The organism is Sphingobacterium sp. UBA7038 (assembly GCF_002494055.1).
GTDB classification, from domain to species: Bacteria; Bacteroidota; Bacteroidia; order Sphingobacteriales; family Sphingobacteriaceae; genus Sphingobacterium; species Sphingobacterium multivorum.
The window spans coordinates 534,588-591,915 of the sequence record NZ_DLAV01000039.1 but is presented as its reverse complement, the minus strand read 5'-3'; the positions used below and the strand labels follow the sequence as shown (position 1 = coordinate 591,915).

Below are 57,328 nucleotides of genomic sequence, written 5' to 3'. Positions count from 1 at the left end.
AAAAAATCGTCCCTCGGCATCGAGGAAAGTACCAAATTTCATCAGGTCGCCACGCTTGGTCTTCACAAATTTCTCACAGACAAAATCCCCCACCACACGGACTATCTTTCCTTCATGCAGATGGAGTTCCCGAGCGGGCATATCGCCCCGGTAATCGCTTTTGGTAAGATCAAATAGCGTACCCGTTACGCAAAAGCCAATCAGCTCCATCTCGTCATAATAATCCTCCAGGATATCTTCTTCCAAAGGGGGAAGAATAGGCTTGCGACTTTCGGTCTCAAAGAGCGCCATACCTGCTGCGACAGGCTTATGCTTGCTCATCATCAGGTGAGCTGCCCACAGCAATTGCTTTTTCCCCGTCCCCGTAAAGCGCAAGGCACCTACACGAATTAGGATAACAACCTGCTCAATACCCGTCTGTGTCCGTTTGACAAAGTTTTCCAGGCTCGTGTACTTGCCATTGGCTTCGCGCTCCTCAATAATGCGATGGGCCAGTTTACCTTCCAAATTGAGCAGGCAGTCAAAACCCAGGTAAATATCCTTACCCTGAATGGAGGTATTAAAGACCGACTGATTGACACACGGCAGGCAGATATTGCCCCCTGAAATTCGTGCTTCATTGACATAGACCTTACGATTGTAAAACCCACCATAATTGTTGAGCACCGCAACCATAAACTCCAAAGGATAGTAGGTCTTGAGGAAAAGACTCTGATAACTCTCTACGGCAAAGGATGCTGAATGCGCCTTGTTAAAGGAATAACCGGCAAAACTCTCCATCTGCCGCCATATCTCGCGGCTAGTCTTCTCGTCATAGCCTTTGGCCTTACAGTTGGAAAAGAATTTATCCTCGATTTCGATCAGGTGGTCTTTGCTCCGGTATTTGCCCGACATCATCCGCCGGAGCACATCGGCATCGGCCATATCGAGCCCGCCATAGGCATTGGCGATCTTCATCACATCTTCCTGATAAACCATCACGCCGTAGGTCTCTTCGAGCTGCTCCTTAAATACGGGGTGTGGATAGACGACCGTCGTGGGGTCGTGATGCCGACGGATGTACTCGCCCATCATGCCCGAACTGGCCACACCAGGCCGAATAATGGATGAGGCAGCCACTAACGTCAGGTAATCATCGCAGCGCAACTTGGTGAGCAGCTGCCGCATAGCCGGACTCTCGATATAGAAGCAACCGATGGTATTGGCTGATTTTAATTGCGCTGCAATATGAGCATCCTGAAAGAAACGCTTGGGGTTATCGGTATCAATGACTACCCCCAAGTTTTCCCGCACAATGGTACGGCAATCTTTGATATGGCCGATGCCACGTTGCGAAAGGATATCGAACTTTTCAAAACCGATATCTTCGGCCACATACATATCAAATTGCATAGTCGGCAATCCTTTGGGCGGATTGTCCATCGCCGAATAACAGGTCAATGGTTCCTCTGAGATCAGTACGCCGCTGGCATGGATGGTGCGCTGATTGGGAAAATCGGCCATGCGGTTGTAGACGCTCAGAATGGTATTGGTCACCTCATTTTTGTTGAGCATATGCTCGGGTTCATGCACGAGACGGTCGATCTCGGCCTTGGGCAGTCCATACACCTTACCCAGCTCGCGCAAGATACTCCGGGAGCGAAAGGTGCTCATGGCCCCCATTAATGCCGTATGTCCTGTCTGATAACGGTTGAAGATATAATCGTACATCTCGTCGCGCTCATTCCAGCTAAAGTCCACATCAAAGTCGGGCGGACTCTTGCGCTTGGGATTGAGAAAACGCTCAAAGGGAAGCTTGAGCGCAATGGGGTCAACATCGGTGATCCCCAAGCAATAAGCAACAGCAGAATTGGCTCCTGAGCCACGGCCTACATAGTGAAAATTGCGGCCCCGTGCATAGCGACAGATATCGTCTGTAATGAGGAAATAACTGGAAAAACGCAGGTTTTCGATAATCTCGAGCTCCCGCTGAATGCGTTCGGTCGCGACCCGGTCATTGCGACCATAGCGCCTGGTAAAGCCATCCATGCAGTACTTGTGCAGGAGCTGCTTGTCGTTGTAGCGGTTACCAGTAAAGGTTGCTTTATTCTTGACACTGGTAAAATCAAAGCTGAAAGAACACTGGCCTAGTATACGGTTGGTGTTGGCCAGCAATTGGGGCAAGTCGGAAAATAAGCGCATCAGCTTCACACGAGTAATGAATACCTCGTCCTCGGCAGCTATCTGCTCATCGCCGAGCTGCGAGATCAGCAAGTTGTTATCAATCGCCCTCAACTGTCGATGTAAGGTATAATCGGCCTTTCGGAAACTGACTGGTGCGAGTATTACACAGCGATCGAGAACCTTACGATCCATCAGCTGAGCGCGTGTACGCTCGCTGGGTCGGATGCCGATGTATTCGAAATCCCGCAATGGAAAACCATTGAGCTTGCTAAAGGGATAGATGACAAAGACATGCTCAAATTCGGGCGCACGCTCTGGTGTAGCGCGGTTTTCTAGATTGAGTTTGGTGCGGTATTCATTGATCTCACGAAAGCCCTGTTCGTTTTTGGCAATAGCGACAAAACAAAGCTGATCGCCGTTGCGGAATTCCATTCCCGCCAGTAAATTCAGTCCGGCAGCGCGGCCCAGTTTAATGAAGTCCAGCGATCCCGAGCTGTTATTAATATCGGTAAGCACGGCGGTATCATAACCGCCGGCCAGCATGCCCGAAATAAGATCCTGCAGGCTGAGCGTGCCAAAACGCAGGCTATAATAGCTATGTAGATTTAAGAGCATGCTCCCCTCCTTTCTCTGGCAGCGGTGCACAGATGGCCTTCATCAGAAATTCGGCCCCATAGCGTTTTCGGATCTTGTCCATAGCCTGCATGAGGTTGACCTCCTCGGCACTGTCGTCAAAGAGATCGGTCTGATAGGAACCATAGATCAGACCGGAGAATTTGATCCCGATAAGCCTTATCAGCATCCTGCGGCTATAGAGTTTCTTGAAGAGTGCAAGTACCACATCGGTAAGCTTTCGATCCGAATTGGTATAGCCAATCTGTAGTTGTTGGGTATGGGTATCGAAGTTGCTGTAACGGATCTTGAGGGTAACGCAGCTCGTCAGCTTCTGCTCTTTGCGCAGATCGAAAGCGAGCATATCGACCATACTGATCAGCGTTCGGCGAAGGACATCCATATCGATGGTATCCTGCTGAAAGGTATTTTCTTTGGACATGGACTTTTGCTCCCGAAAAGGCAACACCAGGGAATCATCGAGCCCATTGGCTTTACGCCAGATGTTGATCCCGTTTTCCCCGAGGACCTTCTGCATGGTGAACACTTCCATCTGCTGTAAGGTTCCGATTTTGGAGATCCCCATATTACGGAGCAGGGTAAAGGACTTCTCGCCGACCATGGGAATTTTACGGATGGATAGTGGTGCGAGGAAACCTTTTTCGGCACCATTTTGCACCTGCTTTTCACCACAGGGTTTGGCTGTACCGGTGGCAATCTTGGAGACGGTCTTGTTGACCGACAGGCCAAAGCTAATGGGCAATCCAGTCTCTCGGATAATACGCTGGCGGAGTTCCTGGGTCCATTTCCAACAACCAAAAAAGCGGTCCATACCAGAGACATCAAGGTAATGTTCGTCTATACTGGCTTTTTCGACAATAGGCGTTTCTTCCTCGATAATTTGTGTAACTATACCCGAATAATGACTGTACCGATCGTGATCGCCCCGTACGACCACCGCCTCTGGACACATGCGCAGCGCAAGCCGCATTGGCATAGCGGAATGCACCCCAAACTTGCGGGCCTCATAGGAACAAGATGCAACTACCCCACGGTCACTACTTCCTCCTATGAGCACAGGTACTCCGATGAGTTTGCTGTTCTGCAAACGCTCTACAGATACAAAAAATGTATCGAGATCACAATGTACTATACTCCTCTCCATGTTTTTTCAATTGTATCAAAAGCCCTGTATTGTCGCCTTTGATTTTTGGTAATTGCTGCATTCAAAATTACTAATATTATTAGCAAACAATCAACAGCGAGAAATGATTTAATTTTTATCACATTCATTGTCAGCGATATAATTTATAGTAAAGGATTGGCTTAAACTTCACTTACTTATGGCGGAAATGCGGTGCGCATGCCTATAAACCCATGAAAGGAAATCTGGAGCAACTGCTCGCTCAAACCAGCACAACTCCACTTTGGGAGGACGATTTATTGTCAATAGACGATGCGCGATTATTGGTGGGTACAGAAAGCGTACAAGATGATTGGATCGTGCTGGTAAAGCAGAAAAGGGGGAAATAAAAAGCCTCCCTTGTTAATCGTTAAGGGAGGTAATGCTTATTAGATGCCCGCCTTGGTTACATGTTAACGGGCTTCGGCGGCTTTGAGCTAACGCAAAAGACCTTACCTAATTACCTTATCATTGCTGTTATTGATTAGCCTTAGTATTGTTGCGAGCGGAAAGAACTCAAAAAAACAATAGAGCAATTCGAAGACTCTTCGACAGAGATTGATTCTAGTGAATTTAAAAATAATATCATTCCACCATACAACCTATTCTATTTAATCTTCATCACCTTCATTTAATGAATTATTCTTTCACCGTGAACATCACCGAACACCTAATGGTTTGACACATATTGATGTTGCATATACGTTATCTTTTGAGAAAAATACCCTTCATTGAGATGTGAATAGTTGTGTGCTATTATTTTTTGAACCAAAGTTGTTTTGGATGTGTTCCTTTAAAACACAGATTAATAATTGGTTAAATGTACACACATTCTAAAATATAAATTATGAAAGCAGCAGTATTCCATAAGCCCGGCGATATCAGGGTCGATAATGTACCTGACCCAGCTATACTTGACCCAAGAGACGTCATTCTAAAAGTAACCGCGACCGCAATATGTGGCTCCGATCTACATATTCTAAGCGGTGCAGTCCCGCAGAAGGAAAACCTGATCATGGGACACGAATTTATGGGCATCGTAGAGGAAGTGGGCTCAGAAATCACCAATCTAAAAAAAGGCGACCGTGTAGTAGTCCCCTTTCCGATCGCTTGCGGAAAATGTTTTTTCTGTACGCATGAAGCATCTCCTGCCTGCGAGAATTCAAACTTTAAACACTATGGTCCCAACGGGGATTTGATGGATCAAAAAGGTGGTGCACTCTTTGGCTATACTGATCTTTACGGAGGATATTCTGGCGGTCAGGCTGAATATGTACGCGTTCCTTATGCCGATATCAGTCCTCGGATTATTCCCGAACACCTGACTGATGAACAGGCTTTGTTTTTAACAGACATTTTTCCTACCGGATGGTCTGCGATTGATTGGGCAAATCTGAAAGGCGGTGAAACTGTTGCAATCTTTGGTTCGGGTCCTGTCGGCCTGATGGCTCAAAAAGCAGCATGGCTTAATGGTGCTGGTCGAGTTATCGCTATAGACCCACTGGACTATCGATTGGAGAAAGCGAAAGCAGTCAATAACGTTGAAATCCTAAACCCACATAAAGTAGATGTTATTCAGGCAATTCGTGAAATGACTGACGGAAGAGGAGCCGACGTGTGCGTAGATGCAGTAGGCTTTGAGCCCGAACGAAATTTTATGGATAAAGTAAAAGCAACGATAAATTTTGAAAAAGGGTCGATAAAAGTATTGGAAATGTGCTTTGAAGCGGTCAGACGAATGGGAACAGTATCGATCATGGGCGTATATGGTTCACCATACGATAATTTCCCACTATTCAGGATTTTTGATAAAGGTATCACCATTAAGCAGGGTCAAGCCCCTGTTCTTAACTATATTGACAAGCTTGTGAACCTCGTCAGCGAAAATAAAGTAGTTCTCGATGATATTATCACCCACACCATTCCGCTTACTGAAGCGGAGCATGGCTATAAAATCTTCAATGAGAAAGAAGACGATTGCGTTAAAGTAGTTTTGAAACCCTAAGATAAATTTGCGAGGAAAAATCACGAAAAACGAGCAGGCTTGCTGTAAACATTAAATGATTTTTCCTCGCGGTTTATCGTTCGGTTAATGCGGATAGGCCTTTTCGCAAATCGCTAAAATAGCTTCGCAAGTATTCCTTCAAAAGTTACCAAAATATTTTCTCCATATTTTTGCTGTGCTTTGGTCTACTTTCTCTTCAAGCGTGTAAGCTGTAATCCCCCCTTTAAAATTAGCTGCAGCACTTTCGATCTGGGACCACCCCATCTGCAAATATTTTTTGTAAATCAATCATACGCTTTAAGACGATAGTAAATACTATATCAGATAATTAGAGTTTATTTCTATGCATTATTGAAGCTACAATAGTTCATTTATTTTTAAGTAATACCGCAAAGCTAGTTTTGGTAGACTTGTATCGATTTTCTATATTACCCCAATTTATAAACGGCTAAATCTATATTTGCTGTCGGCTTTTATAATTTATCAAAAATTTTCCCTTTAGGACAGAGTTGAATTCGTTGATACAAATAAACTGTGTATATTTAACATTTACTTATACAATCTCAAACTACCGTTAAACATAAATGCAGAAACCATGATTTTAATTGTAGATGACCAAGAAGAAAACATATTTTCATTAAAGAAGCTCTTAGAATCAAAAAATTTTTTAGTGGATACTGCCCTCTCTGGTGAGGAAGCGCTAAAAAAATCCCTGAAAACCGACTACGTACTCATTATTCTGGATGTCCAGATGCCGGATATGGATGGATTTGAAGTTGCAGCAACCCTACGTGGCCTCAATAAAACAAAAAATATCCCGATAATATTCCTATCGGCAGTCAGCAAGGACAAAAAATTCATTACGCAGGGATATGCTTCCGGTGGTCATGATTACGTCACTAAACCTGTCGATCCGGATATCCTGAATCTGAAAGTCAAAACTTTCTATGATCTCCATGAAAAGACAGTCGCTCTCAATAAAATGCAGGAACAGCTTCTATCTGAAATCGAAGAACGCAAAAAAGCCCAGCGTGCCCTTGAAAAACAGGTTGACCAGCTCCACCTGACACTCGAATCCTTACCGCAGCTGGCTTTCACTGCAAATTTTGATGGGGGCATAAAATTTGTCAATTCCCAATGGTACCGATTTGCTCGGTCCGCTGAATCTTTTCCGCCCACACATCCCGATGACGAGGAGATCAAAATGCTATGGACTGACGCTGTGTCACACAGAACGGTTTATGAAAAAGAAGTCCGCATCAAAGAGCTTAGCGCAGAAAATTACAAATATTTTCTTCTTCGCATAGCACCGATACGCGAGCAGGAATCGGGCCCAATTTGGGTGGGAACCCTGACGGACATTGACCACAGAAAACAATTGGAAAAAAAGAAAGACGAATTCTTGAGCATTGCCAGCCACGAACTAAAGACACCTCTGACCAGTATTAAGGGTTATGTGCAATTTATGATGCGTCTGATCGGCTTAAACGACATTTCTTCTATCCAAAAACATCTCCTTACCCTAGATGGACATGTAGATAAATTACAGGAGCTGATAAAAGACCTGCTCGATATTTCTAAAATTGATAGCGGCCAGCTAAATTTAAGAAAAGAGGATTTTGTAATTGAAAACCTGATTGAAGAGACTATATCCTCAATGAGACAGATGAATGCCGATGTTGATTTTTATTTTCATTACGATCCCAATCTTATCAACCACATGATAAAAGGTGATAAGAGGCGTATAGAGCAAGTCTTGATCAATTTTCTCAGTAATGCGATAAAATATTCAGTCAATAGGCCCTGTATAACAATAGACATACAATATGAATCTGACTCAGTTAGTGTATTTGTCACCGATTGCGGTATAGGTATCCCGGAAAACAGGCAAAAACACGTGTTTGATAAGTTTTACCGTGTGGAAGAATCGTCCGTAAACTTTCAGGGTCTGGGGATTGGTCTTTATATCTGCGCTGAAATAATTAAGCAGCACAATGGAACTATCGGTGTACGCAGTGCCCCCACAGGAGGATCTACTTTTTATTTTTCTTTACCTTTAAATTGAACCAGGCAATGCCAAAACGTTTTTTAAGAGATCTGCAGATCGGCTTTGGATTTTCACTGGCCCTGTTATTGACCAGTTCGACAGCATCATATCTAAGTATCCGTAATCAGATCCATAATAGTCAAATGGTTGATCACAGTAGACGTGTCATTGCACGCTCGAACAGAATTTTGATCGACCTGCAAAATGCCGAGACTGGACAGCGGGGGTTTCTGCTCACCGGAAGAGAACATTTTCTGGAACCCTATTATAGCAGTTCCCGCTCCCTCCCTCAGTCAATTGCCACCGCCCGTGACCTGGTATCGGACAATCTCCCGCAGCAAAAAATAATAGATAGCATCGGCCAGCTGGTCGAGTCCCGATTGAATAAACTGGCCGGACTGGTTAACATAAAAAAGGCCCGGGGTACGGTGACCTTAGCGGACATGGAGGAGGGCAAGAAATATATGGACAGATGCCGTGCGCTTCTCGCCAGACTTGTGGACAATGAGGAGAAATTGCTCGACAGTAGGTCCGGAAGGCTCAATACGGCATCAACATTGACTTCACTTTTTGTGATCATCGCTGCGATTTTTTCGCTGTTCATTACCATATTTTCTTATATAAGGCTTAGAAGGGACCTGGCGAAACGGGTACAGCTCGAACAAGACCTTAAGAAAAAAGATAGGGAGATCACCCAAAGACTCGTCGCAACACAACGTATTGCGGGACAGATTGCTGCCGGAAACTATTCGGTTAAAATCAATGACCAGGAGCATGATGAACTAGGAAGTTTAGCCGGTTCACTAAACAATATGGCAGATTCGTTAAAACAATCTTTCGATGAACTTAGCGACAATGAATGGCGCCAGACCGGGCTCGCCTTGCTAAACGAAGTTTTAGTCGGCAACAAAGTGAAAGAAGATCTAGTTTCCGATGCATTGCAAATCTTAGTCACTTATGGGGAATGTGCCAACGGCTCCCTTTATATCCTTGAGCATACGCAGCTAGCACTGATAGGAGCCTACGGCCATGAAGATTCGATGCGGCAATTTATCGCACCCGGAGAAGGCGCTGTCGGTCAGGCGTTTGTGGACGGCAAAGTACGGATCATAGAAAATCCATATCCTTCGAAAAATGTGGTCAGTTTTACTGCAGGATATTTACCCCTGCATTCGATCTTATTACTTCCAATTTTTGATGGTCACACCTGCATTGGTGTTATTGAACTTGGTTCTTTCAGGAAATTCGAGGAACCCCAGATGCCCTTTTATAGAGAAGCGGGCCGTCATATTGGTGCAGCGATTGTTGCAGCTCAGGCGCGGCTGAAAGTACAGCAGCTGCTTGAAGAAACGCAATCGCAGACAGAGGAACTTCAGGCACAGCATGCCGAGCTGGAAAATCTCAATGCAAATCTTGAAATCCATACCCAAAAACTCCAGACGTCCGAAGAAGAACTACGCGTACAACAGGAAGAACTGCTGCAAGCCAATAAAGAACTGGAGCAACGCTCTGCAATGCTAGAAGAAAAAAATATACTGATAGCAGACCGAAATCAGGAAATTCAGAAAAAAGCGGAAGAACTGGCGCGGAGCACGAAATATAAGTCAGAATTTTTGGCAAATATGTCACATGAGCTGCGTACACCGCTCAATTCAATTTTGCTTCTATCACGCCTAATGTCGGATAATCCCGAAAAGAACCTGACAACCGAACAGATTGAATCGGCCGAGGTGATCCAATTATCGGGAAAAAACCTATTGACCCTTATCGACGAAATTCTCGATCTTTCAAAAATTGAGTCCGGTAAAATGGAACTCGATTATCAGCAGGTTGCAATTTCGGATCTGACAAAAGACCTGGACAATCTATTTTCTCCGATTATAAGGGAAAAAGCACTCTCATTTACAATAAAATTGGCAGACAACCTGCCAAAGACAATACGTACTGATCGCCAGCGACTGGACCAGATCCTACGGAATCTATTATCGAATGCCATCAAGTTTACGAAAGAGGGACAAGTCACACTTTCCGTCTTCCCAAGCGAGGCACAAGATGGACAGATTGCTTTTGCCGTAACTGACACCGGTATAGGAATTGCACCGGACAAACAGGACGTCATTTTTGAAGCTTTTCAGCAGGCTGACGGATCCACACGGCGTAAATTTGGCGGGACAGGTCTTGGGCTTTCGATCAGCCGTGAACTCTCGCGTCTGTTGGGCGGAGAGATCCGTTTAAGTAGCCAGGAAAAAAAAGGAAGTACCTTTACCCTTTTAATTCCCGAAAATCAGGAAGAAAATACTGTTCCGACAACGGAAGAGCTTATACAGTCCATTGCGGAAAACATCGAAGAAACACAGGACATCATAATGTCCAGTAATCCGCATACCGTTGACATTATCCCGCCGGATGTTGATGATGACCGGAATGATATAAAAGAGGACGATAAAGTGATATTGATCGTAGAAGATGATGTTAATTTTGCTAAAGCGCTGCTTAGGTATACCCGGCAGCAAAAGTATAAAGGGGTAGTCATCGTGCGTGGAGACCAGGCAGCTGATGCAGCGATAAGGTATAAGCCTACAGCGATTTTATTGGATATTCAATTACCTGTAAAAGATGGGTGGCAGGTTATGGCAGAGATTAAAAACAATCCAATTACACGTCCGATTCCAGTCCATGTTATGTCATCTTTTGAAGTTAAACGGGAAAGTCTGCTCCAAGGGGCTATCGATTTTATGGATAAACCTATTGCGCTGGAACAAATGGCGCAGATGTTTATAAAAATTGAGGAAGCACTTGCCCGGAATCCGAAAAAGGTGCTTATTGTAGAGGAAAATTCAAAACATGCAGCAGCACTTGCTAACTTTTTGGAAAGCTATGATATCATTTCTGAAATAAAGACTACCGTTACAGAAAGCGTCGACAGTCTCTATTCTGATAAAGCAGATTGCGTTATACTGGACATGGGCGTTCCGGGCAATATGGGATATGACACATTAGACTCGATACGACAAAAACCCGGTTTAGAAAATATACCTATCATTGTATTCACAGGGAAGAATCTTTCGAAATCTGAAGAGCTAAAATTGAAGCAATATGCCGATTCGATTGTCATCAAAACGGCAAATTCCTACCAGCGAATACTGGACGAAGTTGGACTGTTTTTGCATTTAGTAGGAAACCATCCTGGTGAAGAATGGTCAAAAAAATCGTCTTTAGGAACCATCAGAGAAGTACTGCAAAATAAAAAAGTTCTTATCGTCGATGACGATATACGCACTATTTATTATCTCTCTCAAGCGCTTGAAAGGTATCAGATTAATGTTGTTTCTGCAATGGACGGAAAGGAAGGTCTAGACAAAATTGAAGAACACGATGATATTTCTGCTATTCTTATGGATATGGTGATGCCCGAAATGGATGGGTATGAAACGATTAAAATGATTCGTCAAAATCCCCATTATAGTGAAATACCGATAATTGCCATAACAGCAAAAAACATGATCGGTGACAGGGAAAGGTGTATCATAGCCGGGGCCTCTGATTATATTTCAAAGCCCGTGGACACCGATCAATTGCTTTCATTATTACGTGTATGGTTATACAACTGATTAAAATATGGACAATAAAAGATTGATTCTGATCATCGATGATGAACCTTATAATATTTTTGCCCTAAAATTGGTTCTTAAGTCAAAAGGTTATGCTGTACTAAGCAGTGCTTCCTTAGCAGAAGGGCTTGAAATACTCCATCAGCATAAAAATATCAATATCGTGCTGATGGATATGATGATGCCTGAAATAGATGGATATGAAGGCATTGCCAGGATCAGGGGATCCAGCGAAATATTTAACAATGTTACCATAATTGCGGTTACTGCTCAGGCCATTTCCGGTGACCGGGAAAAATGCCTAAGTGCTGGCGCAGATGGTTATATTTCTAAACCTATAGATATCGACGAACTTATTCCGCTGATCGAAAAATTTTAAGAATGGAAAAGAAGAAAATATTATTGTTTGACGATGAAAAACAATTGCTGGAGATGATTTCTATGATATTGGAGAGCTTCGGATATTCAATAGCTGTGTCCTCTACCTCCCACGACGTGATAGAAAAGGTTACTGAGACAAAGCCTGACTTAATTTTAATGGATAACTGGATACCCTCCATTGGAGGAATTGAAGCGACTCAGTTACTCAAAAACCATCAGGAATTCAAGAGAATACCGGTAATTTATCTTTCCGCGAACAAAGATATAGAAAGCTTGGCTAAACTGGCAGGAGCTGATGACTACCTGGAAAAACCATTCGACATCGTCGATCTGGAGAAGGTGATCAATAAAATGCTAAATTTAAATTATTAAGATCTTTTACTCCCCAAAAATTTATCAATCTGGGGCACCAATTTTATTATTTTAGGGATTAACGACATACTTGATATTTGCACTAATGCTTTACCTGGTATAGACACTATGCTATCACAGCGATTTCAAGTATTAAACGATCTATATTGCGTAGTTTATCAGTTAACGAAACCGATCCCAAGAAGGTTCACTTTATATATAACAAAGGCTTATTACCAGAATCAGCATACACCTCAAAGATCATTGGACTGAAGCATTTGAATGCTGGTATCTGTATTGGATACTCACGACAAATGAACCCCAGGAATTGCCAAAAAGCGATTACCAACTACAACAATATCGGCAGCAGAAACAAGAGTTTAATAATGCGCAGCTGAATAGCATTATTGCTTTGTGGACGGAAAAACAGGCTGACGCCGTCGGACATTTTAAAGCCAGAGGACAAAACATAAATAGTTTGTTTAACAAAAAGGGAGCTAAGGGAATGCGTCGCAATTCACTCCGCACTATTGTGAACAGAGAATTTGAACTATTTACTGATTTTTTTCCAGTATTGTTGGTCAATCCTTCGGTCTGCAGTTCCATCTTGCCGCTACAGGAAGGAATTTTTGATGTGGTCATATTCGATGAGGCCAGTCAGCTGCGTCTTGAAGATACTTACGCTGCCCTGATCCGTGGAAAAGCTAAAATTGTTTCCGGTGACAAGCATCAGATGGCTCCCTCCTCTTACTTCGAAGGAAGTGGAGCGCTACTTGACCCGATTGATGATGAAACAGAAGATTACGAAGATGAATTTTCAGATCGGACTGCGCTGCAAGCTGCTCAGCTTAACCTTGCAGATAGCGAATCGTTACTAGCTTATGCTGTAGACAAAGGGTTCGTCGAATCTTATTTAAAAGTCCATTACCGCTCGAAACATCCTTATCTAATCGACTTCTCCAATCATGCATTCTACGGGAATAGGTTAATGCCTGTCCCAGCGAAAGAGCACTACACGCCTATCGAATATTTACAGATTGATGGTTTATATGAAGGGCAAGTAAATAAACAAGAGGCATTGCAAGTGGTCGAATTGTTACAACAGATTATGAAGGATGCGAAAGATAGTATCCCAAGCGTGGGTGTTGCTACATTCAATATTTACCAACGCAACTTGATCCTGGAGGAGCTGAGTGCAGTTCGTCAGAACGATTCTGTATTTGACAGCTTAATGGCGCAGGCAGGAGATTCATTCTTTGTTAAAAACCTCGAAAACATTCAAGGCGACGAACGAGATATTATCATTCTATCCACGACATTTGGACGGAAGGCTGACGGTTCGTTTAGTCAAAACTTTGGTCCGATTATACAGGGCAAAGGACATCGCATGTTGAATGTAATCATTACTCGAGCGCGGTCAAAGGTATATGTATGTACTTCTTTCCCGCAGGAGTATGTTGGTCAGTACCCAAATCTTATCCAACAGAAGGGCAATAAAGGCCGTGGAATTCTGTACGCTTACTTTACCTATGCGAAAGCGGTAAGTGAGGGTAATGACGAATTGCGAAAGGGCATTCTCCAGCTATTGAGTCAGTATTGTACAGATAAACTGTATGAGCCAGCAGAATTTAGCTTGGGGTCTGAGTCTCCATTTGAAGATGAAGTATTCGAACAACTTGCACAGCATATCGGTGCCGATCGTTTAGAACAGCAGCATTCCGTAGGCGGTTTCCGGATTGATATCGTTGTCAAATCAAAAACAAGCCACAAACCACTCATCGCAATAGAGTGTGATGGCGCGAAATACCATAACAGTCCGGAAGCTTATGCTTGGGACAGTTTCCGACAGGAGCAACTTGAAAGATATGGTTTTGTATTTCATAGGATATGGTCAATTAAATGGTGGGATGATGCCAATGGAGAATTGAAGCGACTAATTGATTTTATCCGTCAACAGGATGAGGAAGAGGCAAATTTAGGTAAGCATGTGCATGCCGCAACGAGGATCAATATAAATGATAATTAGCGAATCGCCATTGATAGAACCGATAATTCGCAGGTAACCAGCACAAATAATGTTATCTCATTGGTTTCCGACTCCTATTAAAGGTTATCGAGGCAACAATCGTAACTACAATAACCTTTAAAAGGGAGCTATTCACACCAAATGACGAAGTCTGATCTCACGTTCAGGCTTGATAACTAAAAGATGCATATTAATTATCACTTTTGATGACATCACTCCTACAGCACTAAATCTAGTTTCGCCAGAAAATCAGGTGGTCAATTTGCAACTAAGAATCGCATGGTCATTTGATACGAAATTTACATATAATAGAAGTTACTCGATATCCTAAAAATACACAGGGTAAAATACCTAAAATCAGCAATACCCAAAACCATATAGGATTTTCAGCCGACAACCATAGCCAACCCACGACCAGTATTATTAAACTACCAACTATAAGATTTTCTCTTGGCTTGCCCCCTATCCTCGTAGTAGCCATTCCACCCAACACACAACTAACCCAAACACAAAAAAGTTTGATGATAAATTGGGAAAAATTGGTGGCAGCGATTTCCTGACTGGTAAATATTTCTAAAGATGACGTGAACAGCAAGCCTTGCATTTTTGCAAAAACAGAACTCATTAATCCTATCGTTCCGAATCCAACTATGACGGAAAATATCTTTCTACAATTCATTATCTAATTGATTTTAAAATTTAACTGGTCTTTCGTTAATACAATTGGATCAATCATTATTTTTTGCACATCAGCCTCAGAGGCGGCTCTGAATGAATGGACAAAACTGTTTAATTTTTCTTTACTATCAGGAATAAATGATGCTGAATTATTTTTTGCATTAGCCTGAAATTTCTGAATTATTGGCTGCATCATGGTATCATAATTGCAACAAGCCGTTTTTAAATCATTCGGATTTTGATGAATAAAATGAGCTAGCGCCTTTGCCCCATAAATTGATAAAGATGCTCCCATTCCCGATAGCGCAGTGGGACAATACCCCGCATCTCCCAATAAAACCACATTACGATTTACTAAAGTGGATGAATTTATCATCCCCATTTTATCAATAAACATTAGACCGTTATCCGCGAAGCGACCTAACAAATGCTGTATATCTTCATTATACCCAGCAAAAGATGTTTTGAGTATTTCATTAGCTTTATTTTGAACAGATGGTAAATCTCCTGTATTATGTAAATAGCACTGAATGGCTATTTCATCGGAAGCAATGGGATAAATAGACAGCATCTTATTCACATCAATATAGATATTAAATTTGCCAACCTCATAAGAATGATGCTCTCTCAATCGTCCACCCCTATAAACAAATTTAAAATCCTCTAGCGTACTTTCCGGAAAATAAATTTGTCTTGTTGTAGAGCGTAACCCTTCTGAAACGATAAGGAGATCGGTCTCCAACACGGTTCCGTTGTTGAGTAATATTTGGACTTTGTCTTCATCATGCATTACGTTTTCAACAGAAGATGAGAAATGAATACTCACTTCATTTTTTACGTCGTTGTATAAAACGTGATGCAATCCGCCTCGCGTTATCAGTACGGAACGTTCAATATTCCCGTTCATTTTCTCATAGCTAAGACTTTGTATAATTGAGTCGTCTGATTCCCTGAAATTTACAAATTCAGAGGGTGACGATGCTTGTTGTAATTGTTCTGCTAATCCTAATTCTTCAATAATACGAACGCCAAAACTCTTAAGCGAAATAAGAAATCCGGATTTACTGAATGATGCCGCTCTTTCCAAAACAGTCACGTTATGCCCTTGTTTGCTCAACAGTTTTGCAACAGTCAATCCAGCGATTCCTCCTCCTGAAATAATAATATTTTTTTTCATTTTTTTCATTTTTATACAGCAAATATCTTTCTATATTTACAGATAAAATAGCCCAAATTAAACTAATAATAGTCCAAAAAATTATGTTTGATGAAAAGCGTAAAATGAGAAAACTTGCTAAAAAACTTGGCATCTCCTTATCTTCCATTGAAAATGAGATAAAATTTTTGCATTTCAACGAATTGAACATTGTGGACTTGATGCCCGAGATGTTAATAATGGTTCGCTCTTTAATTGCCAGCAAGACTTTTGCTTATAAAAGAAAACCAATCAGGACAATAGAAAAAGGACTACTCATTTCGTTTCAAAATATTCTTATTGACAAAAAATCGGCAAATGCCATTAGTAAAAGATCTTTGAACAATCAGCCTCATGTCCGTATTATACCTTCACATTTGGAAAGCGAAGTGCTATTTCCTAAAGATGTCCACGTACAGCAAATCAGCATTTTAGTTGAGCTGGAATACCTGAAACATTTTGTAGCAAATGATGCAGATAAATTGTCTTATCTTTTTGATATAGAAAAAACCTTTTGGATAGAAGAATTTTTGTCACCTGAAATGACTGATCTAGTTGCTCAATTAGCTGACCTTTCAATAGAAAACATTTTACCGCAAGCTTTTTATCGGTTAAAAGCACTTGAACTTATTTATCTGCTTTTCAGCAATTTATTAAAAAGGAAAAAAACAGATTATTTCCATCTTAACAACGCAGAAATTGATGCGGTTTATTTGGTTCGGAATACGATAGCATCAAATCTGGAAAAATCTCTATCTAAAGATGAACTGGTAAAAATAGGTGGAATGAATGAGCTAAAACTAAGAAGGATTTTTACACAAGTTTTTGGAAAAGGAATGTACGAATATTACAATCATCTTCGTATGCAAAAAGCAGCAAGACTATTAAAGCAGGAAAATCTTTCAGTTTCAGAAGTTGGCTATCAAGTAGGATTTAGCAATCTGAGTTATTTCGGAAGGTTGTTTGAAAAACACTTTGGATTAAAACCAAAGAAGTGGCAGGATAAAAATAGAATGTAAAAACCTTATCCCTTTGCAAATTCTACTTTACCGGAAAAATCAGAGGTTGAGAGCTCCATTTTAAATATGCCATCTGAGTCGGTAACGGTACTTCCAATTAGTTTCCCTTTTTCAGATTTAAAATTCACAGATGTATTGCTTGCTTTTTCATTAGTGTCCCCCAATCTAATTACCCCCGATACAATTAGGTTTTCATACATGTTACTTTCATTCTCATCTGTGTAAGCTTGCACTTCAAATCCACCGCTGTTATATCGTTGCACTCTTCTGATAGGATCTTCACTATACATTCTCCGAGAACAACCAATAGTTATAAAAATTATAGATAATAAAACTGTAAAAAATCTGTTCATTAAAATCGATTCGATAAAAAAATTACTTTTATAAACAATAAAGATAAGATTACATTTTTAACATCCCGCAGGTTGACCGTGTTGAACTGTATCATTGTTTTCTACTTTATACTGTTCAGCTTTAATACGATCTATTATACTTTTATTTTCGTGTCCGAGAGCTTCATAAAAGCTTTAGGACCTGTTAATCCCTTCCAAGCCATATCATTGTAAAAGGCAGAATCGAATCCATTGTCTGCATAAAATATTTTAGCGACTATTTCTTCGCCAAAATCCGGCAAGAACAAAGGCATACTGATGTATATCGGAATTTGTGGGCTAAAAGGAGGGTTCCACCTTTTATTTTGATCTTCGTGTACATACGCTAGCCCTTTGAAGTTGCTCGTTGACCAATATTTACCAATAGATAAACCTATATGCCACAGCTCTTGTTCTTTCTTAAATATTTAGAACCATGATATATACGGTTTATGCAGATCAGCAGTATCAAGGCAGGAAGATCCCTCTGTTAGCAGTATTTATAATTGTAAAAAAAGATCACAAAAATAAAGTACAAAGAAGTGTAGTGACACTGAAAGATACAATTACCACAATTTGATTACTTATTTTTACTAAATAAATTAGTATTTTTGATCCATGAAACCTCTTGAAGTCTTTTGCCGAAATCGCGTTATGTATGTCCAAATGACTGTGCATGATAAAAGCATGGGCATGAAAGACTATCATCTTTACAACAAAAATGGGCTTGCTTTTTACGTTTTCAGGAAGTCTCAGGGAGTTTGGGAACTTGCGTTTGGAGAACTTGCAGATGATATAAAGGAAGCATGTATCGATGCACTGATCCTGCGATTCGATAGCGATGTACCGGAGCTATTTTACCACCATGGCGTGCGCCAGGTAGTCGAGGTACGCGCGAAAAAATACAGTCTTTGGCACATTTATCTGAACAATGCTTATGTAGGAAGTATCCAGCACGACAAGTATACTAAGAATTTCGATTATCATATTGAGGACAATAGCCTACTGACCGACGACCAAGTACAAAAATACATCGGAATGATTCAACACGGAGAGCTAAAATGGAGAAAAGATGATAATAGATAATTTCGAGATTATTTGCGCGTTTAACGCTACTTTTTTAACCGTTTTGTCGGTTTCTTTTTTTGTGGCTTTGCTGGTGTCTTAATTTTTTTCTGTACGGTTTCCATGCGTTTTCTCCAGCTGATGATCTGAGATTCTTCATATACAGGAAGGCCTTTATCGTTGAGGAGCCCCATAGATTTAGCTAAACTAAGACTGAGGCGTGCAGACATACTGTTTGCTTTCTTCCAGGTCTGTTGATCGTCTTTAAAATCCTTCTCATAGGCAGCAATAGCTTGCTTAATAATGGCTAGCTCCTTCTTATATTCTTTGAGCTTTCGATAAAGAATCATTAATCTGTTATATGCCCCTGCTTGTAGTGGGTCTTTACTTATGACCAAGTTGTAGCTTTTTATGGCATCTTCGGTTTTACCTTCGAGCTCCTGCAATCGTGCATCTTTTAACAGCTCATTTTTGGATTTCTTAATACCAGTCATATTTATTTTTATCTTTCAATACTATTCATACCTGTGCATGGTCAATACTTTAAGGGGCAAATTCCCGCTAATAAATAGTAGAGTCCTTGTAACCGGAATATCATAATTAAACTTGAGAAAAGTAATGAACAGATTAGCTAGCTCAAAGTTTCATCTCGGTTTCGGTCTACTTCTAGTAAAAGAAGAAGTTTGGCAATAGCGGGTTCCCTCCATTCTTTCGCAAGATCGCCCTCTATAAAACCAAAATCTTCATCTAGGATCATCTGGCAGCCATCCATCGTAATTCTGGCATATGGTCCGTTTTGCCCCTCCTGTCCTACTTCAAAATCACAATATTTTTCTACTCCTATGTTATTTGTCACCGGAATTCCAGTGAACGTTGCTATAGCTGCCATATTTTCATTTTTTATTTTTCAAATAATTTATAAGATCCTCACGACCATTACCAACGTTTTTAATTGCCTCTTCGACTTGCTGCCGGGTTACGCCAAGTTCTTTTGCCAAATAATCGACCTCATAAGATTCACCGCCAGCTACCTGATTGCGATCCCTTGCATCTTTTTTATTTTTATTGTCTGTCATAATAAAGTTTTTGGAATAGAACAACCGCCAACCAATAGAGTTTGAAAACTATCACTATTCTGATGTTGTTCTAAATACAAAAAGGAGGAATTATGCCTTGGTATAATGGAGATTATCCACCATCATATAAAAATCAACCGGTCAACATCCGGGAGAAAGCGACTGAAATCGCAAATGCTTTGCTTGAGGAAGGCGCCGAAGAAGGAATTGCCATAGCAACCGGCCTAAAAAAAGCGAGGGAGCATTTTAAAAAGGTAAAAGAGGAAAATAGAAAGTAAGGAAGCACAAATTATTAAAATCGACGACTATGCCAGAACTACCAGACCTACAGGCCTTCAGCAAAAATCTCACAAAAATGCTTAAAGGTAAAGTGCTTGAAAAAGCTGCCATTCACAACAAACAAAAGACCAAAGTCAGCCTGAATGATCTGCAAACTCTTGAAGGCAAAAAACTCATCAAAGTTTATCGGGAAGGTAAAAGGCTTTTTTTTGATTTTGGCAAAGATGCTATCTTGTCGATTCATCTCATGTTGCATGGCAAACTGATATATTCGGAGGACGAAAACCCAAAGTATGCATTAGTTTCCATGAAGTTTAAGGATGGTGGAACGCTATCCATTACCGACTTTCAGAAGATGGCACATATAGAATTGAATCCTGAACATGCAAAGGTGATGGATGCACTTTCTGAAAAGCTAAATCCAAAATTACTTTTCGGATTGCTGCAATCAAGCAAGGCCAAAATTAAAACTCTCCTGATGGACCAAAATGTCATTGGTGGTATTGGAAATGCCTACGCTGACGAAATCCTGTATGAAGCAGGGATATCACCACTTTCAATTTCAAACAAAATTCCCGAAAAGCAGGTACAACATCTTGCCAAAGCAATTAAGGAAGTACTGGAAAATGCCGAACAGCAGATTCTAAAAGAGCATCCTGAAATCATTAACGGTGAGATAAGGGACTTCATGAAAGTCCATAACAAAAATGCGAAGGTTGATGGTAAGGGTCATGAAATATTGCAAACCAAAATTAGCGGCAGAACTACTTATTACACAGAGCAACAAAAAGTTTTCGAATAGCACAGGATACGACTAAAGAATTACTTATCTCAGTGAAGTTTTTTGGCACAGATCTGGTACGGAAATAGGAACAACTAATTGCATATGAATAATCTATATATTATCTTCTTTTTTTTAGTTCTCCAGGGCTGCACAATGCGTAAAAGTACAATGACACCGGTACAAAATGATAAGTCCAAAATATACAATGACAGCTCAATGCAACAAGACTATGTTTCCATTTTAGAAACAATTTTGTCTGACGATTCAGCTGGTATCAAACTGCAACGTGAAGGAGAACGAAGGGCGTTCATTCATAACAAGTTTATGAGAGATTCTATCTCATCATTGCATGACAGGAATTATGTTTTTTACAACGTCGATCCACAGAAGCTGATGAAAATACTGGATAACCAGCTCACAGATTCGCTGGATATGCTTAATCAGATGAACGAAAGGAAGGCAATCATCCCAATTCCAGACGCGATCAAAGCAGCGTACACTGTTGATGACGCCGATAAATACAGGATGGACCGCAACCAAAGCATTTATTACTTTCATCTTCCCATTATCGGGTATAACCGCAAAAAAGCATACGTGCCGGTCGACTATGTATGCGGCCCTTTATGTGGAAACGGTGATGCATTTCTGCTTGAAAAAGTGAATGGTAAATGGGTAATCATACAACGATTTTTTAACCTCTGGATCTCTTAAAAAAATGTAGTCACAATAATCTTTAAACAGAAGATATTCACGCCAAATAACCAAGCGGACTTATAGCCTAATGGACCTTATCACTTTCTATAAATACACTTCCCGACAAATAGCACTCGGGAACATTGGCTAATACATAATCAATGTCGAGAATATTAGGACGAGCTGTACTTCCATGCCCACAATACAAACTCCTGATCCAGGTATCTACGTCATCTACCCATATCGCCTTCCAGGTAATATTTTGTGGATCCTGGACAGTGACAGGTGAAATTAGCACATTATACCCCATCGCTCGCAGCGCGGTTAATACGACTCGGTTTACTTTGACAAATTTCATCTTCGAAAGCTATATACGGTTGTCTTTACTTTGGAACAGAAATACAACCCATATGGTTCAAACGTCATTAACTTTTTGTGCTTTGCAGCAGATCCTAATAAGTACTAAATCTGACTGATCGCTTGCATCGGATCCATTCCCGAATCAAGAGACTCGTGGTGGTTACTCCTTTTTATATACAACTATTAAAACTGTCCTGTATGAGTTTTATGAGGTGTAATCATACAGGAGAAATGCTTCGGAACATCATTTTTTGACTTTCTGATTTAGTTTTTATACCACTTTTAGTAATATTTTTTCAAATCACTAATTCTTTCAATATGGAGTTCTCTGGCCTGAGACCGCCGCATCATTAACGCATAAGCATTATTAAATCCTAAAGGTTTTAACCACTTGATGCCATACAGCTTCTGAAACTCATTGTTTACGTAATTATAGGTATCGGAAGGACTTTTGGATACGCTTCCTAATACCTGCTGATTTGGTTTTAACAACACCAAAAGGCCTGTTCCCGTGTACTCTACATAGCAATCAATGGCATCGCTCATCAAAGCATCAAAACATATTTTGGTCCCACCCAACCCCGTCTTTGTATCTACTTTATAATCGGTATGGCCTTCGATCAGAATTTTGTATATCGCAGCCAAAATATATTGTTCTGCAAAAATTTTTGAACCTACCTTTATCGTACCGGCGCTCCCAGAACCAGTTGGCTTATAAAGATTGTTGTGCAGCAGAAAGTCCTTTGCAATATGTTCTGGCGTCTGCTTCAAAAAATCTGCTTTATAATTGAGCTCCGTCATGACCGAATCATTGAACTTATCTGCCAGCAGGTTCATTGTCTCTTCCAGCTTGGGGAATTTCTGAAGGGTTGCCGTCTTGATGATCGGTGAAGCAAAATAAGGTGGGAAAATCTTCTTGTCATCTGCCAGCACAAACAGGTCGTATGCCTTGATCCGCCCATCGGTGGAGTATCCGCTAATGAGATCAAGATCTTTTTCATAAGCGGCTTTATACATAATTACATCGCTGACAACAAGTGGGTTGACCTGAAGATCATAGATACTGCGAAGTCCCAGATCACCGTCCTGACGTCCCATAAACTCTGGTGTGAAACCTGCCTTGATGCGACTGTCATTGGACCTCATAGCCATATAAAGCATACTTAAAAAGCACATTGCGGTGAATATGCCCAATATAATATAGGTTTGTCGACTTTTGATATTTACCAGGGAATATTGGATTAGTGCAATGCCTTTGTCCAAGAGGATTGCTAATAATGCTGCAGGAATAGCGCCGGCCAAGATCATGTTGGAGTTGTTAAGGGATATACCGCCAAAAATAAATTCACCCAAGCCCCCGGCGGCAACAAATGATGCCAAGGTTGCTACGCCAACATTGATCACTGCCGCTGTACGTACGCCTGCGATAATCACTGGCATGGCAAGTGGAAGTTCTACTTTGAGGAGCAGTTGCCAATCGGTCATACCCATCGCTTTCGCTGCCTCTACGATACTGGAACCAACTCCTGTAATGCCGGTAAAGGAATTCCGGATAATGGGTAAGAGAGCGTAGATAAATAGTGCAATAATGGCGGGAATGGCTCCGATACCCAGAACCGGAATAAGAAAACCCAACAATGCAATACTCGGTACAGTTTGCAAAACACCTGCAAAACCTAAAATAATAGCAGCAAATTTTCTCTTTCTCGAGATCAGTACCCCTAGAGGCACTCCGATAAGAATGGCAAATACCAAAGATAAAAATGTAAGCCCGAGATGTTGGCCAATCTGGGTCAATAGCTTGTCCTGTTGTTCGAGAATAAATTGCCAAAAACTTTGCGCCGTCATACCACTTGTTGTTTTCGATAGTTGTTAAATGCGCCCACTAGCGTTTCATAGGCTTGCGCCGTATCTGTATGCATACTCAGAACCTGGGTGGCATGCCATAAATCTGTGCTCAATGTAAATCCATAACGCGAGATAAAAGGATCTATCGCCGTAATCCCTTGTAGTTCTTGTAAGGTAGTCACTTTATACTCCAATAGTAGGCGATTTTCGGCGAAGAAATTGGCTACAAATTCATTTGCAGGTCTATATAACAGTTCTTTTGGCGTTCCGATCTGCACGATTTTCCCCTTGTCCATTAAGCAGATCCGCTGTCCAAGTTCGAAAGCCTCAGACACATCGTGCGTAACGAGGATGATCGTCTTACTGCGTATCTCCTCCAAGGATCTGAATTCTGCGTGGATATCTGCTTTGGTTATATTATCCAGTGCTCCGAATGGCTCGTCCATTAATAGAATAGGTGAATCGGCGATCAGTGCCCTAGCAATGCCTACGCGCTGTTGTTGCCCTCCACTCAGTTCATGGGGATAACCTTGTTGGATCTCCTCGCCCAAGTTTAATTTGTGAAGTAGCTCCGCAGTACGCATGCTTATTTTCTTTTTTTCCCATTTCAACAATTCTGGAACTACAGCAATATTGCGTGCAACGGTATAGTGCGGAAAAAGGCCGGCATGCTGCATGACAAAACCAATTTGCCTACGTAAATCATGGATGCCTCTTTCTCTGATATCTTTGCCAGCAATAAAGATCTGGCCTTTATCGGGTTCGATAAGCCTATTGATCATTTTTAGGGTTGTCGTCTTTCCACAACCGCTGGTTCCTAGCAGAACAAGAACTTCGCCTTGATTGGCCTGAAGGGAAATCTGATCGACTGCGGCCTTTCCATTAAAGAATTTTGAAATGGAGACGATATCTATCATATTATCTCGCGAGTCTAATACCTGTAAATTGCCACTGCAGTGCCGTCTGAAAAAAGTTTCGGTACGTTTTGCGGCTATGATCTTTAGGTGTTGCAATGGAGGCTCCACGCAAGACCATCTGGTTAACCATAAATTTTCCGTTATATTCACCCACGGCGCCAGCCTCCTTTTTAAATCCGGGATAAGGAAGATATGCAGAATTGGTCCACTCCCACCGCTGTCCCCAATTGAGATGATCTGCCGCAACCTCCCACTCTGCCTCTGTCGGAAGCCGCATTCCCCTCCAGGCTGCAAATGCGGAAGCTTCATAAAAGTTGACATGGCAAACTGCATCTTCCAAGTCTATTTCCATCAACCCCGCTAAGGTATAATTCATCCATTGTCCATCCATCAAATGCCAATATAAGGGAGCCTGAGCCTGATGCTGTTTTACCCAGTCCCAACCTTCGGAATGCCAATACCGGAAATCGTCGTACCCACCATCTTCCATGAAAGCAATGTATTCCTTATTTGTCACCAAATCACTCGCGATTTCAAAGTCATTCAAATAGACCTTATGTCTTCCTTTCTCATTATCAAAACAGAAACCTGAACCTTCATATCCGATTTCATAAATCCCAGCACCAAATTGGACATACGTTGATTCGGCAGCCGCATAACTGACAGGAGCTTTTGTACTGCCGTAGGCAGGAAAAAGGGGATTGTGCCCCAGTATATATTTGATATCCGTAAGCAGCAATTCTTGATGTTGCTGTTCGTGATTTAATCCTAGCACAAAGATGTCAAGGAGATCATTTGTCAAAAACCCACCATCCAAAAACTCAATCATGGACTTGTCCACACATTTGCGATATCTATAGATGTCTGCAACGGAAGGTCTGCTCAGATTTCCTCGATCTGTACGAATCACCCGAGCTCCTATTGTTTCATAGTAACTATTGAACACAAAATTGTATTCAGCGTCGAATGGCTGATAGTTTGGCAAATGCGGAAGTAAAATAAATGTTTCGAAAAACCAGGTGGTATGTCCAAGATGCCATTTCGGAGGACTAACCTCTCCTATGGGCTGAACAACATAATCCTCAGTTTCCAATGGTTGGCAAATTTCTTCGGAATAAGCCCGTATAGCAAGATAGCTATCGATCCATTTTTGCTTTTCGGACATTTCGATAAGCGCATTTTGTATATTTTTCATAAATAAAACTTATTAGGACACCCTCCATGCCGAATCAACAAACCATCCTTTGCTGTCTTCAACATTTGCGATCAGCTGAAATCCTGCTATAGAAGCCATTCGCTGTATTTCCTCAGGAGCATATTTCTGAGAAATTTCCATGTCAATTAATTCATTTTCCTTAAAAAAAATAGACTCGCCTTTGATATGGACATGTTGATTGGTTAGACTGACCAAGAAACTGCGGCAGGCTCCGGAGATTGGATCGTAGGATTGATAATGCTGAAAATATTGGGTATCAAAATCAGCTTCAAGTTCCCGGTTGATGCGATTCAGTAAATTGATGTTGAAGGCCGACGTGATTCCGGTTTTATCGTTATAGGCAGAAAGAACGGTGTGTGGATTTTTTTTGAGATCAAAACCGATTATAATAATATCACCGGGGCTTAGTTTACGGCGGATTTCGGCACAAAAAAAGTGGGCTTCGTCCATATCCATATTGCCGATATTACCACCTAAAAATAAAACTACTTTTCGCCGTTCGGAAATTTTCATCGCCTGGTCAAGCATTTCAAAGTACTCTCCCTCCAACGGTACGATGTCTAAAGTTGGAATGTCACGATGTAATTTTTCGCCTAATACCGCAAGAATATTGCCCGATATATCGATAGGCATGTAGGAGTACGTGTTATGATGTGCACTGAGATGGGTTAACAGATGACTTGATTTAAGGGCATCACCTGCCCCCAGCTCTATCAGGTCGAAATCGGATTCATCAGTTGTGATGAAATCTGCTAACTCAGCAGTTTTTGTGCGAAATATTTCAAGCTCGCAGTTGGTCAGATAATATTCGGGCATATGCATGATATCCTGAAAAAGTCGATCGCCAATGGGATCATAAAAATACTTTGAAGATAATTTCTTCGGATAAGTATTTAAACCTTCTACCACTTCCTTGTGAAAAACCCCTTCATACTTTTCGATCTCAGGTGAAGCACTAATTACTGGTAGAACATTATTTAATTGTAAACTCATAACTCTATGGTATTTGCGGTCTTTGTTACAGAAATATAACAGGAAAAATGAGCGAATAGTTTCGGAATAATCCAATCTGTGAAAATGGTCGAAACAGCAAATGGCCAGCCTGGATTAAGGCGGCGACGTTATGCTGATTTACAATTGAATTTCTCGATTCGGAGGAAATCCTACTATTTAAAAAAGGCTGATCATAAGATCAGCCTCTAAAACACTCATCACAATAAAACATACTAATCGTGCCCTTCAGTCTTAACAATCTTGTTGTAAATACCTAATAATAAAAACGGCGCCGCCCACTGGCCGACAAACAGTGCATTATTGTCGTCTTTTGTTTTGCAACATTTTAATGCTGCTGAAATTCCCATCGCTGCCAGCGAAGCTGCTAAAAATAAAATCGATGGAATTTTAGAAGTTTGGTTTTCTACCTCTCTTGTTACTTTGTCTTCATTTCCTGTTGTAAGTGCCATAATATATATACTTTGGTTTATTATTGAACTATTTTCAAGAGGAAATGGTTTAAATTTAAACAAAAAAAGGTCGAGACTCTGATTCTCGACCTTAACATGATACGTAATATTGATAATGGAGGACTAAAATAACCATTTGGTACATAGCTTTGTTTAGAATAAAGTGCTAAAAGGAGGAAGCTTAATCCCTATTGTTTTATAGGTTTTTACAAGAGTTTGGCATATCAACCTAGATAGCGTCGAAATAGTCAATTCAATAGTAGCTGGTTTTAGGGATCCTAAAAATAATTGTTACTAACGGTGAACGAATTTCACTTGGTGCTGTTCTAATCAGCATGGTTACGTCACGTGCATCACATATACAATCAATATATTATGAAAATAGCAGTGCTAGCTCATTTAAAACATCCCATCCGCAAACCATTTATGGGTGGGTTGGAAGCCTTTACATACGAAGTAACTAAACTTTTACTGCAAAGGGGACACGAGGTTACCTTGTTTGCCAGTGAGCATTCCGATCCTTCTCTAAATGTGCATGCTATCCTTAGCGATGTAGATTACGATATGGAGACATTAAGTAGATTTCGCTCGCATGAATTGAGTGAAGATTTTATATCGACACATCACGCCTATCTGGAGCTGATGCAGGAGATAGACCAATATGATTTTGATGTTATATTTAACAATAGCCTAAATTACGTACCCATTACAATGGCGACCTTAGCGGAAACACCGATGGTAACAGTATTGCATACACCTCCTATTTTTGAGATGAAAAAAGCTATTATGGCAGCAAACAGATACAACAAAATGACTTATGTATCTGTCTCGCAAACAAATGCATCAATGTGGGAGCCCTATATACCCAATTGTAAGGTCGTACACAATGGAATTGATTTGAATAAATGGAGCTATATAGCAAATAACTCTGGAGAGTATGCATTATGGTTTGGCAGAATTCATCCCGATAAAGGAACCCATTTCGCAATAGCAGCTGCAAAATTGGCCGGAAGACCTATCAAAATCGCAGGCTCGGTCGCAGACAAACATTATTTCGAAACTTTTGTCAAACCGCTTCTCGATGAAAACGCTGAATGGGTAGAGCATTGCACACACGAACAACTTAATGAACTAATCGGAAATGCGGCAGTAAGTGTGATTACCCCCTGCTGGGAAGAACCTTTCGGTTTGGTTGTTGCTGAAAGCTTAGCATGCGGAACGCCAGTCGCTGGCTTTGCGAGAGGAGCGCTACCAAAAATTGTGACAAAAGAAACTGGATGTCTTACAGCGTCCTGCTCAGTGACAGAATTGGCTAATTGCATAAACGACGCAGCACAGCTTAGTCGCAAAGCATGCCGAGTGCATGCTGAATCATCATTGGATATACAGCATATGGTATCTTCCTACGAAAATATATTTGCTCAAGTAATCAAAAAATGTGCAGATAAATATGTCTTATAAATATGCTTTTTACATTCACCACCATGGGTCTGGTCATCTTACTCGAGCCTTAGCTATAGCTGCGCAACTACCCGCTGATGAAGTGGTTTTCCTCGGTAGTTCATTAGAAACTTATAAAGATTTAATACCAAAAGGTATTCGTTCAATCGAATTGCCATTTGATATTCCCGCCAATAGCGATCGGGATTGGGCTGCTAGTGACCTGAGTTTTTTACATTATGCTCCCGTGAATGTGAAGGGTATAATAAATAGAAATTACCTTATAACAGAATTTTTTGCAAAGCACAACCACTGTTTACTAATCGTTGATGTTTCGGTCGAGATAACTTTACTTGCGCGTCTCTGTGGGATACCAACAGTAGTCGTAAGACAACATGGCAGCCGCTCCGACTTAGCACACTTAATGGCTTATGAAAGCGCTTCTTTTGTGTTGGCACCATACGCAAAATCAATGGCTCAAGATATTGAAAGCGATTTTGCGCATAAAACATTTTATTCAGGTGGCTTCTCCAAATATAGCGGCATGTCGGTTGAGAACAATACGAGTGCGGACGATCAAATAGCGATGTTCTTTGGACGAGGTGGCACATGTTTCGATTGGAAGCTCATCGCTCAAATTCGGAAAGATTTACCTGAAACATCCAGCCTACATATACTCGGCACAATACCAGATTATCACGCTATTAGTGGAGTCAGCTATTATGGCAATTCAAAAACTGCATACGATATATTAAAAAATTGCGGCATCGTGATAAGCAATGCGGGACACAACTGCGTGATGGAATTGGGCGACTTAAGAAAAAAAGTTATTTGCGTACCTGCGGAAAGGCCTTTTGAAGAGCAAAAAATAAAAGCCAAGCTACTGCAAAATGCTGGTGTAGCGACGATAATAGAAGAGCAAGCTTTACATCAGGTCAATTGGTCCCACATCATTGAAAACGCAAAAAAATTAAAGGTCGAAGCATGGGAAAAATTGATGAACCCAAAAGCGACCATCGAAATTGCTGCGCGCCTTAAGAAATTGCATTCAAATCTATTTAAAACTTTATATAAATAATATGTACTCTACCGCTTCCATTTCTGTATTGACGATCGTACATAAACGCCATGACGCGCTAATAAACCTGATGAATGGGCTCGCAAAAAATTCTATTCTACCCACAGAGCTGATCATTGTCTATATCAATGAACGTGCCTACCCACTCAAAGACGAATATCCCTTTAAGATAAAGTCCTTGGAAATAGATACAACAGGTGAATTAAATTTGGCCAAAGCAAGAAATACGGCTATAAAAAGTTCGAGTTCTTTATTTAATATCTTTTTAGACGTAGATTGTATTCCGGCAGATGATTTAATAGAACAGTATCTGCCCTATTCAACAAAAAATATTTTAATAAGCGGCCGGGTAAGGTATTTAAAAAAAGGCTTTGCAGATAAACTTGGATGGATGTCGCAGTTGATGCAAAACAGCAGGCCGGATCCTGTCAGGAAAGATGTAGATCAATTTAGTTATGAACTTTTTTGGTCCCTCAATTTTGCGTGTACCAAAGAGACTTTCCATAAAATTGGAGGATTTGATCAAAATTATATTGGATATGGAGCTGAAGATACCGATTTTGGTTTCAGTGCGAGGAATAATGGGGTTGCTCATATCACGATCGACGCATTGGCCTACCACCAATATCATCCAAGTTATAATCCCCCTTTAAACCACTTCAAACCAATTGTCATCAACGCTAATCAATTTTTCCTAAAATGGAGAGTTTGGCCAATGATGGGATGGTTAACTAAATTTAATGAGTGCGGATATATATCCTTCAAAAACAATAAAATAACCATTGTTCGAGAGCCTTCAAAACAAGAAATTGCGGCCAGCCTCATTGAATAGGAAACAGGTCAAGGTTATTCTCGGACATTTAAAGAACCGTCCTTGTCAACTATTATCGGATTATAATTCGCAACAAATTAAAAAAAATATTGATAACATATTTTCAACATATTTAAATTTCCCCAAAATGCATTTAAATCCTACGATATCCACATTTAACCATGTCGTTTTGCATACACTTTTTGGCAAAGTTAAAAAAAGTACTTTGATTAATTTTGACCAAATACTTAGAAATGAAAAACTTTATAAAGTTATTACTGCTTTTAATGGTTATGATGACTACTTTATCAACTCAATCCATGGCACAAAAGAAAGATGTAAATGTCTTGGTCCTTATTTACTCCGATAACGGTGGGACTTTAGAATTAGCAAAAGAATTTGCTAAAGGCTTAGAAAAAAACTCAAATGTTCGATCAGTAATTAAACAAGTAAAGCATTCGGACAATCCAATTTTAAAAACTATCCCAGTTGTTAGTATGGAGGAACTTTCATCATATGATGGTATCGCGTTTGGCTCTCCGGTGTATTTTGGAAATATTAGTACCGGCATGAGCGAATTTTTCTCCAAAACAACAGATCTATGGGCGAAACACGCACTTGAAGGAATGCCTGCCAGCGTATTTATGTCTGCGGGTACCGGAGCAGGACGTGAACTTGCCTTACAGTCGTTTTGGAATACTCTTGCGGTTCATGGAATGATACTTGTTTCAAATGGCATACGCTCAAATGACAAAATTGACAGATCAATTGCTCAGGGCAATTCTGTTTTAGGAACCACGAGCTTGGTAGGTATAAAAAATGTGCCACGTCCGAGCTCCGATGAACGCCTTCTTGCCGAAGATCAGGGGGAAAACTTCGGGAAGGTTGCAAAGGCCTTACAAGGAACATTTCACAAAGAATCCGCTCCTATTGAACAAAAAAACAATAATGATATAAATCAGGAACTGATCAATAAAAAAATTATCCTGCCTGATGTTCCAAAACCTGCTGGAAATTATCAGCCATTTGTACGTACCGGAAACCTGGTATTTATTAATCAATATGCATTAAAGGATGGGAAATTACAATACCCCGGAAAACTCGGTAAAGACGTGGATGAAAGGCAGGTTAAGGAAGCGACACGTACCACAATGCTCAATGTTTTGGGAGTATTAAAAAATGCTGTGGGAGGCGATCTTAACCGCATAAAAAAATGTGTTCAGTTAACTGGGTACTTTAATGTAACTGATGACTATACCAAACATGCTGACCTCATGAACGCTGCATCAGATTTGGTTGTAGAAGTATTTGGTGAAAAAGGAAAACACGCCAGGGCAACGGTGGGAGCCTCGTCACTCCCAGGAAATACTTCAGTCGAAATACAGGCTATATTCGAAATTGAATAGATTCCATCGGTGTCCCTGAAAAATGCTTTCCGATACGATCTAGTCAAATTAAAATCTCTATCTCCTGTGCTTTGGCGTTAATAGAGATTAATAAAATATACTTCATACGGAGACACTTATCTAATTTGATTTATAAATAAAAACCCGTACATTCAACGGAAATTAACCTCTTTCCATTATGCAAAGTAACAATTGGTTCAACCGGTTTAAATACATCCAGCGAAAAAGGGTATTTTGGTTAATTACGCTATTAACTATTTTTCATCATACAAGCTTCGCGCAAAAAGATCCGCAGCTCAGGGAAGCACTGTCTATCATGACAAAAGCATCTATTTCTGGAGATATCGAAGGTATTATAAGTCAAACATCGCCCCGCATAATTGAAAGCATGGGCGGGATAGATCAGGCAACAAAACTGACCAAGGAACTCTATTCATCTCTTATAAAATATGGGGTTAAAATTGATTCCACGATCAATTATGTCGATATAGATGTCTCAAAAATTGATGGGATAGCCTACTGCTTTATTCCTCAGGTATTGGTAATGTCTATGCCTGAAAAAGGCAAAATGGCTATTACTTCGGCTTACTTATTAGCGTTAAAAGAGGACGAAACCAAAAAATGGACTTTTATTAATTTCAATAAAATGGATCAGGAAAAGATCAATTTGTTTCTTCCTGAATTTAACGGCAAGATTTCTCTTCCTCCGGGTCTAGAAAAAAAAACCTTAGTCGTGAAGAAAGAAGAGGTAGCTAAAACTGTCGATCATCTAATGAAACTTATAGATGAATCTGTCAAAGAAAATAAATAGTTTTAAGTCATTTCCCGTCAATCTTCGGAAATTCACTAAAACCTGCTATGATTTTTTTGTTTCACCTCAGGTCCCAATTGCTAAGGGAAATGTACTGTAGACTACTCCAGAAAATTCATCTTATACTCAGCTAAAATCTGCGTATTTTTAGGATTAATAAAATTCCTTTCATCGCACGAAAAGAGGAATCAAAAAGACCTTTCCGCAATTGCGGAAAGGTCTTTTTGATAATCTCAATATCGAAATGGAGGTTAATATTCCTCCATATAATGGAATCCTATGTTGTTTGGCGTTATGTTCCTCCTTCTACTCATACTTTTTGTTGCGATTTTATAGGAATCTAACGTGTTCCTAAATCTTTCGCATGCATACTGCCTACCCCCAAAATACAATTGAAAATAAAGGGCATTCGGATGAAAAGACAATTCAATTAAACTCCAGCTTCTTTATCAGTAAAAATCTGGACTCCTGCTTTCTTTTCAATTAACTGTAACGGATATAGTTCAGGATTATATACACCATGAAGAACTTGATTCAAAGCGTTTTTCTTGGATTTGCCAAATGTAACAATTAGAATATTTTCAGCTTTATTGATGATAGGTTCAGTCAACGTAATTCTAAACATTTCCTGTGGCTTTAGATAGTAGGCATCAACCCATTTTCCTTTTTCTTGTAGGATCTTTTCACCTGGAAACAGAGAGGCAGTGTGGCCATCATCCCCCATTCCTAATAGGATGAAATCAAAAATACCGTCAGCTCCCAAAACATTTCTGATTTGCGCTTCGTATTCTTTAGCGTAATTTTCAGGCTCAATTCCCTCTTTATACATGGGGAAAATCTGATTTTTATTGACTGGAACTTTATTCAAAAGTACTTCCAAAGTCATCTTAAAATTACTTTTCTCATCTTCAAGAGAAACCCATCTTTCATCTACCCAAAAAAAATGGATTTTCTCCCAAATTATTTTATCGGCATATTCAGGAGTAGCTAATAAACTAAAAATAGCTTTCGGTGAAGAGCCACCACTCAACGCAACCACAAATTTATCATGCTTCTGGATTGCTTTTTTCGAAAGCTCAACAAATGTATCTGCTGCTTCTTTATATAAAGCATCCAGATTATCAAATATCGTAATATTCATTTTCTTTTAATAGATTTTAAACCCACTGATGTCCCTGCCGCTCTACCAGTGCATCACTGTCATCAGGCCCCCAGTTTCCTGAAGCATAATTTGGGAAAGAGGGGTCTTTGGTTTTTTCCCAGGTTTCCTGAATTGTTTTTATCACATCCCACGCTTCTTCTACCTGATCAGAGCGCATAAACAGTGTAAGGTCTCCGACAAGTGCTTCCAATAATAGAGTTTCATAAGCTTCGGGAGTATCGGTCTGACAGGCAAAATTATCGAAAATCATTTCCACAGGTTTAAGCGCTAAGGACAAGCCTGGTTTTTTAGACATAAACTGCAATCTGATGTCCATTTGTGGCTGGATATTAATAATCAATCGGTTAGCCGACAGAAGCGAGGTGCTTTCTGAAAACATAGAATTGGGAAGTGGCTTAAACTGAATCGTTATATAAGAATGCTTTTCTTTCATCTTCTTCCCGGTACGAACATAAAAAGGAACATCCTCCCATCTTTCATTATCCAGATAAAACTTGATAGCGACAAATGTTTCGGTATTGGAATCAGGAGCAATTCCCTCCTCCTGGCGATAGCCATTTACTTTCAGCCCATTTACTTTGCCTCGTCCGTACTGTCCTCTTACCGCATAATGATCTACTTTTTCAGGAGAAATCCTACGGATGGATTTTAAAACATCAACTTTACGATCCCTGATCTCACCCGATCCAAGTGAAGCCGGAGGTTCCATAGCAACCATACAAAGAATTTGCAAAAGATGGTTCTGAATCATATCGCGCAAAGCTCCTGTCTGCTCATAAAAACTGGCTCTTGTTTCCACTCCGACTTCTTCGGCAACCGTAATCTGCACCGATTCTATATGTCTGTGGTTCCAAAGAGGTTCAAAAATTGAATTTCCGAATCTGAACGCCAAAATATTCTGTACTGTTTCTTTACCTAAATAATGATCGATACGATAAATCTGTTCTTCCTGGAAAGTTTGTGAAAGAAGATTATTTAGCTCAATGGCAGATTCTTTATTGTGACCAAAAGGTTTTTCGATAATAATTCGATCTGTTGCAGGATCAGATGCTATTGATGTATTTTTAAGATGATTTGAAATTACAGATACAAAGTTTGGTGCAATCGACAAATAGAAAAGTCTGTTTCCTCTCATTCCGTACACCTTATCAAAATTCTCCAGTTTCTGATATAAATTCTGATAAGAGCTTTCTTCATCAAGCTGATGCTGAAAATAGCTGATGTGAGCCTGAAAACCAGCCCAATCTTCCTTGGTTACGGTCTTCCTGGAAAAACTCTCCAGATTTTCTTTAATATAAGCGCTGAATTTTTCATCCGTATTTTCGGCTCTTCCTAAAGCTAGAATATTAAAACCTTTGGGCATTCTGCCATCGATGTATAAATTGTAGAAGGCTGGAAAAAGCTTTCTTTTTGCCAAATCCCCTGTTGCACCAAAAATAACGATCGTTGTTGGATGCAGGATTGTATTGTCACTCATTGTTAGGATCTAGTTATTTGGGGTTTGCCATGAAGTATGAAAGACTCCTTCTCTGTCCGTTCTTTGGTAAGTGTGCGCACCAAAATAATCACGCTGAGCCTGAAGCAGGTTTACAGGTAAAGATGCTGTGGTGTATGCTTCGAAATACCCTAGAGCCGACTGAATTCCTAAACTTGGAATTCCGTTTGATACAGCAAAAGCAGCCGTTTTTCTTAATGACGGAATTTTATCTTTTACAATTTCTGAAATTTCCTGATCCAATAAAATATTAGATAAGTTCTCGTACTTTGAATAAGCCAGATAAAATTTCTCCAATAAAACCGAACGGATGATACACCCACCTCTCCAGATTTTAACAACATCTTTTAACGGAATTTCAAACTGATATTCCTCAGAAGCTTTTACCAATAATGCCAAACCTTGAGCATAACTGATTAAAGTAGATAAATACAAAGCATCCCCCACCTCTTTTATAAACAATTCTGTATTTTCTGGAGTTTTCACTTCTTCTTTAGCATATATTTGAGAAGCTTTTGCTCGCTCATCTTTGTAAGCGGATAAAATTCTTGATGTTACGGCAATATCGATGGTTGGAATAGAGACCCCAATTTCCATACCCTCCTGGGAGGTCCATTTTCCGGTTCCTTTTGCTCCTGCTTTATCTAAAATCTTGTCGACAAGAAAACCGTCTGTTACATCATCTTTTTGCTGGAAGATATCTCTTGTTATTTCAATAAGGAAAGAATTCATCTCGCCTTCATTCCATCTTTTAAAAACTTCATACAATTGTTCATTCGTAAGATTAGCTCCTTTTCTCAGTAAATCATATGCTTCACTGATTAATTGCATGATGGCATATTCAATACCGTTGTGAACCATTTTAACATAATTCCCAGCAGCTCCTTTCCCCATATAAGCGGTACAGGGCTCCCCATTTACTTTTGCTGAAATAACTTCCAGCATAGGCTTCACCAAATTGAAAACTTCCAAATCTCCCCCTGGCATAATACTCGGTCCTCTTCTGGCGCCCTGCTCTCCTCCAGAAACTCCCATTCCCATAAAATGAAGGTTTTTAGAAGCTAAATCGGCTATACGTCTCTCGGTATCTTTGAAATAAGAATTTCCCGCATCAACGACAATATCTTTTGGACTCAGCAGCGGGGTTATGCTTTCAAGAACAGCATCAACCGGTTTGCCTGCTGGTACCATCAAAATAACTTTTCGCGGACTTTCTAAATTCAATACAAATTCCTCTAGTGAAACAGTTCCAACAACCTGTGTACCTGAAGCCACTCCTTTACGAAGTTCGATTACCTTTTCTTCATCTAAATCGAATCCTACGACAGAAAAACCATTATCGGCAATGTTGTAAAGCAGATTTCTTCCCATTACACCCAGACCAATGACCCCGTAATTATACTTTTCCATTCTTACTTAAAGTTTATGTTATAAATTCAAAATTACTGAAATGCATGCCAGTAAAAAAATTATCTAAAATTTTCTTTCCATTGTGACATTTTTATCATCAACTGGAAAATGTCATTAATCAATACGGTGATAAGGGCATCGTTCAACATATAAACTATCGAGGTCCAAATTCTCTAATTTTAATTTTACTTTTGGCTATATGTAAATACATGCTAATCAGTAAACTCTTTCTTTTTCTTTCGGATGTAGTCAACCAGAATTTTTTGCAAGTTTTTAGCGTCATTAAGTTTGTAGAACTCCTCGTCAAATTTGTTTAGCGGATTGTTTTCATAAGATTTACTAAAACCTTCTACCGTACCATCCTGATCTTCGGTTATTTTCGATTTCTCCTTTTCAAATGTGCTGTTTGCCCGCTCGGTCAGATCAGCAAATTGAGTAGCGCCAACTAATTTCAGCGCTTCTGGCAACGCAGCAGCAAATTGACCGCTTGAATTAAAATAAAACTGGTTATAACCACCATTATTTACTTCTCCTTCTAATTGGCTGATCATATAAATTGCTTGTCTGGACTTGTTCCAGGACAAGACGATTTCATATTCTTTGTCATATGCCGGCGATAACTTACGAAAGAGGTTATCATAAACGACTTCCAATAAGATGTCATCCGAAGTCGTATCAATAATCTGCTCGGTTAATGGATTCTGAATTGATGGCTTATTATTATTTTGCTTAGTATGTCCAGAACAGCCAAATAAATTTAAAATAATTATTATAATTCCAATGGTAATAGTTGGTGTTCGCATTGATTTTATCATCTTTAAATCTTTTTAGTATTCAAATATATACATTGATTTGCAAACAATTTCCTCAGTGGTATAGTTATAAAATGGTTCGACATCCTCTGTATGCACTTTTCAATTGGATTTTCTTTTACAATGAAGTACATTGCAGAAACATTGATGCGACTAAAGAATTATTTTGTAAAATTGGCTAAGTTAATTCTCTTTAAAACAATTTAATATGAAAAATTATATCATTACCGGAATATTTTTGCTTCTGTTCACAAATTTGGCGTTTCCACAATATTTCACCCTAGCTCCAACAGGTTTCGTTTCTAAAGAGAATCTAGATTATACCGTAGTAGAAGTTCCTGGCGTTAAACAGCAAGAACTTTACAATAATGTATTAAAGTCGATCAATAGCTTGTATTCCAATCCCAAAGAAGGCCTGACTTTGGTTCCCGGGCAGGCGATAACTTTAGCAGCTTACCAACAAAGAGGACTTAAAACATCGGGTATTGCTTACTATGATGTCGATTATACCTTGTCTTTTTTGTTTAAAGATGGAAAAATAAGAATCAATAGTCCAACTTTCAGTGCTCAAATTATGAATTACAACGGTACTTGGAATAAAATGAACGTGAAAAAATTTTATTTCAAAGGCAACGGTAGCCCCAAAAATGAGAAAAAACATCAATTCGTAAACGCGTACTTTAATGGGCTGATCAAATCCATTCTTGAAAAATCAACCAATATTGATAATTGGTAATATCGATGTATTTCTTCTCTTCTTGATAATAAACTTGCGAACTTTCATTCCATTTTTCCAGTTTTAATTCTAGAAATAATATTATTCAACGCCTTTAAAAGACATAATAACGCCAGAATATTTATCATGATCTGCACCAATATAAGATAAATCAATACCGGATAAATTTTTATTGTTTACAGCTTCTTTAAATAGCGTATAATTCATTTTTTCGATCCTATTATTCCAGTCTTCATCCGATGTTGGCTTAATTGATTCCAAATCTTTCATTTCAAACATCGCACGATCCGATATTTTTTTAGACCGTTGGACAAAGATTGTATCTCCTTCTATCTTTAGAATCTTAACCCAACCTGCTGGTAAACCTTGGATGTTATTTCCTTCAGCATCGGTAAAGAAACTTGCTCCATATAGTTGTCCTGCCTGTAATTGTTGAGCCGACTTAGCAAGACTTTCTTTTTCATTCCGATATTTCTTGCCATCCATGTTCAGTTTAATACCGTAAATAATAGAGCCGATAATTGCTATCGATGCTATCATCAAATACCCTTTCCAAAGTTTGAAATAGGGAATTTCTAGTGTCTTCTTAAATTTCTTTACCTCTTCTTTTATTTCAGGCGAATAATTTCTTGCGTGGATGACCTGCCCGTACTGATTGACTAAACGAGACATTTTTACCAGACCTCCTCCAACCGGAAACCCTAAAAATTTGGTCGCAGGTGTAATGATACTAAGATTGAAATTCTGCGGTATGGTCTCATTTTTTAATGTTGCAGTGATATTTTTACTTCCTAAAACGTACTCGTAACGTGTATAAATGAACAGCATAAATGGAATGAATTATAACTATAAAGGTTCGAAATTAAGAAAAAATTCCTCCTGTAAGAATCCTGTGTCAATTAACTAATTAGTACAGAAACAGATAAATTTATTTGATATCCTACGCGTACCTTGTTCTAAATACAAAAATGAGGAATTATGCCTTGGTATAATGGAGATTATCCACCATCATATAAAAATCAACCGGTCACCGTCCGGGAGAAAGCAACCGAAATCGCAAATGCTTTGCTTAAAATCCAAAGTATGCATTAGTTTCCATGAAGTTTAAGGATGGTGGAACGCTATCCATTACTGACTTCTCCTTGACATGAAGAATTAAATCTTAACATGATACAGACGCTTACGCATATCAACCAATTGATGCTTCAGCTTAACCTGATCTGGCGCTACCGGAAATAAACTGTGCAAGCAGAGCTCTTCAACTTCCTGAAAGAGCTTTTGCGACCAGACAAAAAGTTCCTCATAGCTATAGGCGCCATTCTTGATGCGCAGGAGCTCTTCCCTATTGGGACGTTGTATCTGTAATTTCTTTTTGGATACAATCTCCTTTGCCTGTTGCAATAAACGTATGGTATGCATCATATTTTTCGCATCATAACCCTGCCCATGATCCATTGTCCCCTCAAAACGTGCCTCATTGCGTGCTGACACCCAGCTGAAATATTCATTATACGCCTTGCAATAAGATGAATAAGATTCGTAATTAACACAGAGGTACGCACAAAGTGTCTGACCCTTTGCGATAGAACTGCACGACACCTCATTGCTATCCAGGTTAGCCACGACGCCTTTATAACCCAAAGTCTGAGTCTGATCATAATATAGGGCATACATTCCCTTTGCATGTTCAATCTTTGCTAAACCACAGTTTTCCTGCTTCCAATGCCGCCTGCTCAGCCACGCGCTTAACGGTAAACTACCATTACCGGCTATGATAAAACAGAACTCCAGCAAATTTTTACGTTCGTGATCCATCGGATTGTTGATTTTCTTATTCAACCCTTTTGCCTTACGCACCTGTACCATAGCATATTGCGCAAAAGTCATAACGGCCTCCCGCGTAATAAATTCCTGCATTTTAAATTGCTCCATTATTGGATCTCGGTATACGATGCAATCGGCAGGACTAGCCAATAGCTCCAATACAGTCGGATTACTCTTTGACAGGAGCTCGACGAAGCGACCTAGCTCATAATACACTTCATCATTGCTCGCATTAGCCACTTGGGCAGTATATTGACCACCCAAGTAATCTTCCAGAGGCAGATAAAATACCCCTTTGATATCCGTATCGGAAGATGCGGTGGCCAAACCATATGCCCGGCTGCCGACAACGGCCTCAAACAGGATCAGCCCGTTCTTTCGAAGTTCGTCTATAGTCATCTTAATATAGTTTTAAAGTAATTCTCTAGTCCTTCCTTATCCAATACGGATACGGGAACCTGTTCTACTTGGCTCTCTAAATGTATTAACTTTGTTTCGATATAACTCCTTATGGTAGCTGAACAGCTGAATACAAAACCTTCATCGACTTGGCTTTTCAACTTCTGTAACTGCATGACTTCGACTTTAACAACATTGGGCAATAATACGGATAGTTCGGCCAATGTCATCGGCGCATAACTGCGATAGGTCATACTCCAGTCTGCCGCTAGTAAAGATCTGAGGATATAAAATAAGCTCTTGAGCTTCATCGTTTCTCGCCGAAGATCTTTCACTTTGCTTCGGACAATCCCAAGATAATGATGGGCGTGCCTACGTGCGTCAAAATAATTTTCGATCATTGTCCTAAAACTTGTTTTGAATCCGTTAAACTCGTGATAGACCACTGGTGACTGAATCCATTCAAATGGGCTCACATTGCTCTTATACATTAAGATGAGTACTTTAAACAGATCCCAGCCTGCGATATCAAGGTCATCGGTTATCGGAAACCGCATTTCGGTAGGAAGCGGAAACAAAAGACTATAGTACTCTGCTTTTCTTACATAAATAAACCGAACATCGTAATCACTGTCGATTGACGGAAATCCCCAACCTCGACTTCCTGATTCACAGGCGAAAAGTATACGTACTCCTTCGCTCGCTTCTATTTCCATGAGCTTCTTGATGATATGTGCTTTCATTTCTTCATGCTTTTTTAAATTTTCATTAACACAAAGATCGATTGCGCTACTGAAGCCTTTTTGCGCATTTTAAAAAAAGAGCATAAAAACAATGGAAGACCTCTTATTATCAGGTAGATAATTTTCTTGAAAAAATTGAAGCTTACACAGAAATATAGAAGTACGCAGATAGAATGCGTATTACAGTGTTAAACGAAACTATTATCCCCCATCTCATGCCACTGATATAAGCTATTCATAAAGAACAGCTCATAATCTTCTTCGTTGACAAAATAAAGGATTTGCCTCTTCTGCACCCAGTTGTAGCATTACTGAAGTCTGGGATGGCGCAAAAGATGGAAAGCGGCATTAGACCAAAAACTGAAAATGAAGTTTTTTGGCACAGATCTAGTACGGAAATAGGAACAACTAATTGCATATGAATTATCTATATATTATCTTCTTTTTTTTAGTTTTCCAGGGCTGTACAATGCGTAAAAGTACAATGACACCTGTCCAAAATAATAAATCCAAAATATACAATGACAGCTCAGTGCAAAAAGACTATGTTTCCATTTTAGAAACAATTTTGTCTGACGATTCGGCCGGTATCAAACTGCAACGTGAAGGAGAACGAAGGGCGTTCATTCATAATAAGTTTATGAGAGATTCTATCTCATCATTGCATGACAGGAATTATGTTTTTTACAACGTCGATCCACAGAAGCTGATGAAAATACTGGATAACCAGCTCAAAGACTCGCTGGATATGCTTAATCAGATGAACGAAAGGAAGGCAATCATCCCGATTCCAGCCGCTATCAAAGCAGCGTACAATGTCGATGACGCCGATAAATACAGGATGAACCGTAATCAAAGCATTTATTACCTTCATCTTCCCATTATGGGGTATAACCGCAAAAAAGAATACGTGCCGGTTGACTATGTATGCGGTCCTTTATGTGGAAACGGTGATGCATTTCTTCTTGAAAAAGTGAATGGTAAATGGGTAATCGTACAACGATTCTTTAACCTCTGGATCTCTTAAAAAAACGTAGCCACAATAATCTTTAAACAGAAGATATTCACTCCAAATAACGAAGCGGATTTATAGACTAATAGACCTTATCACTTTCTATAAATACACTTCCTGACAAATAGCACTCGGGAACGTTTGCCAGTACATAATCAATGTCAAGAATATTTGGACGAGCCGTACTTCCCTGCCCACAATACAAGTTCCTAATCCAGGTATCGACGTTCTCTACCCACATCGCCTTCCAAGTAATATTTTGTGGATCCTGAACTTCAACAGGTGAAATCAGCACATTATACCCCATCGCTCGCAGCGCGGTTAATACGACTCGATTTACTTTGACAAATTTCATCTTCAAAAGCTATATACGGTTCTCTTTACTTTGGAACAGTAATGCAGCCCATAAAGTTCAAAAAGTCGTTAACTTTGTGCTTAGTCAAAGATCCTACAGCTGACCCCGAACCAAACCGATCGCTTGCAATGGATCACCCCAGCATCAAGGGACTCGCGATCTTATTGAAGAAATGTAATATTTATTTCATAAAATTAGCAAGAAAAAATAAATCACGACTTGTAAACGTTATATTACTGTAAAACTTATAAAAGGGTACCAATGCCATAGCGGTTCTCTTTGTAATATAAATTTCTCACCCTTAAAAAGATAACATCATGAACGGAATCATATTTCAAGGAAAAAGTCTCAATATTGGGTGTACAGCAACATTCCTGTTCGAACCCGAAGTAGGTGTAGAAAATATTCCGGCAATAGCAGAACTTAGCACTGGTGAAAAAGCATATGCTGAAATACTTAGAGATAATACAACACTGATAACAGTACGAGTAGGTGAATATTTAAATGAAAAAGGAAAGAGAGCCAATGAAACGGCTTGGATGCTCACCTATAATCATCATTTAAAATCATGGCAGATAACGAAGAACCTTAACACAAAATAGCGTATTTTATTTCTTAGGAATACCAAAGTAACGACATAAAAGTCTTTAGTGCAATGTCTTGAATGGAAGGTCGAGATGCTGAGTCTCGGTCTTTTTTGTATAAAACTAAACTATTCATCCCTGAAAGTAGTTCATTAATAAACCAAAGTATACATATTATGGCACTTACAACAGGAAATGAAGACAAAGTAACAAAAGAAGTAGAACAGCAAACTTCTAAAATTCCCTCAATTTTATTCTTGGCGGCATCACTTGCAGCGATGGGAATTTCAGCAGCATTAAAATGTTGCAAAACAAAAGATGATAATACAGCTTTGTTCGTCGGTCAATGGGCGGCACCGTTTTTATTATTGGGAATTTACAATAAGATCGTTAAGACTGAAGGACACGATTAATAGGTTTTATTTTTTATGGTTGATTTTAAAGGCTGGTCTTAGGATCAGCCTTTTTTATTTTTTTCAAACTAAAAGTAATTCGACATTGTATTATAAGTACTTTTCAAAAATATAGGTTAATAATAATTAGAGCCTTGGGTTCCCCCCTCAAGGCTTTTTCCATTTTTATCAAACCAAGCTGTTAACAGAATTGTCCATTTAGCGTCAATCGTTATGTATCAGTTCAGTTAGATTGATTTAATTGTATGGTCAGGTTTTAGGCCTGGCCATATTAAACGTATTTTCCGGTCCTTTATGGATCTGTCTATAATTTAGTTAGGGGCTAATCGAAAGATTAGTCCTTTTTTTGCTAAAAAATGAACTATTATAAATGAATATCGTTATCTGATAGGTTAAGTTAGTTTGTTTTAGTAGTTATAAAGGTCGGTAATTCATGTCGCCGGCCTTTTTAATAAAGTAGTACTTTCCCCTGATTCAATCGATTCTGTTATTATATCCGCTACATGAAATGTTTCCCCGAAAATTAGTCGTTTCCGGGGGGTAGAATTGTATAGTATAAACTGAATTCGTGACTACCAAGGTTTGATATCTGCATCTTAAATTATACAGATGTTCAACATTGTTAAGGAACATCTGTATAAAATTGAAAAATTGATTAGCGTTTCTTTATTCGCTTCGCCTCCTCCCCGATTTTTGAGAAGGATTTATCTCTTTTGCGCCTGTCGTGTTCAGATACGGAGAAATGCCATGATTCCCTTCTCAATTTTAAGTAGCTTTCGTATACACGAGGTTCTAAAAGACCATTGTCTACCGCATTCTTAACTGCACATCCAGGTTCGGAAAGATGAGCACAATTGTCAAAGCGACAGGAGCCAGCAAATCCAGAGAAATCAAATACGTCTTCCAATGTTTCGGGAGTTTCTAACGCTAAACCGAATTCTCTTACACCGGGCGTGTCAATCAAAACGCCGGAACCATCCATCAAGACCATTTCTCTCCGGGTTGAAGTGTGCCTACCTTTCCCTGTGGCGTTACTTGTTTCGGAGGTGAGCAACACTGTGCGTTCGCATAACGCATTGACTAAAGAACTTTTTCCTACACCAGAGGAGCCTATACATACTATTGTTTCCCCAGGCAGGATAGATTCACGTACAAGAACAATTGACTCTGTGGAATGAATGCTTGTGTAAAATACTTGCACGTTGCTGGTAAGGTGTTTTAACGACTCATCTATATCCTGTCGATTAAAATCCAAATCAGATTTAGTGAGTATGAGCACCGGTTGAATATTTTCTTCCAATACCTGGGCCATAAACCGTTCCGTTCGACGGGGATTAAAATTGGCATCCAAGCTCTGAACAATAAAAGCTTTGTCTATATGAGATGCTATTGCCTGTTTATCCGAAGTGGTACCACTCTTTCTTCTGTACAATGTGTGGGTACGTGATAGGATATCGACAATTATTCCTTTGTTGTCGTCAAAAGGTTGAAAGATAACCCAGTCCCCCGTGCAGGGTAGCTCAAACGCTGACTTTCCAAAGAGCAGATTGCCCGCCAGCTCGCAAAATAGCAAGCCGTTCTCGGACATGATCTCGTAGTTAGTTTTGTTCACAGCCGAAACACGACCATGAAAAAGATTAGAATATGTAGATTCTTGTTTAAGCTGAAATAGGTCACTATTCCAACCAAATAATGCGAGGTTATTCATTTATTATTAATTTAGAATGATGAATTAAATTGCTGATTATTGGTCATCCGAATGACTCACAGGTATACCACTGGTAACATGCTTATTACCAGCGAAACGCAAGAAGCAAGACACCCGGAATCAGGCAATCATTCCAATCGCTAAACTATAATATGTGAATAGTTGTTTTTGCATGAACTACAAAGATATGAAAAGTTAAATTGAATAGTAAGAGAAAAATGGACAATGTGTATATGGCTCACGTAGCGGGCTGTTTTTACAAAAAAGCAAACGATGACCGCTCCTCATGTGTTCAATTATAAAAAACAATTATGCCCCTGATTTCCAATAGAAAAAATACAAAGTTAACCGCCCGCAGGGTTTCTGTGCTGTTGCATCTTATGGGCCTGGTCCTCCTCATACTTTTAGGTAGCTGCCATGAGGATGATAGCCCCGCACCCGAGCAGGCGCACTTAAAAGTAACGGTAAAAACTGAAGGTGATCAGTATGATGCAGTCCATCTCGAGATCCAGAAGTTATGGACCCGCACGTCTGCAGGTGGAGGAAAAATCGAGGCAAATAAAAGGGTAAACATCCTCCGAATTCAAAAGGATAGCATCATCGCGGGTGGACATGTGCCCCATGGCAGCCTACAGGAAGTTATGCTAAAAGTTGCCCCTAAAGGAAATGAAATAGTCATAGATGACCTTCCCTATGCTTTAGAGATGCCGCAAGGACAAATTATCGCGGTGAATATCGCTGCCGACAATAAGCTTTCTCCGAATGAAAACCATACGCTAATGCTTCATATCAATCTATCAGATTTCATCCAAGAGACTGCAGAAGGTAAATTTGTGATTAATCCCAACCTCACCGCAGTACTGGATTAAAGCGGCAGGTTACTCGCTTCTAGGGTCTGGCTTTAACGGCATTTTAGCACAGCGGATCACCTCAATGGAAGGGCAACCATATTCTACGACAACTTTGCCTTCAACCAAATAGATTCCCGTCCCATGGAGCGGATATTTGACCAGGCTCTGTGGGAAATGGACGGTATCAAAAAAGCGCCCCTCGGCATCGAGGAAAGTACCGAATTTCATCAGGTCGCCACGCTCGGTCTTCACAAATTTCTCACAGACAAAATCCCCTACAACGCGGACTATTTTTCCTTCAAACAAGTGGAGTTCTCTGGCTGGCATATCGCCCCGGTAATTGCTTTTGGTAAGATCAAAAAGCGTCCCTGTGACACAGAAGCCTATCAGCTCCATTTCGTCGTAATAGTCCTCCAAGATATCTTCTTCCAAGGGTGGCAGTATAGGCTTGCGACTCTCAGTCTCAAAGAGCGCCATACCCGTTGCAACAGGCTTATGCTTGCTCATCATCAGATGCGAAGCCCACAGCAATTGCTTTTTTCCCGTCCCCGTAAAGCGCAAGGCTCCAACACGGATCAAGATAACAACCTGCTCAATACCCGTCTGTGTGCGCTTAACAAAATTTTCCAGACTCGTATAGGTGCTATTCGCTTCGCGCTCTTCGATAATGCGATGGGCCAGTTTACCCTCCAAGTTGAGCAGGCAGTCAAAACCCAGATAAATATCCTTACCCTGAATGGAGGTATTAAAAACGGACTGATTGACACAGGGCAGGCAGATATTGCCGCCTGAAATTCGTGCTTCATTGACATAGACTTTACGATTGTAAAACCCACCATAATTATTGAGTACCGCAACCATAAACTCCAAAGGATAGTAAGTCTTGAGGAAAAGACTCTGATAACTCTCTACAGCAAAGGATGCGGAATGCGCCTTGTTAAAGGAATAGCCCGCAAAGCTTTCCATCTGCCGCCAGATCTCGCGGCTCGTCTTTTCGGGGTATCCCTTGGCCTTGAAGTTGGAAAAGAATTTATCCTCGATTTCGATCAGGTGGTCTTTGCTCCGGTATTTGCCCGACATCATGCGCCGCAGCACATCGGCATCGGCCATATCGAGTCCACCGTAGGCATTGGCGATCTTCATCACATCTTCCTGATAGACCATCACGCCATAGGTCTCTTCGAGCTGTTCCTTAAACACGGGGTGCGGATAGATGACCGTCGTGGGGTCGTGATGCCGGCGGATATATTCGCCCATCATACCCGAACTGGCCACACCAGGCCGAATAATGGAGGACGCTGCCACCAACGTCAGGTAATCATCGCAACGCAGTTTGGTGAGCAACTGCCGCATGGCCGGGCTCTCGATATAAAAACAGCCGATGGTATTGGCTGATTTTAATTGCGTCGCAATATGGGCATCCTGAAAAAAACGCTTGGGGTTGTCGGTATCGATCACCACACCCAAGTTTTCCCGCACAATGGTCCGGCAATCTTTGATATGGCCGATACCTCGCTGGGAAAGGATATCGAACTTTTCAAAACCGATATCTTCGGCCACATACATATCAAACTGCATGGTCGGCAATCCCTTGGGCGGATTGTCCATCGCCGAATAACAGGTGAGCGGTTCCTCCGAAATGAGCACGCCGCTGGCATGGATGGTCCGCTGATTGGGAAAATCGGCCATGCGGTTGTAAACGCTCAGAATTGTATTAGTCACCTCATTTTTGTTGAGCATATGATCGGGCTCATGCACCAGGCGGTCGATCTCGGCCTTGGGTAGCCCATATACCTTACCCAGCTCGCGCAGGATGCTGCGGGAGCGAAAGGTGCTCATGGCGCCCATCAGGGCTGTATGTCCTGTCTGATAACGGTTGAAAATATAGTCGTACATCTCGTCGCGTTCATTCCAACTAAAATCTATATCAAAATCAGGCGGACTCTTGCGCTTGGGATTGAGAAAACGCTCAAAGGGAAGCTTAAGTGCAATGGGGTCAACATCGGTGATCCCCAAGCAATAAGCAACAGCAGAATTGGCCCCCGATCCACGGCCTACATAGTGAAAATTGCGCCCACGTGCGTAGCGGCAGATATCGTCGGTAATGAGAAAATAACTGGAGAAACGCAGGTTTTCGATAATCTCGAGCTCGCGCTGGATGCGTTCGGCTGCCACCCGGTCGTTACGACCATAGCGTCTGGAAAAGCCATCCATGCAGTACTTGTACAGGAGCTGCTTATCGTTGTAGCGATTACCGGTAAAGGTTGCTTTATTTTTAACACTGGTGAAATCGAAACTGAAAGAACACTGGCCCAGTATACGGTTGGTGTTGGCCAGCAATTGGGGCAAGTCGGCAAATAAGCGCATAAGCTTGACCCGAGGGATAAATACCTCGTCCTCGGCAGCGATCTGCCCTTTGTTAAGCTGCGAAATTAACAAGTTGTTATCAATCGCCCTTAATTGCCGATGTAAGGTGTAGTCGGTTTTGCGGAAACTGACGGGTGCGATTATCACACAGCGATCAAGTACCTTGCGGTCCATCAGCTGGGCGCGGGTCCGCTCACTGGGTCGAACGCCGATGTATTCGAAGTCCCGCAATGGAAAGGCATTGAGCCTGCTAAAGGGATAGATGACAAAGACCTCCTCAAATTCGGGCGCACGCTCCGGTATAGCGCGGTTTTCCATATTGAGCTTAGTTCGATACTCATTGATCTCACGGAAGCCACACTCATTTTTGGCGATGGCTACAAAACAAAGCTGATCGTCGTTGCGGAACTCCATCCCTGCGAGTAGGTTCAGTCCGGCTGCGCGCCCCAGTTTGATAAAATCCAGTGATCCCGAACTGTTGTTGATATCGGTAAGCACGGCGGTATCATAACCGCCAGCAAGCATGCCCGACACGAGATCCTGCAGGCTGAGGGTACCAAAACGTAGGCTATAATAGCTATGTAGATTTAAGAGCATGCTCCCCTCCTTTCTCCGGCAGCGGCGCACAGATGGCCTTCATCAGAAATTCGGCCCCATAGCGTTTTCGGATCTTGTCCATGGCTTGCATGAGGTTAACCTCCTCGGCGCTATCGTCAAAGAGATCGGTCTGGTAAGAACCGTATATCAGGCCCGAGAACTTGATCCCAATAAGCCGTATCAGCATCCTGCGGCTATAGAGTTTTTTGAATAGCGAAAGCACCACATCGGTAAGCTTTCGATCCGAATTGGTATAGCCAATCTGCAACTGCTGCGTATGGGTATCGAAGTTGCTGTAACGGATCTTGAGAGTGACACAGCTGGTTAGTTTCTGCTCTTTGCGCAGATCGAAAGCGAGTGTATCGACCATGCTGATCAGCGTGCGACGGAGTACATCCATATCGATAGTATCCTGCTGAAAGGTATTTTCTTTGGACATGGACTTTTGCTCCCGAAAAGGCAACACCAGGGAATCATCAAGCCCATTGGCTTTGCGCCAGATGTTGATCCCATTTTCCCCGAGGACCTTCTGCATGGTGAACACCTCCATTTGCTGTAGGGTTCCGATCTTGGAAATCCCCATATTTCGGAGCAAGGTAAAGGACTTCTCGCCTACCATGGGAATCTTGCGGATGGATAGCGGTGCGAGGAAACCTTTTTCGGTACCATTTTGTACCTGCTTTTCGCCACAGGGTTTGGCCGTACCGGTGGCGATCTTAGAGACGGTTTTGTTGACCGACAGGCCAAAGCTAATGGGTAACCCAGTCTCTCGGATAATACGCTGGCGGAGCTCCTGGGTCCATTTCCAACAACCAAAAAAGCGGTCCATACCGGAGACATCGAGATAATGTTCGTCTATACTGGCTTTTTCGACAATAGGCGTTTCTTCTTCGATAATCTGTGTAACGATACCGGAATAGTGGCTGTATCGATCGTGATCGCCCCGGACTACAACGGCTTCGGGACACATGCGCAGCGCCAGCCGCATGGGCATAGCGGAATGCACGCCAAACTTACGGGCTTCATAGGAACAAGACGCAACTACCCCGCGGTCACTACTTCCTCCTATGAGCACGGGTACTCCGATGAGCTTGCGGTTCTGCAAGCGCTCGACAGATACAAAAAATGTATCGAGATCACAATGTACTATACTCCTCTCCATGTTTTTTCAATTGTATAAAAAAGCCGTCCTTCGGCCTCTCTTAATTTGGTAGTTGCTCAGTTCAAAATTACTAATATTATTAGCAAACAATCAAGAAGGCACAATGGTTTAATTTTTATCACATTCATTGTCAGCGATATAATTTATAGTCGGTCGTTGGCTTAAACAAGATGGCGGCCGTGCTGTTTATTACAAAACGCGACCTATGAACGAAAAGATACTCAGCTATTTAAAGCGTGAAGGATTCATGTACTTATGGCGAAAATTTGGCGAGCACGCCTATAAACCCATGAAAGGAAATCTTGAACAGCTGCTCGCACGAACTTGCCCAACACCACTTTGGGAAGACGATTTATTGTAGATAGACAATGCGCTATTATTGGTCGACACAGAAAGTCTGCAAGATGATTGGAACGCGCTTATAAAGAAGAAAATGGGAAAATAAAAAGCCTTGATTCCTACATCGGATCCACCCTCGAATCAAGGGACTCGAGGTAGTTATTCCTTTTTATAGCTATTAAAATTGTCCTGTATGAGTTTTGCAACCAATTGCGGATTTTGGTAGTAAATACCATGTGAATATTTCGGGAGCAGGACAAGCATGCTATGGTCATTGTCTTTTAACAATGCTGCATAGTGCTGGATTCGCAATTCATCGTATTCTTTCCACCATGCCTTAAAATTGATACCCAGATTTAGTTTACGGTCCAGCTCTTCATCGGGCAGTTCAATATTTTTGTTGTAGGATATGATCACTGTAGCAGCAATTTCTTTTTTCAATGGCGGCAATTTTCGGTATTCATGAAAGTATCCTTTTGAAATGGACGTTAGCGCTCGAGCAGCATCAATATGTGCTCCCGCACTGGAATTTTTATTTTTGGACATCTGCTCCATAATAATCTTTGTAATCTGCTGATAGCTCGTTTTACTCTGCGAGACCACTTTAGCATGTTCATCCTCTTGCTCGGTTAACATAAAATCCGTCGGGTCCGAAAATACCAGTCCGCATACTTCATCGGGATACTGGGCTGCAAACAGACGGATGTAAGGGCCTCCCATGGAATGCCCCACTAACAAGTAAGGGGGCTGAATGGCCAAGGTTTGCAAAAGGCCATGTAAGCGCGCCACCACCTGGCTATCTGTCACAATACGGGAGTCGGGTTCGGAACTACCAATACCACTTCTTTCGTACTGAATACTCGCGATATGGTTGGGCAAAAGGGGTAAAATCGGATCAAATGTACCGCCGCCCAATCCGGCTTCGAACACCAAAATAGGTTCCCCCGCTTTGCGGTTGGCAAGATTGCTGGTTTTATAGGCCATTTTTTTTTCCCTCAACCATAACCGATTGACTCGTATTAGAACGCGCCGATACAGCTTTCGTAAAAGCTGTGCCTAAAAACAGCAACAGCATTGCTTTGAATAGTTCTTTCATATACAATAAGTATATGGAGGTAAACATCTGTTACACTGGAGCTAATATTTTTTTTACTCCTGCCAAATGAAACGTATACCTTGATGCCGGATATCGATCTGTTGGATTGTATTGAAGAGACGGCAAATTGGAAAATATGTTCCCTCATGTACAAAAAGAAAAAGCCCGCTTGAACAGCGTCCAAGCTACCTTAAAACCTGATATGGTTAGTTACTTTAGCGATGAAATATTTTTGAGTACATAAAGCCAAGTTCCTCGTAAAATATTTTGCCCTGATTACAAATATTTTTTAGGCGAAACAGCATGGGTTTTGATATTGTTATCTCTTAAAGATTAATAAATGTGGAAAGTTTGACCTTCGAAGCTTATCAATAGCACGAATGTCGAACCAAAAAAAATATTACTATGTCATTATTTTCAAACGATTTGAGCAAAGAACCCGTATTTGACGGGATTGGTTACGAACCTTCTTTTTTTTCAAGAAAGACAATGGTTACGACCAAGACAAATTACAGCAAAAAAAAGTACAGCGATGTCAACAAGGACACCCGAAAAAAGATTCTTGTGCTTTGCACAGAAGAACGGTATATGACCATGAAAAATGGAAAGAAATTTTCAACAGGCAATCATCCGGTCGAAACACTCGTTCCCATTCTTCATTTCGAACAGGCTGGATTTGAGGTTGACTTCTACACACCAACCGGTGCTCCTGTAAAATTCGAAATGTGGGCTATGCCGTACGAAGATGAAAACATCGGTAACATCCTCGACAAGTATAATACACAATTTTCAAACCCGCACAACCTACGGGATTTTATAGCTGATACGAACAAAGGATATGTTGACTACGTGGCCGTTTTTATTCCAGGTGGACATGGCGCAATGCTCGGGCTACCTGAAAATAATGATGTAAAAGAACTTATCAAATGGGCAGTAACTGAAGATAAATATCTCTTGGCAATCTGCCATGGCCCGGCAGCGCTCTTAAGCGCTGCAGATTGCGGAGACGCTGAATTTCCCTTTAAGGGGTATAAGATCAATTCGTTTCCCGATGAAATGGATAAGACTTTGCCAGAAAGTGGTTACCAGCCGGGCGAGATGCCCTGGTTTTATGGCGAAAAACTCAAACAACTTGGGGTAGAAATTTTGAATAAAAAAATTGCCGGGGATTGTCACGTTGACAGAAAATTGATTACTGGGGATAGCCCATTGGCGGCCGATAAATTCGGAAAACTCTGCGCAGATGAACTTCTCGCCCATGAAAAATCAAAAGTGGAAAATGGATAGGCGATTTTTTTCAAATAAAAGGCTCCCTTATTAACCGATAAGGGAGCCTTTTTTTGGCTAGATCTCCGCTTGAGCCAATGTTAAACCGGCTTTGGGCTTTGCTCTAATTTAAAGTTAGGTATATTTCTGAATTTCTGCCTATTCTTTCGTTAATAAAAGGGCTATATCCTGTTTTGCAAGCACATGGCCTTTATCGACAATATTGCTCTTGACATATAGAAAACACTGATTATTATGATCGAGTTTGCCAACTATCACCTCAATAGATTTTATATTCAGTTCTCCCATCTCTGCAGGATCCACTTTATTCGGATCTAAAATTAATTGTCCGTCTTTCTTAAATTCTTCGAGTTGCCATGAGTAACCTGCCCAAGGTCCAGCAACCAGTGTTGTCCGTTTAGCATCCATAATGATCTGCCCTTTGTATTCCAAGCCCAGGCTATCAACCCTGACCCGCTGGTCTTTTAAATTGATGACCACATATTTTAAGTAATCGCCGAAGTCTTTAGGTTCGAAATGGATGCTATTGTCCTTTCGAACGATCTTGAGCTCCATAGCCCCTATTTTATCTATTTTGATAGCCTGGGAGAACTCCATAAAAGTAGCATACTCCGCTTCGCTAATCCCTAGATTTTTGTGATATGGTATAGGCTCTCCGGGTTTTAATTCCTTCATTGTTTTGAAAAACCAATCTTCATTGGCTTTCAAGGCTTGTTTCATTTTCTCAACAATTGCAAGCTGCGATGCATTAGGTCGAGGAATTCCCAACACCGCTGCGGTATAGTTACCTTCAGGAAGTTGTCCGTCAACAAAGTGAATAGCCAACGCATTGCTGTCCACTCCTGATTGCTTTTGTGCAGAAACATGGAAGGAAAATAGGAATGCCGCTAGCACCCAATACAAGCGAAAATACTGGTATAGAAATGTCATGTTCAACGTGTTTGAACGATAAAATTACGGTTTAATGCTGACAATCCTTCATCTTCATCGCCCACGGTTCACCTTTAGTTACCAAGCTGGACCAGCCCAGGCGGCTAATGAATAGATGTGTATGATAATTCAAAGCTAATTATAATCCCTTTTTACCGGCTAACCAGTAGCCGTGTAAATAAACGGTACCATTGGTGTTTTCTCTAATGATTTTTCTGAAGAGTTGAACCGATTTTGCATTACCTGTCAACACGAACTTAGCTTCTTGCCAATCTGGAGTATCGATCACCGACAGTTTGCCTACCCACTCCTGCTTGTTGGACAAAAAGTTTTTGGAAAATATCAGGCAGTTTTCCAAACCCAATAATTTTGGAACATCTTTGTTCTCTTCCTCTAATTCAAAAATAAACATAAACTGATGCTTGTTCTTCTTTAACACTGGAAGAAAAGAACAAGCAAGTGCTAACGAAGTTTCATCGCCAAAAATGACAAATCTTTGCGTTGTTTTATCATAGTACCTACTTAACGCTCTTGGCTTATACATCACAATTTGATCGCCCACTTTCAAATCCGCCATAAGACGACTTCCACAACCTTTACCATTCAAATAGACGACGAATTCAAACAAGCCCTTTTCAGTATCTGCATGGGAAACGGTATATCTTCGAGCCTCTGTATCATTAATTCTGAAGTCTATGAACGAACCGACCGTAAATTGTACATTTTTTAAATCCCCTTTAAAACACATCTTCTTCACAGATTTTGATAAAGAGACTGTTTCGACAACTTCGGTCAAAGGCAGCTTGGGCGTTAAGAATTCTAAGGTATCAAATAACCACTTTGGTGCACTTGGCATAGTATTTATATTTTGTTCAAAGCAAAGTACAGCAGAACCGATCGTATAAAATAGAACGGAAAAGAGTAGGTATTGGATTAATCGTGGTTTTTGCCCACGAAATGGCCGAGCGTGGTTTACCTCCGCTCGTTAAACATCGCCAGCAAATTGTCAAGGCCACCTTCCGCGTGTAATATTTCGGTGTTTTCCAACGTATCTTTGGTAACTTCGGCCGCCCTTGCCTGCATTTGTTTTTCATACTGTGAAATTGCCGTCTGAATATCCGGAAAATGATCGCTGGTCAAATTTTCGGCCAGCTCAAAAGCGTCCTGCATTGCCTGGTTTACACCCTCACCGGCATAGGGCGGTATACGATGTGCCGCATCGCCAAGCATGGTCAAGTTGGGTAATGTGGGCCAAGTCTGGTCCAATGGAAAATAATATTGCGGGCGTGGCATAAACCAAATTTTATTACTTGCAAAAAGTTCATGCCATTGTTCGCTCCAGGAGGAGAACGCGACTTTAAACCAATCAAATACCTGTTGCTTGTTATTAAAGTCAATGCCGCTTTCCTGCACCCAATTTTCAGGGACTTTACAACCGGTATAAAACAATAAACTGCCCTCTCCTTTTGCACTTAAGATAATGGATTGTCCGTTTCCAAGCGCAAAGACTTTTCCGCCTTTTGTGATTTCCCAAAGTTTCGGTGCGTTTCTTTCAGCCTCGTAGACATTTCCCTCAACAATCGTCACGCCAGAATAAGTCGGCTTAATATCGGTGAGATAAGGGCGAATTTTTGAGTTTGCACCATCCGCTGCGACGACAAGGTCAGCGTAAAAAGATTTTCCGTTTTTGAAATGCAGAAGCCAGCCATGATCCTGTTCTTCCATTGAAACAAACTGACTGTCCCAGACAATGGTACCCTCATGCAATGCGTTTATTAAAATATCACGCAAAGGGGCACGATCAATTTCAGGACGATCTTCCTGATCCTTATGTGGAAGCTCGTGCTCATCCATTTTGATGATGGCCTGGCCGTCCAACACCCTTAAACGTCCCGCCTCGGATCGAAAGCTAGCTTTAAATTCATTCATCAAATTTGCCCTGCGAAGAGCTTCCAATCCACTTTCTTCGTGCAGGTCCAGTGTGGCTCCCTGCTGGCGAACTTCTTTATTACTATCACGCTCATATACAGTTACATTTACTCCTTTTAATTGTAAGAGTTTGGCTAGTGTGAGTCCGCCAGGACCACCGCCAACGACTGCCACTTTTTTGTCTTGTAATTTCATATCCAGTACAATTTAATTTTTTTGACTGAACAAAATTAGGTGGATCTGAGCGTTGAAAATTGTATAAAATGCTCATTTTGGTTCTTCAACAGTTCTTTTGGTGAAACACCTGCAAGTTTCTTGACTTCTTTAATAAAATGGGATTGATCGGCAAAGTTTTGTTGTGGAAACAATTTGCCTTCTTTGATGTGCTGAAAGGAAGCACGGAAGCGGATAATATTGCAATATGCTTTTGCCGTAAGTCCGAACTGCTGATCGAAATAACGGTTGATCTGCTGCCGACTCCAAAACGATTGTGCTGCAAGTTCTTTAATTGTAATCGCCCCGTTTGATGTATAAATAAGGTCGAACAGTGTTCGTTTCCTGTTGTCAACTTCACGTGGCAAAAGTGACTGTATTTTTTTTGTCGCTTTCGCACAGAATAAATCAAAGTCATTCAGGTCGTCGGCACTAAAGTTCCAAAAATTAGGAGGCGAGAGGCTTGCCCTGTCCACCAAGTTGGCGATGCTGGTCTGAAAAACAGATTGGATTGCAAGCGGGTTAAAACTGATGGCGTAAGTCTGTCGCAAAGGCGCAATGGTCGCCCGCCCCGGCTTAGTTTGGATGCCCAAAAGCGTCATGTGGAAAGGCTCTGTTGCAGATTGCGTAAAAAATAGATCAACTCTTCCGTCAGGCAGTACCACAACTTCTTTATCACAATCCGATTGATTTTGTAAAAGCCAAAAGCTGTCAACAAAATCCGCTAACGGCCTGTCAGGTTTTACTGCCTGATATTTTAATTCATTTTCCATTGCTTTAGTGAGTTTGTGCGCAATAGCCTTCCCCGCTAAATTCACTACGGCACATCCGGTGAAAAGCCCCACACGTTCAATCAAAATTACGGATTATTGTATAACCACACACGAAATAGATCAAATACCAAGCCTATTCGGATGACGATAGCGGCGATCCGTGTTTTTCAATGACAAATGCTTTAAGCTCTGCCATTTTTCCATCTTCGAATCGCCAAATGTCGCAATAATCGAAATGCTCA

General features: G+C 40.7%; 57 protein-coding genes (2 of these 57 only partly in view). 24 read left to right on the top strand and 33 right to left on the bottom strand.

Features of this window, described 5'->3' with window-relative positions:
• Together B3H30_RS24140 and dinB (B3H30_RS24135) are read right to left on the bottom strand one after the other, a co-directional pair.
• On the bottom strand, positions 1-2,778 hold the 5' portion of the coding sequence (locus B3H30_RS24140; protein WP_286777506.1) for a DNA polymerase III subunit alpha. It extends 159 nt beyond the left edge of the window; 2,778 of the gene's 2,937 nt are visible here — the first part of the coding sequence; the start codon lies at positions 2,776-2,778; its stop codon lies beyond the left edge, outside the window.
• Entirely contained in the window at positions 2,759-3,940 is a 1,182-nt protein-coding gene (gene dinB / locus B3H30_RS24135; protein WP_088161297.1) for a DNA polymerase IV, read from the bottom strand. Before dinB (B3H30_RS24135) ends, B3H30_RS24140 begins: the two co-directional genes overlap by 20 nt.
• Before the next feature lie 212 nt (positions 3,941-4,152).
• On the opposite strand from dinB (B3H30_RS24135), the gene B3H30_RS24130 reads away from it, so the two are divergent.
• Together B3H30_RS24130 and B3H30_RS24125 are read left to right on the top strand one after the other, a co-directional pair.
• Positions 4,153-4,308, top strand: coding sequence for a hypothetical protein (locus B3H30_RS24130; RefSeq protein WP_286777505.1), 156 nt, complete (start codon positions 4,153-4,155; stop codon positions 4,306-4,308).
• Between the two features lie 497 nt (positions 4,309-4,805).
• A complete protein-coding gene (locus tag B3H30_RS24125) occupies positions 4,806-5,963 on the top strand; it encodes a zinc-dependent alcohol dehydrogenase (RefSeq protein ID WP_088161295.1) in 1,158 nt (385 codons plus the stop codon).
• Between the two features lie 138 nt (positions 5,964-6,101).
• Here B3H30_RS24125 and B3H30_RS24120 read toward each other — a convergent pair whose 3' ends face one another.
• A complete protein-coding gene (locus B3H30_RS24120; protein ID WP_262507993.1) occupies positions 6,102-6,227 on the bottom strand; it encodes a hypothetical protein in 126 nt (41 codons plus the stop codon).
• A gap of 331 nt (positions 6,228-6,558) precedes the next feature.
• Between B3H30_RS24120 and B3H30_RS24115 the strand changes: the two genes are divergently transcribed.
• The 5 genes from B3H30_RS24115 to B3H30_RS24095 all read left to right on the top strand — a co-directional run bounded on the left by B3H30_RS24115 (position 6,559) and on the right by B3H30_RS24095 (position 14,379).
• Complete coding sequence (locus B3H30_RS24115; protein ID WP_088161294.1) at positions 6,559-8,028, top strand: hybrid sensor histidine kinase/response regulator; 1,470 nt, start codon at positions 6,559-6,561, stop codon at positions 8,026-8,028.
• Positions 8,029-8,036: 8 nt separating this feature from the next.
• Positions 8,037-11,621 carry a response regulator gene (locus B3H30_RS24110; RefSeq protein ID WP_286777504.1) on the top strand — a complete coding sequence of 1,195 codons (3,585 nt, stop codon included), beginning with the start codon at positions 8,037-8,039 and terminating at the stop codon, positions 11,619-11,621.
• Between the two features lie 7 nt (positions 11,622-11,628).
• A complete protein-coding gene (locus tag B3H30_RS24105) occupies positions 11,629-12,000 on the top strand; it encodes a response regulator (protein WP_286834913.1) in 372 nt (123 codons plus the stop codon).
• A gap of 2 nt (positions 12,001-12,002) precedes the next feature.
• On the top strand, positions 12,003-12,374 hold the full coding sequence (locus B3H30_RS24100) for a response regulator (RefSeq protein WP_201639335.1): 372 nt from the start codon (positions 12,003-12,005) through the stop codon (positions 12,372-12,374).
• Between the two features lie 307 nt (positions 12,375-12,681).
• Positions 12,682-14,379, top strand: a complete 1,698-nt coding sequence (locus B3H30_RS24095) for an AAA domain-containing protein (RefSeq protein WP_070568404.1) — start codon at positions 12,682-12,684, stop codon at positions 14,377-14,379.
• A gap of 283 nt (positions 14,380-14,662) precedes the next feature.
• Here the strand turns inward: B3H30_RS24095 and B3H30_RS24090 are convergent, their stop codons facing one another.
• Both B3H30_RS24090 and B3H30_RS24085 read right to left on the bottom strand, forming a co-directional pair.
• Entirely contained in the window at positions 14,663-15,058 is a 396-nt protein-coding gene (locus B3H30_RS24090) for a hypothetical protein (RefSeq protein WP_070568406.1), read from the bottom strand.
• 3 nt (positions 15,059-15,061) lie between these two features.
• The gene (locus B3H30_RS24085) at positions 15,062-16,234 is read right to left on the bottom strand and encodes an FAD-dependent monooxygenase (protein WP_175442031.1); all 1,173 of its coding nucleotides are present in this window, start codon (positions 16,232-16,234) and stop codon (positions 15,062-15,064) included.
• 83 nt (positions 16,235-16,317) lie between these two features.
• On the opposite strand from B3H30_RS24085, the gene B3H30_RS24080 reads away from it, so the two are divergent.
• On the top strand, positions 16,318-17,271 hold the full coding sequence (locus B3H30_RS24080; protein WP_070568412.1) for a helix-turn-helix domain-containing protein: 954 nt from the start codon (positions 16,318-16,320) through the stop codon (positions 17,269-17,271).
• A gap of 5 nt (positions 17,272-17,276) precedes the next feature.
• On the opposite strand, the gene B3H30_RS24075 is transcribed toward B3H30_RS24080, so the two are convergent.
• Positions 17,277-17,624: a hypothetical protein gene (locus B3H30_RS24075; RefSeq protein ID WP_139145060.1), complete on the bottom strand. Its 348-nt coding sequence runs from the start codon at positions 17,622-17,624 to the stop codon at positions 17,277-17,279.
• A gap of 711 nt (positions 17,625-18,335) precedes the next feature.
• Between B3H30_RS24075 and B3H30_RS24070 the strand changes: the two genes are divergently transcribed.
• Positions 18,336-18,728, top strand: a complete 393-nt coding sequence (locus tag B3H30_RS24070; protein ID WP_139145061.1) for a hypothetical protein — start codon at positions 18,336-18,338, stop codon at positions 18,726-18,728.
• A gap of 26 nt (positions 18,729-18,754) precedes the next feature.
• On the opposite strand, the gene B3H30_RS24065 is transcribed toward B3H30_RS24070, so the two are convergent.
• The 3 genes from B3H30_RS24065 to B3H30_RS24055 all read right to left on the bottom strand — a co-directional run bounded on the left by B3H30_RS24065 (position 18,755) and on the right by B3H30_RS24055 (position 19,783).
• Positions 18,755-19,201, bottom strand: coding sequence for a tetratricopeptide repeat protein (locus B3H30_RS24065; RefSeq protein WP_070568421.1), 447 nt, complete (start codon positions 19,199-19,201; stop codon positions 18,755-18,757).
• 137 nt (positions 19,202-19,338) lie between these two features.
• Positions 19,339-19,596, bottom strand: coding sequence for a hypothetical protein (locus B3H30_RS24060; protein WP_286777501.1), 258 nt, complete (start codon positions 19,594-19,596; stop codon positions 19,339-19,341).
• Positions 19,597-19,600: 4 nt separating this feature from the next.
• Positions 19,601-19,783 (bottom strand): DUF3606 domain-containing protein, encoded by a 183-nt coding sequence (locus tag B3H30_RS24055; protein WP_070568428.1) that lies wholly within the window; start codon positions 19,781-19,783, stop codon positions 19,601-19,603.
• Positions 19,784-19,875: 92 nt separating this feature from the next.
• On the opposite strand from B3H30_RS24055, the gene B3H30_RS24050 reads away from it, so the two are divergent.
• From B3H30_RS24050 to B3H30_RS24040, 3 genes are all read left to right on the top strand, one after another.
• Complete coding sequence (locus B3H30_RS24050; protein WP_070568431.1) at positions 19,876-20,061, top strand: hypothetical protein; 186 nt, start codon at positions 19,876-19,878, stop codon at positions 20,059-20,061.
• Between the two features lie 29 nt (positions 20,062-20,090).
• Positions 20,091-20,864 carry an Fpg/Nei family DNA glycosylase gene (locus B3H30_RS24045; RefSeq protein ID WP_070568434.1) on the top strand — a complete coding sequence of 258 codons (774 nt, stop codon included), beginning with the start codon at positions 20,091-20,093 and terminating at the stop codon, positions 20,862-20,864.
• An 84-nt stretch (positions 20,865-20,948) separates the two neighbouring features.
• Positions 20,949-21,557, top strand: coding sequence for a hypothetical protein (locus B3H30_RS24040; RefSeq protein WP_147282029.1), 609 nt, complete (start codon positions 20,949-20,951; stop codon positions 21,555-21,557).
• 67 nt (positions 21,558-21,624) lie between these two features.
• Here B3H30_RS24040 and B3H30_RS24035 read toward each other — a convergent pair whose 3' ends face one another.
• The 6 genes from B3H30_RS24035 to B3H30_RS24010 all read right to left on the bottom strand — a co-directional run bounded on the left by B3H30_RS24035 (position 21,625) and on the right by B3H30_RS24010 (position 27,343).
• Complete coding sequence (locus tag B3H30_RS24035) at positions 21,625-21,897, bottom strand: hypothetical protein (RefSeq protein ID WP_070566451.1); 273 nt, start codon at positions 21,895-21,897, stop codon at positions 21,625-21,627.
• 284 nt (positions 21,898-22,181) lie between these two features.
• Positions 22,182-23,747 carry an ABC transporter permease/substrate-binding protein gene (locus B3H30_RS24030; RefSeq protein WP_286777176.1) on the bottom strand — a complete coding sequence of 522 codons (1,566 nt, stop codon included), beginning with the start codon at positions 23,745-23,747 and terminating at the stop codon, positions 22,182-22,184.
• Positions 23,744-24,664 (bottom strand): ABC transporter ATP-binding protein, encoded by a 921-nt coding sequence (locus tag B3H30_RS24025; protein WP_070566447.1) that lies wholly within the window; start codon positions 24,662-24,664, stop codon positions 23,744-23,746. The genes B3H30_RS24030 and B3H30_RS24025 overlap by 4 nt, the downstream gene beginning before the upstream one ends.
• Position 24,665: 1 nt before the next feature.
• Positions 24,666-25,859, bottom strand: coding sequence for an ergothioneine biosynthesis protein EgtB (gene egtB, locus B3H30_RS24020; RefSeq protein WP_175442001.1), 1,194 nt, complete (start codon positions 25,857-25,859; stop codon positions 24,666-24,668).
• A gap of 12 nt (positions 25,860-25,871) precedes the next feature.
• The gene (locus B3H30_RS24015; protein ID WP_070566445.1) at positions 25,872-26,873 is read right to left on the bottom strand and encodes an L-histidine N(alpha)-methyltransferase; all 1,002 of its coding nucleotides are present in this window, start codon (positions 26,871-26,873) and stop codon (positions 25,872-25,874) included.
• Between the two features lie 233 nt (positions 26,874-27,106).
• On the bottom strand, positions 27,107-27,343 hold the full coding sequence (locus B3H30_RS24010; RefSeq protein ID WP_070566443.1) for a hypothetical protein: 237 nt from the start codon (positions 27,341-27,343) through the stop codon (positions 27,107-27,109).
• 375 nt (positions 27,344-27,718) lie between these two features.
• Here B3H30_RS24010 and B3H30_RS24005 point away from each other — a divergent pair, with 375 nt between their 5' ends.
• From B3H30_RS24005 to B3H30_RS23985, 5 genes are all read left to right on the top strand, one after another.
• Entirely contained in the window at positions 27,719-28,804 is a 1,086-nt protein-coding gene (locus tag B3H30_RS24005; RefSeq protein ID WP_070566440.1) for a glycosyltransferase family 4 protein, read from the top strand.
• Positions 28,794-29,861: a glycosyltransferase gene (locus B3H30_RS24000; RefSeq protein ID WP_070566438.1), complete on the top strand. Its 1,068-nt coding sequence runs from the start codon at positions 28,794-28,796 to the stop codon at positions 29,859-29,861. Before B3H30_RS24005 ends, B3H30_RS24000 begins: the two co-directional genes overlap by 11 nt.
• Before the next feature lies 1 nt (position 29,862).
• Positions 29,863-30,693 carry a glycosyltransferase family 2 protein gene (locus B3H30_RS23995; protein ID WP_070566436.1) on the top strand — a complete coding sequence of 277 codons (831 nt, stop codon included), beginning with the start codon at positions 29,863-29,865 and terminating at the stop codon, positions 30,691-30,693.
• Between the two features lie 233 nt (positions 30,694-30,926).
• Complete coding sequence (locus B3H30_RS23990; RefSeq protein ID WP_070566434.1) at positions 30,927-32,078, top strand: NAD(P)H:quinone oxidoreductase; 1,152 nt, start codon at positions 30,927-30,929, stop codon at positions 32,076-32,078.
• Between the two features lie 178 nt (positions 32,079-32,256).
• Positions 32,257-32,889, top strand: coding sequence for a hypothetical protein (locus B3H30_RS23985; protein WP_070566432.1), 633 nt, complete (start codon positions 32,257-32,259; stop codon positions 32,887-32,889).
• A 430-nt stretch (positions 32,890-33,319) separates the two neighbouring features.
• Here the strand turns inward: B3H30_RS23985 and pgl are convergent, their stop codons facing one another.
• The 4 genes from pgl to B3H30_RS23965 all read right to left on the bottom strand — a co-directional run bounded on the left by pgl (position 33,320) and on the right by B3H30_RS23965 (position 37,771).
• The gene (pgl, locus tag B3H30_RS23980) at positions 33,320-34,030 is read right to left on the bottom strand and encodes a 6-phosphogluconolactonase (protein WP_070566430.1); all 711 of its coding nucleotides are present in this window, start codon (positions 34,028-34,030) and stop codon (positions 33,320-33,322) included.
• A 16-nt stretch (positions 34,031-34,046) separates the two neighbouring features.
• Complete coding sequence (gene zwf, locus B3H30_RS23975; protein WP_070566428.1) at positions 34,047-35,528, bottom strand: glucose-6-phosphate dehydrogenase; 1,482 nt, start codon at positions 35,526-35,528, stop codon at positions 34,047-34,049.
• Positions 35,529-35,537: 9 nt separating this feature from the next.
• On the bottom strand, positions 35,538-36,956 hold the full coding sequence (gndA, locus tag B3H30_RS23970; protein WP_070566426.1) for an NADP-dependent phosphogluconate dehydrogenase: 1,419 nt from the start codon (positions 36,954-36,956) through the stop codon (positions 35,538-35,540).
• A 212-nt stretch (positions 36,957-37,168) separates the two neighbouring features.
• Positions 37,169-37,771 (bottom strand): DMP19 family protein, encoded by a 603-nt coding sequence (locus B3H30_RS23965; RefSeq protein WP_070566424.1) that lies wholly within the window; start codon positions 37,769-37,771, stop codon positions 37,169-37,171.
• 205 nt (positions 37,772-37,976) lie between these two features.
• On the opposite strand from B3H30_RS23965, the gene B3H30_RS23960 reads away from it, so the two are divergent.
• Positions 37,977-38,504, top strand: coding sequence for a DUF4468 domain-containing protein (locus B3H30_RS23960; protein WP_070566421.1), 528 nt, complete (start codon positions 37,977-37,979; stop codon positions 38,502-38,504).
• Between the two features lie 81 nt (positions 38,505-38,585).
• Here B3H30_RS23960 and B3H30_RS23955 read toward each other — a convergent pair whose 3' ends face one another.
• From B3H30_RS23955 to B3H30_RS23945, 3 genes are all read right to left on the bottom strand, one after another.
• Positions 38,586-39,332: a hypothetical protein gene (locus B3H30_RS23955; protein WP_070566418.1), complete on the bottom strand. Its 747-nt coding sequence runs from the start codon at positions 39,330-39,332 to the stop codon at positions 38,586-38,588.
• A gap of 327 nt (positions 39,333-39,659) precedes the next feature.
• Complete coding sequence (locus B3H30_RS23950) at positions 39,660-40,727, bottom strand: DNA polymerase beta superfamily protein (protein ID WP_070566416.1); 1,068 nt, start codon at positions 40,725-40,727, stop codon at positions 39,660-39,662.
• A complete protein-coding gene (locus B3H30_RS23945; RefSeq protein WP_286834906.1) occupies positions 40,724-41,470 on the bottom strand; it encodes a nucleotidyltransferase domain-containing protein in 747 nt (248 codons plus the stop codon). Before B3H30_RS23945 ends, B3H30_RS23950 begins: the two co-directional genes overlap by 4 nt.
• 418 nt (positions 41,471-41,888) lie before the next feature.
• On the opposite strand from B3H30_RS23945, the gene B3H30_RS23940 reads away from it, so the two are divergent.
• Complete coding sequence (locus B3H30_RS23940) at positions 41,889-42,497, top strand: hypothetical protein (protein WP_146753053.1); 609 nt, start codon at positions 41,889-41,891, stop codon at positions 42,495-42,497.
• 67 nt (positions 42,498-42,564) lie between these two features.
• Here B3H30_RS23940 and B3H30_RS23935 read toward each other — a convergent pair whose 3' ends face one another.
• Positions 42,565-42,837, bottom strand: coding sequence for a hypothetical protein (locus B3H30_RS23935; protein WP_070568767.1), 273 nt, complete (start codon positions 42,835-42,837; stop codon positions 42,565-42,567).
• 317 nt (positions 42,838-43,154) lie between these two features.
• Here B3H30_RS23935 and B3H30_RS23930 point away from each other — a divergent pair, with 317 nt between their 5' ends.
• Both B3H30_RS23930 and B3H30_RS23925 read left to right on the top strand, forming a co-directional pair.
• Entirely contained in the window at positions 43,155-43,439 is a 285-nt protein-coding gene (locus B3H30_RS23930; protein WP_070568770.1) for a hypothetical protein, read from the top strand.
• Positions 43,440-43,597: 158 nt separating this feature from the next.
• Positions 43,598-43,834, top strand: coding sequence for a hypothetical protein (locus tag B3H30_RS23925; protein WP_112374587.1), 237 nt, complete (start codon positions 43,598-43,600; stop codon positions 43,832-43,834).
• 655 nt (positions 43,835-44,489) lie between these two features.
• On the opposite strand, the gene rsgA is transcribed toward B3H30_RS23925, so the two are convergent.
• Positions 44,490-45,542, bottom strand: a complete 1,053-nt coding sequence (gene rsgA, locus B3H30_RS23920; RefSeq protein ID WP_070568773.1) for a ribosome small subunit-dependent GTPase A — start codon at positions 45,540-45,542, stop codon at positions 44,490-44,492.
• A 311-nt stretch (positions 45,543-45,853) separates the two neighbouring features.
• Between rsgA and B3H30_RS23915 the strand changes: the two genes are divergently transcribed.
• Complete coding sequence (locus B3H30_RS23915; protein ID WP_070568776.1) at positions 45,854-46,411, top strand: DUF4382 domain-containing protein; 558 nt, start codon at positions 45,854-45,856, stop codon at positions 46,409-46,411.
• Between the two features lie 9 nt (positions 46,412-46,420).
• Here the strand turns inward: B3H30_RS23915 and B3H30_RS23910 are convergent, their stop codons facing one another.
• Both B3H30_RS23910 and dinB (B3H30_RS23905) read right to left on the bottom strand, forming a co-directional pair.
• Complete coding sequence (locus B3H30_RS23910) at positions 46,421-49,357, bottom strand: DNA polymerase III subunit alpha (RefSeq protein ID WP_286774916.1); 2,937 nt, start codon at positions 49,355-49,357, stop codon at positions 46,421-46,423.
• Entirely contained in the window at positions 49,338-50,519 is a 1,182-nt protein-coding gene (dinB, locus tag B3H30_RS23905) for a DNA polymerase IV (RefSeq protein ID WP_070568437.1), read from the bottom strand. Before dinB (B3H30_RS23905) ends, B3H30_RS23910 begins: the two co-directional genes overlap by 20 nt.
• A 205-nt stretch (positions 50,520-50,724) precedes the next feature.
• On the opposite strand from dinB (B3H30_RS23905), the gene B3H30_RS23900 reads away from it, so the two are divergent.
• Positions 50,725-50,880, top strand: coding sequence for a hypothetical protein (locus B3H30_RS23900; protein WP_159332901.1), 156 nt, complete (start codon positions 50,725-50,727; stop codon positions 50,878-50,880).
• Positions 50,881-51,017: 137 nt separating this feature from the next.
• Here the strand turns inward: B3H30_RS23900 and B3H30_RS23895 are convergent, their stop codons facing one another.
• Complete coding sequence (locus B3H30_RS23895; RefSeq protein WP_070568440.1) at positions 51,018-51,842, bottom strand: alpha/beta fold hydrolase; 825 nt, start codon at positions 51,840-51,842, stop codon at positions 51,018-51,020.
• Positions 51,832-51,954 carry a hypothetical protein gene (locus B3H30_RS23890; RefSeq protein ID WP_286768044.1) on the bottom strand — a complete coding sequence of 41 codons (123 nt, stop codon included), beginning with the start codon at positions 51,952-51,954 and terminating at the stop codon, positions 51,832-51,834. The genes B3H30_RS23895 and B3H30_RS23890 overlap by 11 nt, the downstream gene beginning before the upstream one ends.
• A 405-nt stretch (positions 51,955-52,359) precedes the next feature.
• Here B3H30_RS23890 and B3H30_RS23885 point away from each other — a divergent pair, with 405 nt between their 5' ends.
• Complete coding sequence (locus B3H30_RS23885) at positions 52,360-53,241, top strand: DJ-1/PfpI family protein (RefSeq protein WP_070568443.1); 882 nt, start codon at positions 52,360-52,362, stop codon at positions 53,239-53,241.
• Between the two features lie 138 nt (positions 53,242-53,379).
• Here B3H30_RS23885 and B3H30_RS23880 read toward each other — a convergent pair whose 3' ends face one another.
• The 5 genes from B3H30_RS23880 to B3H30_RS23860 form a co-directional block, all read right to left on the bottom strand.
• Complete coding sequence (locus B3H30_RS23880; RefSeq protein WP_070568446.1) at positions 53,380-54,171, bottom strand: hypothetical protein; 792 nt, start codon at positions 54,169-54,171, stop codon at positions 53,380-53,382.
• A gap of 139 nt (positions 54,172-54,310) precedes the next feature.
• Positions 54,311-55,027 (bottom strand): FAD-binding oxidoreductase, encoded by a 717-nt coding sequence (locus B3H30_RS23875; RefSeq protein WP_070568448.1) that lies wholly within the window; start codon positions 55,025-55,027, stop codon positions 54,311-54,313.
• A gap of 116 nt (positions 55,028-55,143) precedes the next feature.
• Positions 55,144-56,295 carry an FAD-dependent oxidoreductase gene (locus B3H30_RS23870; protein WP_070568450.1) on the bottom strand — a complete coding sequence of 384 codons (1,152 nt, stop codon included), beginning with the start codon at positions 56,293-56,295 and terminating at the stop codon, positions 55,144-55,146.
• A 35-nt stretch (positions 56,296-56,330) separates the two neighbouring features.
• Positions 56,331-57,170: a helix-turn-helix domain-containing protein gene (locus B3H30_RS23865; RefSeq protein WP_236586082.1), complete on the bottom strand. Its 840-nt coding sequence runs from the start codon at positions 57,168-57,170 to the stop codon at positions 56,331-56,333.
• Positions 57,171-57,219: 49 nt separating this feature from the next.
• On the bottom strand, positions 57,220-57,328 hold the end of the coding sequence (locus tag B3H30_RS23860; protein ID WP_070568793.1) for a nuclear transport factor 2 family protein. 260 nt of this gene lie beyond the right edge of the window; the window shows 109 of its 369 coding nt (coding positions 261-369); its start codon lies beyond the right edge, outside the window — the gene reads right to left on this strand; it ends in the stop codon at positions 57,220-57,222.

What these genes read in the sequence shown, in the direction of transcription:
- B3H30_RS23960 (WP_070566421.1), top strand. Translation starts at nt 37,977, where the DNA reads ATGAAAAATTATATCATTACCGGAATATTTTTGCTTCTGTTCACAAAT.
- B3H30_RS24105 (WP_286834913.1), top strand. Translation starts at nt 11,629, where the DNA reads ATGGACAATAAAAGATTGATTCTGATCATCGATGATGAACCTTATAAT.
- B3H30_RS23910 (WP_286774916.1), bottom strand. Translation starts at nt 49,357, where the DNA reads ATGCTCTTAAATCTACATAGCTATTATAGCCTACGTTTTGGTACCCTC.
- B3H30_RS24075 (WP_139145060.1), bottom strand. Translation starts at nt 17,624, where the DNA reads ATGAACAGATTTTTTACAGTTTTATTATCTATAATTTTTATAACTATT.
- B3H30_RS24055 (WP_070568428.1), bottom strand. Translation starts at nt 19,783, where the DNA reads ATGACAGACAATAAAAATAAAAAAGATGCAAGGGATCGCAATCAGGTA.
- B3H30_RS23930 (WP_070568770.1), top strand. Translation starts at nt 43,155, where the DNA reads ATGAACGGAATCATATTTCAAGGAAAAAGTCTCAATATTGGGTGTACA.
- B3H30_RS23945 (WP_286834906.1), bottom strand. Translation starts at nt 41,470, where the DNA reads ATGAAAGCACATATCATCAAGAAGCTCATGGAAATAGAAGCGAGCGAA.
- B3H30_RS23925 (WP_112374587.1), top strand. Translation starts at nt 43,598, where the DNA reads ATGGCACTTACAACAGGAAATGAAGACAAAGTAACAAAAGAAGTAGAA.
- B3H30_RS24125 (WP_088161295.1), top strand. Translation starts at nt 4,806, where the DNA reads ATGAAAGCAGCAGTATTCCATAAGCCCGGCGATATCAGGGTCGATAAT.
- pgl (WP_070566430.1), bottom strand. Translation starts at nt 34,030, where the DNA reads ATGAATATTACGATATTTGATAATCTGGATGCTTTATATAAAGAAGCA.
- B3H30_RS23955 (WP_070566418.1), bottom strand. Translation starts at nt 39,332, where the DNA reads ATGCTGTTCATTTATACACGTTACGAGTACGTTTTAGGAAGTAAAAAT.
- B3H30_RS23965 (WP_070566424.1), bottom strand. Translation starts at nt 37,771, where the DNA reads ATGATAAAATCAATGCGAACACCAACTATTACCATTGGAATTATAATA.
- B3H30_RS24050 (WP_070568431.1), top strand. Translation starts at nt 19,876, where the DNA reads ATGCCTTGGTATAATGGAGATTATCCACCATCATATAAAAATCAACCG.
- B3H30_RS24130 (WP_286777505.1), top strand. Translation starts at nt 4,153, where the DNA reads ATGAAAGGAAATCTGGAGCAACTGCTCGCTCAAACCAGCACAACTCCA.
- B3H30_RS24085 (WP_175442031.1), bottom strand. Translation starts at nt 16,234, where the DNA reads ATGAAAAAAAATATTATTATTTCAGGAGGAGGAATCGCTGGATTGACT.
- B3H30_RS24110 (WP_286777504.1), top strand. Translation starts at nt 8,037, where the DNA reads ATGCCAAAACGTTTTTTAAGAGATCTGCAGATCGGCTTTGGATTTTCA.
- B3H30_RS24120 (WP_262507993.1), bottom strand. Translation starts at nt 6,227, where the DNA reads ATGGGGTGGTCCCAGATCGAAAGTGCTGCAGCTAATTTTAAAGGGGGG.
- B3H30_RS23900 (WP_159332901.1), top strand. Translation starts at nt 50,725, where the DNA reads ATGAACGAAAAGATACTCAGCTATTTAAAGCGTGAAGGATTCATGTAC.
- dinB (WP_088161297.1), bottom strand. Translation starts at nt 3,940, where the DNA reads ATGGAGAGGAGTATAGTACATTGTGATCTCGATACATTTTTTGTATCT.
- B3H30_RS24115 (WP_088161294.1), top strand. Translation starts at nt 6,559, where the DNA reads ATGATTTTAATTGTAGATGACCAAGAAGAAAACATATTTTCATTAAAG.
- B3H30_RS23985 (WP_070566432.1), top strand. Translation starts at nt 32,257, where the DNA reads ATGCAAAGTAACAATTGGTTCAACCGGTTTAAATACATCCAGCGAAAA.
- B3H30_RS23890 (WP_286768044.1), bottom strand. Translation starts at nt 51,954, where the DNA reads ATGAAAGAACTATTCAAAGCAATGCTGTTGCTGTTTTTAGGCACAGCT.
- B3H30_RS24045 (WP_070568434.1), top strand. Translation starts at nt 20,091, where the DNA reads ATGCCAGAACTACCAGACCTACAGGCCTTCAGCAAAAATCTCACAAAA.
- B3H30_RS24035 (WP_070566451.1), bottom strand. Translation starts at nt 21,897, where the DNA reads ATGAAATTTGTCAAAGTAAACCGAGTCGTATTAACCGCGCTGCGAGCG.
- B3H30_RS24040 (WP_147282029.1), top strand. Translation starts at nt 20,949, where the DNA reads ATGAATAATCTATATATTATCTTCTTTTTTTTAGTTCTCCAGGGCTGC.
- B3H30_RS23915 (WP_070568776.1), top strand. Translation starts at nt 45,854, where the DNA reads ATGCCCCTGATTTCCAATAGAAAAAATACAAAGTTAACCGCCCGCAGG.
- egtB (WP_175442001.1), bottom strand. Translation starts at nt 25,859, where the DNA reads ATGAAAAATATACAAAATGCGCTTATCGAAATGTCCGAAAAGCAAAAA.
- B3H30_RS23885 (WP_070568443.1), top strand. Translation starts at nt 52,360, where the DNA reads ATGTCATTATTTTCAAACGATTTGAGCAAAGAACCCGTATTTGACGGG.
- B3H30_RS23895 (WP_070568440.1), bottom strand. Translation starts at nt 51,842, where the DNA reads ATGGCCTATAAAACCAGCAATCTTGCCAACCGCAAAGCGGGGGAACCT.
- B3H30_RS23990 (WP_070566434.1), top strand. Translation starts at nt 30,927, where the DNA reads ATGAAAAACTTTATAAAGTTATTACTGCTTTTAATGGTTATGATGACT.
- dinB (WP_070568437.1), bottom strand. Translation starts at nt 50,519, where the DNA reads ATGGAGAGGAGTATAGTACATTGTGATCTCGATACATTTTTTGTATCT.
- rsgA (WP_070568773.1), bottom strand. Translation starts at nt 45,542, where the DNA reads ATGAATAACCTCGCATTATTTGGTTGGAATAGTGACCTATTTCAGCTT.
- B3H30_RS24065 (WP_070568421.1), bottom strand. Translation starts at nt 19,201, where the DNA reads ATGACTGGTATTAAGAAATCCAAAAATGAGCTGTTAAAAGATGCACGA.
- B3H30_RS23875 (WP_070568448.1), bottom strand. Translation starts at nt 55,027, where the DNA reads ATGCCAAGTGCACCAAAGTGGTTATTTGATACCTTAGAATTCTTAACG.
- B3H30_RS24015 (WP_070566445.1), bottom strand. Translation starts at nt 26,873, where the DNA reads ATGAGTTTACAATTAAATAATGTTCTACCAGTAATTAGTGCTTCACCT.
- B3H30_RS23935 (WP_070568767.1), bottom strand. Translation starts at nt 42,837, where the DNA reads ATGAAATTTGTCAAAGTAAATCGAGTCGTATTAACCGCGCTGCGAGCG.
- zwf (WP_070566428.1), bottom strand. Translation starts at nt 35,528, where the DNA reads ATGAGTGACAATACAATCCTGCATCCAACAACGATCGTTATTTTTGGT.
- B3H30_RS24030 (WP_286777176.1), bottom strand. Translation starts at nt 23,747, where the DNA reads ATGACGGCGCAAAGTTTTTGGCAATTTATTCTCGAACAACAGGACAAG.
- B3H30_RS24010 (WP_070566443.1), bottom strand. Translation starts at nt 27,343, where the DNA reads ATGGCACTTACAACAGGAAATGAAGACAAAGTAACAAGAGAGGTAGAA.
- B3H30_RS24070 (WP_139145061.1), top strand. Translation starts at nt 18,336, where the DNA reads ATGAAAGACTATCATCTTTACAACAAAAATGGGCTTGCTTTTTACGTT.
- B3H30_RS24100 (WP_201639335.1), top strand. Translation starts at nt 12,003, where the DNA reads ATGGAAAAGAAGAAAATATTATTGTTTGACGATGAAAAACAATTGCTG.
- B3H30_RS24025 (WP_070566447.1), bottom strand. Translation starts at nt 24,664, where the DNA reads ATGATAGATATCGTCTCCATTTCAAAATTCTTTAATGGAAAGGCCGCA.
- B3H30_RS24090 (WP_070568406.1), bottom strand. Translation starts at nt 15,058, where the DNA reads ATGAATTGTAGAAAGATATTTTCCGTCATAGTTGGATTCGGAACGATA.
- B3H30_RS24000 (WP_070566438.1), top strand. Translation starts at nt 28,794, where the DNA reads ATGTCTTATAAATATGCTTTTTACATTCACCACCATGGGTCTGGTCAT.
- B3H30_RS23870 (WP_070568450.1), bottom strand. Translation starts at nt 56,295, where the DNA reads ATGAAATTACAAGACAAAAAAGTGGCAGTCGTTGGCGGTGGTCCTGGC.
- B3H30_RS24080 (WP_070568412.1), top strand. Translation starts at nt 16,318, where the DNA reads ATGTTTGATGAAAAGCGTAAAATGAGAAAACTTGCTAAAAAACTTGGC.
- B3H30_RS23880 (WP_070568446.1), bottom strand. Translation starts at nt 54,171, where the DNA reads ATGACATTTCTATACCAGTATTTTCGCTTGTATTGGGTGCTAGCGGCA.
- B3H30_RS23950 (WP_070566416.1), bottom strand. Translation starts at nt 40,727, where the DNA reads ATGACTATAGACGAACTTCGAAAGAACGGGCTGATCCTGTTTGAGGCC.
- B3H30_RS23940 (WP_146753053.1), top strand. Translation starts at nt 41,889, where the DNA reads ATGAATTATCTATATATTATCTTCTTTTTTTTAGTTTTCCAGGGCTGT.
- B3H30_RS24060 (WP_286777501.1), bottom strand. Translation starts at nt 19,596, where the DNA reads ATGGCAGCTATAGCAACGTTCACTGGAATTCCGGTGACAAATAACATA.
- B3H30_RS23995 (WP_070566436.1), top strand. Translation starts at nt 29,863, where the DNA reads ATGTACTCTACCGCTTCCATTTCTGTATTGACGATCGTACATAAACGC.
- gndA (WP_070566426.1), bottom strand. Translation starts at nt 36,956, where the DNA reads ATGGAAAAGTATAATTACGGGGTCATTGGTCTGGGTGTAATGGGAAGA.
- B3H30_RS24005 (WP_070566440.1), top strand. Translation starts at nt 27,719, where the DNA reads ATGAAAATAGCAGTGCTAGCTCATTTAAAACATCCCATCCGCAAACCA.